Below are 56,004 nucleotides of genomic sequence, written 5' to 3' on the forward strand. Positions count from 1 at the left end.
CCGGGCGGGTGCCCGCGCCGCCGGGGAGCGACAGCGGCCGACCGCCGGGGACGCGCCGGGCGGGGCGGGGACGGCAACGACGAGGGGTGTACGGGCGGCCCCCGGGACGACCGGCGTGCGGGATGCGGCGGAGGTGACCGGAGCGGTCGGTGTCCGGGGTGCGCCGGGGGTTGCCGGTGCCCCGGGTGCGGGGGAGGCGCCGGGGACGGCCGGTGTCCGGGGCGAGGTGGAGGCGCCGGGGACCGCCGGTGTCCGGGGTGCGGCGGAGGTGACGCAGGCGGTCGGCGCCGCCGGCCGTACCGGTACCGTGCCGGGGACCGGGCGGGGCGGGGATCCCGGCCGGGCGGCGGCGCCCGGCGGCGGTGACGTCCGGCAGGACGGCCGGGGGCTGGCCCGGGCCGCCGTCCGGCTCGACGCGGCGGCCGTCGAGGAGCGGCTGGAGACCGCCGTCACCCGCTACGGCGTCGTGACCGCCTGGCAGGAGGTGATGGTGCCGACCCTGCACGCCGTGGGCCGCAGATGGGCCTCGACGGGGGACCGGTACGTCGTCGTCGAACACCTGCTGGCCTGGCACGTCTCGACCACCCTGCGCCGCCACACCCGGCGGCCCGCGACGACGCCCACGGCCGCCGGGGCGGGACCCGTGCTGCTCGCCTGCGTCCCCGGTGAGCAGCACACCCTCCCGCTGGAGGCGCTCAACGCCGCACTGAGCCACCTCGGCGTCCCGACCCGCATGTTCGGCGCCGCGGTGCCGGCGGACGCGCTCCTGACGGCGGTACGGCGGCTGGGCCCGGCCGCCGTGGTGCTGTGGGCGCAGGCCCGCTCCACCGCGAACCTGCCGCTGGCCGAGCACGTCGCCGCCTCCGAGTGGGGCGTCAAGGGCGCCCGTACCCAGCCGCTGACGATGCTCGGCGGCCCCGGCTGGGCCGGCCGGCCCAGCCGGGGCATGCTCCGCCCCACCACCCTGTCCGAGGCCCTCGGCACACTGGCCGCCGGCTATGGGGCCGTACCGCCCGCCGCCCCGCTCAGTCGCGGCCGCGGGCCCGCCTGAACCGGGCCAGCCCGTCGGCGAGGCCGACGACCGGGTCCGGGTACGCGCCGGTCCGCGCCCGGTCCGCCTCCGTGAGCTTCCACGGCTCGTGCACCGCCCCGCCCGGGACGTCCGCCAGCTCGGGCACCCAGCGCCGGACGTACACGCCGTCGGGATCGTGCCGCCTGGCCTGGGTGACCGGGTTCAGGACCCGGTTCGGCCGGGTGTCCGTGCCGGTGCCCGCGACCCACTGCCAGTTCAGCTGGTTGTTGGCCAGGTCCCCGTCGACCAGCAGCTCCAGGAAGTGCCGGGCCCCCACGCGCCAGTCGACGTACAGCGTCTTCGCCAGGAAGCTCGCGGTGAGCAGCCGGGCCCGGTTGTGCATCCACCCCTCGTGGCGCAGCTGGCGCATCCCCGCGTCGACCACCGGATAGCCGGTACGTCCCTCCCGCCACGCCTCGATGTCGTCCCGGGCCGTCCGCTCGGACCGCCAGCGGTCGTGCCGGGTGCGGTAGTCGGCACCGGCCGCGCCGGGCCGGGCCGCGAGCACCTGGCGGTGGAAGTCCCGCCAGGCGATCTGCCGTACGAACGCCTCCGCCCCCGGACCACCCGCCCGGCGCGCACGCCGGACCAGTTCGACGGGGGACAGCGTGCCGAAGTGCAGGTGCGGGGAGAGCCGGGAGGTCGCGTCCCCGGCCAGGTCGTCGTGCCGGTCCGCGTAGCCGGCCGCACCGGAGCGCAGCCAGGCGGCGAGCCGCTTCCGGCCGGCCGTCTCGCCGCCTTCGGCCAGCCCCGGCGAGACGCCCGCCGGCGCGGCCCGGGACGGCAGTTCCTCCGATCCGACGCCGGGCGGCACGCCGATCGCGCGCGGCGCGCGGAGCACGTCCCGCGGCGGCTGCCCCGACCACTGCCGGAAGTACGGCGTGAACACCGCGAAGTGGTCCGAGGAGGCGGGGGTCACCGTGCCGGGCGCCACCGCGGTGGTCACGTTCTCGTGGACGTGCAGCCGCCGCCCGCCGGCCTCCAGGGCGCGCCGCAGCCGCCGCTCCCGCAGCCGGGCGTAGCCGCTCGCGTCGGCCGCCATGTGCACCTCGTCGGCATCCGCCTCCGCGGCCACCGCGCACACCTCCTCGACGACGTCGCCGGAGCGCACCACCAGCCGCCCGCCCCGCGCGCGCAGCCCGGCGTCCAGGTCCCGCAGGCAGTCGGCGAGGAACGCCAGCCGGTTGGGCGCCGCGAAGCCGTCCGTCCCGCGGTCGCGCACGAAGAGCGGGACGACCTGGCGGCCGCCGTCCAGCGCCGCCCGCAGCGGCGGGTGGTCGTGCAGACGCAGATCGGCGGTGAACAGGACGACCGAGACGTACATGGCGCGGCTCCGGGACGAGGACGGGGACACCGGACAGTTCCGGTCCGGCGGGCCCGGCGGATGCGGGGTCAGCGGGCGGAGGCCGAGCCCCGCCGGGCCGCCGCCCTGGCGATGTTGCGGGCCATCCCGCCGAAGACCACGGCGTGGAAGGGGGAGACCCCCCACCAGTAGGCGTGGCCCAGCAGCCCGTGCGGGTGGAACAGGGCCCGCTGGCGGTACCGGCTGCGGCCGGGCCCGTCCGGTTCCGCGCACATCTCCAGCCAGGCCAGCCCGGGCAGCCGCATCTCCGCCCGCAGCCGCAGCAGGTGGCCGCGCTCGATCTCCTCCACCCGCCAGAAGTCCAGCGAGTCGCCCGCCCGCAGCCGCTCGGCGTCCCGCCGGCCCCGGCGCAGGCCGACCCCGCCGATGAGCCGGTCCAGCCAGCCGCGCAGGCTCCAGGCGAGCGGGAAGGAGTACCAGCCGTGCTCCCCGCCGACGCCCTCGATCACCCGCCACAGCTCGTGCGCCGGGGCGTCCACCGACGTCTCGCGGTGGTCGGTGTAGAGGCTGCCGCCGGCCCAGTCGGGGTCGGTGGGCAGCGGGTCGCTGGGCGCGCCGGGCACCGCGGCGGACGACCAGCGGGTGATCACCCGCGCCTCGCGCACCCGGCGCAGGGCCAGCCGTACCGCCTGGTCGAAGCCGAGCGGATGCCCCGGCGGATCGGGCACGTACCGGGTGATGTCGTGCTCGTGGCAGACCACCTCGTGGCGCAGCGACTCGGTCAGCGGCCGTGCGATGGAGGCCGGGACAGGCGTGACCAGCCCCACCCAGTGGCTGGACAGGCCGGGGGTGAGGACCGGCACGGGCAGGATGAGCCGGCGGGGGAGCCCCGCGATCCGCGCGTACCGGATCATCATGTCCCGGTACGTCAGGACGTCCGGGCCGCCGATGTCGAAGGTCCGGTTCACGTCGTCCGGCAGGCCCGCGGCACCGACCAGCAGCCGCAGCACGTCCCGTACGGCGATGGGCTGGATGCGGGTGTGCACCCAGCTGGGCGTGACCATCACCGGCAGGCGCTCGGTGAGGTAGCGCAGCATCTCGAAGGAGGCCGAACCCGAGCCGATGATCACGGCGGCGCGCAGCACGGCGGTCGGCACCCCCGAGGCCAGCAGGATGCGGCCGACCTCGGCCCGGGACCTCAGGTGCGGGGAGAGCCGCTCGTCGGGCACCCCGGCGGGGACCAGACCGCCGAGGTACACGATGCGCCGGACGCCCGCCGCCTTCGCCGCCTCCCCGAAGACGCGGGCGGCGCGGCGGTCGGTCTCCTCGAAGTCCTCGCCGCTGCCGAGCGCGTGCACCAGGTAGTACGCCACGTCGACGTCCCGCATCGCCTCCGCGACCGAGCCGGCGTCCGTGACGTCGCCCCGGACCACCTCCGCGTCCCGCGCCCAGGGGTGGTCACGCAGCTTGGCGGGGGTGCGGGCCAGGCAGCGCACCCGGTGCCCGGCGGCCAGCAGCTCGGGCACCAGCCGGCCGCCGATGTAGCCCGTGGCACCGGTCACCAGGCAGCGCAGCCCGTCCGTCGCGTCGTCGTTCATCGCCCGCAGGCCCTTCGTGTCGATGGCCCCCCAGACACGACTTCCCACCCGGAGGAGCCCGTGGATGCGTCCCTCACCGGAACGGCGGCACCCCGGGACTCGGTGACATGTCCTCGCCGATGCGGGGCAAGCGGATCAGTACATGACGTACATTCCGACCGGGTCGGTGTCGCAGGAGGTGGCCGCCGTCATGAGTGCGAAGGTGTTGGAGCGTTTTCCCGCAGGGTCCCCGCGTGGATCGTGGCCGGCGGAGGAGTACGCGGCGGCCCGGCGGGCCGAGGGGGAGCCGGCCACCGTGGTGATGGACCTGAAGTCGGACGCGTTCCTCGTGGTGGTCGAGGGGCCGGAGGACGCCCACCGCGCCTGAAACCGGCGGTCACGCCGGCTCCCGCGCCCGGCGCGCGAACACGGCGCGCAGGTCCCGCACCGCCCGCGGCGCCGGGTCCGCGCGCCGGCGCTGGAGCGTCGGCACCACCCGGGCGGTGTCGTCGGCGAGCGGCCGGATGGTGATCGCACCGGACCGCCCGGCGGGTCCCCGGACACGGAAGTCCGGCCGCCGGCGCGGTGGTTCGGTGCCCTCCATGTCCGCCGGCGTGTCGTCGCCCGCCAGGTGGGGGACGGGGCCGAGGTCGAAACCGCCCTCCGTCAGCCCGCGCCGGATGTCCGGCTGCCGCGCGCCCACCGCCTCCACCCGGATGACCGGACGCGTCGCCCGGGACTCCCGCACCACGGCGATCCGCGGCGGCACGATCGCCGCGTCCACCGTGCCGACCCGCGCCGTACGGCTGATGCGGTGCCGCTCGCCGGCCGCCGTCCGCGGTCGGCCCACCCCTCCAGGAGACCGGCGATGTCCGGCAGCGGCTCCCGCTCCGCGGCGCTCATCGACGCGCCCGAGCGCCTGCGCACCAGTAGGTCCACGCCCGGTTCCCGCTCCGGAGCGCGGACGGTCTCGCTCAACGCGGGCCGGGACGGCCGTACTTCGTGGGCCGCCCGGCGCGGCGAACCGAGCCGGGTCATGGCCGCTGTGCATTCCGGTTGTTCGGTCCGCACCGCCGCGGAATGCGCCGCAAACGCCGTGACGTTCAAGGGTTTTCCTGTCACGCCTCGGTGAATTCCAATGGTCCGGGATACGAGACCGGTCGGGTTTTCCTTGACGGCCGTCACCGGCTGCTGCCACGATCGACGGCATGACTATGCGACTGGACCTCACGCGGCGACGCCATGTCGACCTCGCGCGCGTCTCCAGCGCCTCCTGTTGCCCCGCGGCCTGAAACCGCCGCGTTGCGTCCCCTTTCCGGGCTTCCCCGGCGCGCCTGATTGCCCCTGTTTTCCCGTCCGGGATTCCGCGTGCCCGAAAGCCGTCGTGCATTTCGCGCAGCAGGAGTTCCGCATGCCCGCAGCACCCGTGAAATGCGCCTACCGGGTTCCCGGCGGCCCGGAACCCGGCGCCCGGCGGACGGCGGACGGCGGCCGGCCGACCGGGTCTTGGGCGGGGACTCGTCCCACGGCGAGTGCTTCACCTCGAGTGCTTCACCTACGGCGGGTACCTCTCCCACGGTGGGGACTTCGACGGGGCCGCCGATCCGATCGCGGGTGCCCGCGCCGTCACGGAGGCCGACGCCGAGGCGGTCGAGTGCTTCGGCCGGCACGTGCCGTCCCTCGTCCGTGAGCCGGAGGGCACCCGTCGGCCGGAGGGCACCCGTCAGCGAGAGGGCGCCCGTCGGCCGGAGGGCGTCCGCCCGGACCCCGCGCCGGAAGCCGTTCCCGCCCACGCCTGACCACCGGGCCGCCGCCCGCTCCCGACCGTCCTCCCCGGGCACCCGTCCCGCACGTGTGCCCGGCGCACCTCAGAAACGAGACATCCATGGCCACCGTCCTGTCCGTCTCCGGCAGCCCCTCCGCCTCCTCGCGCACCGGCCGTCTGCTGCGCCACCTGGACCAGCGGCTCACCGCCCAGGGCCACCAGGTGGTCCCGCTCGACGTCCGCACCATCCCGGCCGAGGCCCTGCTCGGCGCGGACTTCCGGCACCCCGCCATCGTCGAGGCCACCGAGCTGTTCGCCCGCGCGGACGGCGTCCTGATCGGCACTCCCATCTACAAGGCGTCGTACTCCGGTGTCCTCAAGGCGCTGCTGGACCTGCTGCCGCAGTACGCCCTCACCGGCAAGACCGTGCTGCCGCTCGCCACCGGCGGCTCCACCGCCCATGTCCTCGCCATCGACTACGCCCTGCGCCCGGTGCTGAACTCCATGGGCGCCGCGCACATAGTCCAGGGCTGGTTCACCCTCGACAAGGACATCACCGTGCGGGAGGACGGCTCCGTCACCGTCGCATCCGCCACCGCGGAGGCGCTGGGACACGTGGTGGACCAGTTCGCCGCCGCCCTGGACCGCACGCCGCTGCTGGCGGCGGCGAGCTGACGGTCCCGGCCTCCTGAACCCGCCCCGGCACGGCCTGCTCTAACGGACACACACGAATCGGAGACCCCCGTGTCCCTCACCTTCCACTGGTTCCTGCCCACCAATGGTGACAGCCGCCATGTCGTCGGCGGCGGTCATGGCAGCCCGGCTACCGCCTCCGGTCGCGACCGGCCTCCGACGGTCGCGTATCTGAGCCAGATCGCCCGGGCCGCCGAGGACCTGGGTTTCGTCGGCGCGCTCACCCCGACCGGTGCCTGGTGCGAGGACGCGTGGCTGACCACCGCCATGGTCAGCCAGCACACCGAACGGCTGAAGTTCCTGGTCGCGTTCCGGCCCGGCTTCGTCTCGCCCACGCTCGCCGCGCAGATGGCGTCCACCTTCCAGCGGCAGACCGGCGGCCGGCTGCTGCTGAACGTCGTCACCGGCGGCGAGAGCCACGAGCAGCGCGCCTACGGCGACTTCCTCGACAAGGACGCCCGGTACCGGCGCACCGGTGAGTTCCTGCACATCGTGCGGGAGTTGTGGGAGGGCAAGGGCGTCGACCTGCACGGGGAGCACCTGCGGGTCGAGGAGGCGAAGCTCGGCAGGGTGCCCGAGCCGGTGCCCGAGGTGTACTTCGGCGGCTCCTCGCCGGTCGCGGGCGGGGTCGCGGCCCGGTACGCCGATGTGTACCTCACCTGGGGCGAGCCGCCCGCCCAGGTCGCGGAGAAGATCGCCTGGGTCAGCGATCTGGCCGCCGGGCACGGCCGTATCCCCCGCTTCGGGATCCGGCTGCACGTCATCACCCGGGACACCGCGGCGCTGGCCTGGGCGGAGGCGGACCGGCTGCTCGACGGCTTCGACCCGGAGACCGTACGGGCCGTGCAGGAGGGCCTCGGCCGCAGCGAGTCGGAGGGCCAGCGGCGGATGCTCGCGCTGCACGGCGGCTCCCGGGACCGGCTGGAGATCCACCCCAATCTGTGGGCCGGCATCGGGCTGGTGCGCGGCGGCGCCGGGACGGCGCTGGTCGGCAGCCACGAGGAGGTCGCCGACCGGATCGCGGAGTACCACGCCCTCGGCATCGACGAGTTCGTGCTCTCCGGCTATCCACACCTGGAGGAGGCCTACTGGTTCGGTGAGAACGTCCTGCCCCGGCTCGCCGCGCGGGGACTGTGGACCCACCCGGGCGCGACGGCCGCTTCCGCGGCCCCGGTGCCGTTCGCGGGCTGAACGCACGCGCGGACCGGTCGCCGGGGGCGCGTGCCGGTGCGACGACCCGGGTGTCGGTCGTCCGTTCCGGGGCGGCCGTTCCAGGGCGGGACAACCGGGCGCGGGCCGGGGCCGGGCGCGGGCCCGTCCGCCGCTCAGCCGTGACGCCTCTCCGCGCCGGCCGGCCCGCAGCCCAGTGCCCGCAGCTGCGCGCCGCGCGACTCGGCCGTCTGGCCCTGTACCAGCAGGAACAGCCCCTCCCGGGCGAGGCGCTGCGCGCGGCTCGTCACGGCCATCGCACGCCCGCCCCCGGCCACGACCGCCGCCGTGGTGGCCGTACGCAGCAGCTCGTACGCCTCGGCGCGCACCGCCAGCCGCTCCGCCACCCACGCGCTCGGCAGTACCGGCCGTTCCCCGCTCCCGCCCCCGGTGTCCGGCGTCGGCCGGTCCGCCAGGTCGTAGGCCGTGCGGCGGACGTCCGCCAGGCGGGAGCGGAGCGGGGCGGCGGTGGTGTCGTCCAGCAACGAGAGGGCGGCCTCCGCCACGCCGAAGACCGCCGGACCGGTGTGCAGCGTCCTGACCCGGTCGCCGGCCGCCCACCGCTCGTACGGCGTGCGCAGCGCCACCGCCTCCGCCGGCAGCCACAGCCCGTCCAGCTCCAGCGACACCGTGCGCGCGGCGGTGAGGGCCGCCAGCCGCATCGGTGCCGAGGCCCGCAGCCCCGGCTGCTCGCGGGCCTCGGCGAAGGCGAACAGGGCCTCACCGGAGTCGGTGACCCCGGCCAGCAGCAGCACGTCGTTCAGACCCCAGCCGGTGTACCAGGGGACGGTCCCGTCGAACCGCCAGCCGTCACCCTCCGGGCGGACCCGCACCGGGCGGCGCGGATACGACCGCAGGTGCGCGTACGCCACCCCGGACAGCAGCTCACCACGGGACAGCGGGCCCAGCAGCCGTTCCCGCACCGGGCCGTCGGCGCGCGCCAGGGTCTGTACCGGCGTGTGGTGCTGGGTCTGCACGAACCAGGTCGCGCAGCACGCCCCGGCCAGGATCTCCGCGGTCTCCCGCAGCACGGCGGGCGGCGCCTGTGCCCCGCCGTGGTCCGCCGGCGCGGCCGCCCCGAGCAGTCCCGACCGCTTCACCGCCTCGATGTGGCTCGCGGGCACCCAGTCCTGGTCGACCCGTTCGGCCTCCGGGAGGAGCAGGTCGGTGGCGAGCCGGCGGGCGCGGACGACGAGCGGATGCGGATGCGGGGTGAGCGTCATGGGGGAGATTCTTCCGGAGACCTTCTCCGCGCTCGCGGCGCGCGGCGCCGGTCCGCGGCGGTCACCTTCGTGAGGAGGTGACGAGGTGACCAAGAGCCCGCCCCGGGTGCGACGCCTTGGAGGACGTCATGACGCACTACCTGCTGAGCGTGGTCCAGCCGGCCGGCGCGACGCCGCCCGCCGCGATCATGCGCGGTGTCGAGGCGTTCGACGGCGAGCTGCGCGCCGCGGGCGCCTTCGTCTTCGCGGGCGGTCTGCACGGCCCGGAGACCGCCACCGTGTTCCGCCCCCGAGGCGGTGACGTCCTCGTCAACGACGGCCCCTACGCGCAGGGCGAGGAGTACCTCGGCGGGCTGTGCCTCATCCGGGCCGCCGACCGGGACGAGGCCCTGGCGTGGGGACGCAAGGCGGCGCTGGCGACCACCCTGCCCATCGAGGTCCGGCCCTTCGTGGACCAGCACTGACACCGGCACGGCGGCGACGGCTGGGCCCGGCCCCGGTGACCGGGCGGTGCGGTATCTCCGGACGGCTGACGGCTGACGGCTGACGGCTGACGGCTGACGGCTGACGGCTGACGGCTGACGGCTGACGGCTGACGGCTGACGGCTGAGAGCGGACAGCGGACAGCGGTGAACGCGGTGAGTGGCGGCGGACGGGGGCGGCGGTGGCGGGTCGTCGTCGGCGGACGTGACGATCCTCACCCGGGGGCGGTGCCGGGATGAACTTCAGAACATGAAAGGTTGGCGTATGCATCCGTCCGTCCGAGTGCGGGCCGCTCCGGCCCGCGCACCCCAGCGAGGCACCGTGAACCACTCTCTGCCCGAGCGGCCCGCCGACGTCGTGGCCCGGCTGCGCGCCACCTTCCGCACCGGCCGTACGAAGTCCGTCGACTGGCGCACCGACCAGCTGCGCCGGCTGCGCGCCCTGCTCACGGAACGCGGCGCCGACCTCGCCGCCGCCCTCCACGCCGACCTGGGCAAGAGCGTGGCCGAGGCGCGACGCACCGAGATCGACTTCACCGTCCGCGAGATCGACCACACCCTGGAGCACCTGGCGGACTGGCTGCGCCCCGAGCCCGCGCCCGTCCCGGCGCACCTGGGTGCCGACGCCACCGCCTGGACGCAGTACGACCCGCTGGGCGTCGTCCTGGTGATCGCCCCCTGGAACTACCCGGCGCAGCTGCTGCTCGCCCCCGTGGTCGGCGCGCTGGCCTCCGGCAACGCGGTCGTCGCCAAGCCGAGCGAGCTGGCCCCGGCCACCTCGGCGGCGCTGGCCCGGCTCCTGCCGGCCTACCTGGACACCGACGCGGTCGCCGTCGTGGAGGGCGGCGTGCCGGAGACCACGGCCCTGCTGGCCGAGCGCTTCGACCACATCTTCTACACCGGCAACGGCACCGTCGGCCGCATCGTGATGCGGGCCGCCGCCGAGCACCTCACCCCGGTCACCCTCGAACTGGGCGGCAAGTCACCGGTGTTCGTGGACCGCGGCACCGATCTGGACGCGGTCGCGGACCGGCTCGCGCGCGGCAAGTTCCTCAACGCCGGCCAGACCTGCGTCGCCCCCGACTACGTCCTGACCGACCCGGAGACCGCACCGGCCCTGGAGGCCGCGCTGGTCCGGGCGGTCGAGAACCTGTTCGGCGCCGACCCGGCGCGCTCCCCGGAGTACGGCCGGATCGTCAACGAACGGCACTTCGACCGGCTCTCCGGCCTGCTCGGCTCCGGCCGGGTCGCCGTCGGCGGCGTCGGCGACCGCGCGACGAAGTACCTCGCGCCGACCGTCCTCGCGGACGTCGACCCCGCGTCGCCGGTCATGCGGGAGGAGATCTTCGGGCCGATCCTGCCCCTCGTCACCGTGTCCGGCCTGGACGAGGCGATCGGCTTCATCAACGACCGCGACAAGCCGCTCGCCCTGTACGTGTTCAGCGAATCGGACCGGACCCGTGAGCGCCTCGCCGCCGAGACCTCCTCGGGCGGCCTCGGCCACGGTCTGCCCCTCGCCCATCTCACCGTCTCCGACCTGCCGTTCGGCGGGGTGGGGGAGAGCGGAATGGGCAGTTACCACGGCCGCTACTCCCTCGAGACGTTCAGCCACCGCAAGGCCGTCCTGGTGAAGCCGCTCGGCTGAGTCCCGGGGGAGTCCCGCGGGCGGACCGGTCTCCGGAGCCGGCCTTCGGGCAGGCCCCGGGGTCCGGCCGTACCCGCGCGGCCGGGCCCGACTTCGGCGCGGCGCCCGGCTCCGGTGTGGTGCCCGACTGCCGTGCGGCGTCGGTGAGTTCGCCGCCGCGGCGGATGAGCGATTGACTGGTCTAAACCCTTGACTGGTACATACCAAAGCGATTGAGTGTGGCCAACCCCCCACCACGGCCGCCTCCGCCACCGGCGGACGCGGCCGTGCTCCGCAGAGGAGTTGATCGTGTTGAGGCACCGCATCGCCGCACGCTTCGCCGCATTCCTGGCCTCGCTCGCGATAGGTGGCTCCGCCCTGGTGCTCCAGACGGCACCCACGGCGTCCGCCGCCGGTTTCGTGGTGAGCGAGTCGCAGTTCAACCAGATGTTCCCGAGCCGGAATTCGTTCTACACCTACAGCGGTCTGACCGCCGCCCTCGGCGCCTACCCCGCCTTCGCGAACAGCGGCAGCGACACCGTGCGGAAGCAGGAGGCCGCCGCCTTCCTCGCCAACGTCAGCCACGAGACGGGCGGCCTGGTGTACGTCGTCGAGCAGAACACCGCCAACTACCCGCATTACTGCGACTGGAGCCAGTCGTACGGCTGTCCGGCGGGCCAGGCGGCGTACTACGGGCGCGGTCCCATCCAGCTGTCCTGGAACTTCAACTACAAGGCCGCCGGCGACGCGCTCGGCATCGACCTGCTGCACAACCCCAACCTGGTCCAGAACAACGCGTCCGTCGCCTGGAAGACGGGCCTGTGGTACTGGAACACCCAGTCCGGCCCCGGCACGATGACCCCGCACAACGCCATGGTGAACGGCGCCGGCTTCGGCCAGACCATCCGCAGCATCAACGGCTCCCTGGAGTGCGACGGCAAGAACCCCGCGCAGGTGCAGAGCCGGGTCTCCGCCTACCAGCGCTTCACCCAGATCCTCGGGGTCGCACCGGGGGCCAACCTGTACTGCTGACACCGCCGACGGCGGCCGGGTGCCGTGTGCGAGACTCCGCCGATGACCAAGGAAACGATCACCGCGGACGCCGCCGGCACCTGGGACCTCGGTGACCTGTCCGTCCGCCGCATCGGCCTCGGCGCGATGCGGCTGACGGGCAGCGCCGCCTTCCACCACGGCACCCCGAGCCCACGGGAGAGGTCGCTCACCGTGCTGCGCCGGGCCGTCGCACTCGGTGTCGACCACATCGACACGGCGGCCTTCTACTTCTCGTCGCTCCGTTCCGCCAACGAACTCATCAACACCGCGCTCGCTCCGTACCCCGAGGACCTGGTCATCGCCACCAAGGTCGGCCCCTACCGCGACCCCGACGGCGGGTGGGCCACCGCCGCCCGGCCCGACCAGCTGCGCGGGCACGTCGAGGAGAACCTGCGCCAGCTCGGGCGGGACCACCTCGACCTGGTCTACCTGCGCCGCATGCGCCAGGACTCCCTCGCCGAACACTTCGGCGCGCTCGCCGAGCTGCGCGAGGCGGGACTGGTCCGGCACCTCGGGATCTCCGCGGTCGAACCCCGGCACCTCGCCGAGGCGCTGGAGATCGCGCCGGTGGCCGCCGTCCAGAACCGGTACGCCGTGGACCGCCCCGACCCCGCCGGTGACGAGCTGCTGCGGCTGTGCGGCGCGCACGGCATCGCCTTCGTCCCCTTCTACGCCGTCGCCGGAGAGAGCGGCGAGTACGGCGCGACCGCCGCCCACGACGAGGCGGTGCTCTCCGTCGCCCGGGCCCACGGGGCGAGCCCCGCGCAGGTCCGCATCGCCTGGACGCTGCACCAGGGCCCGCACGTCCTCGCCATTCCCGGCACCGGCGACCCTGTCCACCTGGCCGAGAACGTCGCCGCCGGGGCGCTGCGGCTCACGGAGGAGGAACGGACGCTGCTCGACACGGCCCGCGGCCGGGCGGGCTGACCGCGGCACGGTCCACGCGCCGCGCCCCCCGGCCCCGGACGCGGGACAGTCACGTCGTACGGTGCGGGTACGCGGCCGGGCGCCGCACCGGCACGACTACGATGGTGTAGACGGCCGCCCGGGCCGCGGCGGACGAAGACGACCGAGACGACCAAGACGACGAAGACGGGGTGAGGAACGTCCCATGACCGACGAACGCCGCCCGGCCGGCGAACTCGAAGCCGGCGTCCTGGCCGCGCTCTGGGCCGCCGGCACACCACAGACCCCCGGCCAGGTCCAGCTGAGCCTCGGAACCGGCCTCGCGCGCACGACGGTGACGACGATCCTCACCCGCCTCCACGACAAGGGAGTGGTCGAACGGCAGCGCCAGGGCCGGGGCTACGCCTACGCCCCCGTGCGGGACGCGCAGGACGCCCACGGTCTCACCGCCCGCCGGATGCACAGCGAACTGGACCGGGACAGCGACCGCGAGACGGTCCTCGCCCGGTTCGTGGCCCAGCTCAGTCCGGACGACGAACGCGTCCTGCGGGACCTGCTCGCATCCGACGACCGATGACCGCGCTGCTCCTGCTCCCCCTGCTGCTGCCGTGCGTCCTGCCGCCCCTGGCCCGGCGTGCCCTGGACCGGCTGCCCCCCGTCGCCGCGCTGTGGTCGGTCACCGGCTGCGCGGTGCTCCTCGCCGGCTGCTCGACCGTGACGCTCGGCGTCTTCGCGCTGCTCGGGCTGCTGAAGCTGCCGCTCTTCGCCGCGCTCGGCGAACTCGTCCACCCGCTGCGCACCGCCTCCGACGCCGTCGTCGTCCCGGCCGCCCTCGCCTCCGCCGGAGCGCTCGCCCGGGGCGGCTGGACCCTCGTCCGCTCGGTCCTGGACCAGGCCCGCGCCTTCCGGGCGGCCCGCGCCGAGGCCGGTCGCGCTCCCGCCGCCGGTGACCTGCGGGTGGTGGACTCGCCCCGCCCCGACGCCTACGCCCTGCCCGGCCGCCCGCACCGGGTCGTCGTCACCACGGCGATGCTGCGCAGCCTGGACGGACCCGAGCGGGAGGCGCTGCTCGCCCATGAGCGGGCGCACAACGCGGGTGGCCACCACTACGCCCTCGCCGCCGCCGAACTCGCGGCGCACTGCCACCCCGCGCTGCGCCGGGTGCGCGCCACCATCCGGCTCGCGGCCGAGCGCGCCGCCGACGAGGCCGCCGCCGCCTCGGTCGGCGACCGGCGGCTGACCGCCCGGGCCATCGCCCGCGCGGCCCTGGCCGGGCAGGCCGCCCGGTCCGTGCGGCCGGGCTTCGCCCCCGGCGCGGCCACGGGCCCCGTCCCGCAGCGCGTCCAGGCCCTGCTGGCCGCCCCGCGGGCCGCCCGGGCCCATCGGGTGATCGCCCTGCTCCTCGCGGCCTGCGCGGCCCTCTCGTGCACGGCCTCGCTCACCGCGGCGGCCGACGTCCACCACCGCGTGGAGGTCGCGCAGGGCGACGAGACCCCCTGAGGGGTCGTCTCACGACGGCACCACGACACCGCCGACGGGGCCCGCCCCGGAGGCCCGCCCCGCCTCCCTCCCTTCGGGGCGGACCGGCGCCCGCCTCACAGCCCCGGGCCGGCACACCTCCCGCCGCGCCTCCCGCCATGCCCTCCCGGACACGAAGGCGGGCCCCGGGTGACGCGCGTAGAAGGGAGACTGGCGTCCCGTTAGTTTTACGTATAACCTCACCGGCTAACCACCCCCACCGGAAGGTCGCCATGCGCTACGTCGCCCTGGTCACCCTCGTCGTGCACGACTACGACGAGGCGATCCGCTTCTACACCGAGGCTCTCGGGTTCCGTCTCGTCGAGGACGCCCCGCGCCCCGACGGCTCGCGCTGGGTCGTCGTCGAGCCCGGTGGGGACGGCCACGGCACCGGCCTGCTCCTGGCCCGCGCCAAGGACGAGGAGCAGCGCGCCCGGGCCGGCGACCAGACCGGCGGGCGCGTCGGCTTCTTCCTGCACACCGACGACTTCGCCCGCGACCACGCCCGGATGACCGCCGCCGGCGTGACCTTCCTGGAGGAGCCGCGCCACGAGCCGTACGGCACCGTCGCCGTCTTCCAGGACCTCTACGGCAACCGCTGGGACCTGCTCCAGCCCGCCGGCCGCTGAAACCCACCGCACCATCCGCCGAGGAAACGACACGCCCATGACCGCGTCCAGCATCGACATCGACACCCTCCGCCGGCTCCCCAAGGCCGTCCTGCACGACCACCTCGACGGCGGCCTGCGCCCCGCCACCGTCGTGGAACTCGCCGCCGAGGTCGGCCACACCCTGCCGACCACCGACCCCGACGAGCTGGCCGCCTGGTACTACGAGGCCGCGAACTCCGGCGACCTGGTCCGCTACATCGCCACCTTCGAGCACACCCTCGCCGTGATGCAGACCCGTGCGGGCCTGCTGCGCGCCGCCGAGGAGTACGTCCTCGACCTGGCCGCCGACGGCGTCGTCTACGCCGAGGTCCGCTACGCCCCCGAGCTGAACACCAGCGGCGGCCTGGCGATGCGCGAGGTCGTGGAGACGGTCCAGGAAGGCCTCGCCGCCGGCATGGCCAAGGCGGCGGCGGCCGGCACCCCGGTCCGGGTCGGCACCCTGCTGTGCGGCATGCGCATGTTCGACCGGGTGCGCGAGGCCGCCGACCTGGCCGTCGCCTACCGCGACGCCGGTGTCGTCGGCTTCGACATCGCCGGCGCCGAGGACGGCTTCCCGCCCGCCGACCACCTCGCCGCCTTCGAGCACCTGCGCCGCGAGAGCGTGCCCTTCACCATCCACGCGGGCGAGGCGTACGGCCTGCCCAGCATCCACCAGGCGATCCAGGTCTGCGGCGCCCAGCGCATCGGCCACGGGGTGCGCATCACCGAGGACATCGTGGACGGCAAGCTCGGCCGCCTCGCCTCCTGGGTGCGCGACCGCCGCGTCGCCCTGGAGATGTGCCCGACCTCCAACCTCCAGACCGGAGCGGCCACCTCGATCGCCGAACACCCGATCACCGCGCTGAAGGACCTGGGCTTCCGGGTCACCCTCAACACGGACAACCGTCTGGTCTCCGGTACGACGATGACCCGGGAGATGTCCCTGCTGGTGGAGCAGGCGGGCTGGACGGTCGAGGACCTGCGCACGGTCACGGTGAACGCCCTCAAGAGCGCCTTCATCCCGTTCGACGAGCGCAACGCCCTCATCGAGGACGTCGTCCTGCCGGGCTACGCGGCCGCGCTCTGAACCAGCCCCCTGAGGTAGGCGGCCTGTCCGACGTGCTGGAGATCGTCGGACAGGACGCTCACCAGGCGCACCCCCAGCGTCACCGGGGGGTCCCAGCGCTCGTCCACGACGCGCTCCAGGTCCTTGGCGGCGAGGGTGCGCAGCGCGCCCAGGGTCCGCTCGTGGACGGCGTCGTAGTACCCGGTCAGCTGGTCGGCCGACTCGACGCGCACCTTGGCGACCTTGGCGGGGCTGTGCCCGTAGCCGGTGTCGTGCCGGGGCAGATCCAGGCCGAAGCGCTTCTGCCAGCCCTGGGCGAGCCACACCTGGTCGAGGCCGAAGGCGTCGGCGACGTGGTCGTCCTGCACCCGGGTGAGGTGCCAGACCAGCCAGGCGATGGAATTGGCGCCGGGGGACGGGCGGTGGTGCAGTTCGTCCGGGCCCAGACCGTCCAGGGCGGCGTGGACCTCTTCCCGGACGCGGCTGTGGCCGTCGATGAGGATGTCCTTCGCATGCATACCGTCCACCATCGCAAACCGCCGCCGCTCACGCGCCCGGAACCCGGCTCCCGGTCTCCAGGAGCGCGACGAGCGCCCGGGCGGCCGGGCTCGTGGCCCGCTCCGGCGGCAGCAGGGCCGCCGTCTCGTACGCCGCCTCGCCCGCGCCCTTCAGCGGCAGCGCCGTGAGCGAGGGCCGCTTGTGCCGGAAGTGCCGGGGCACGACCGCGATGCCCAGGTTCTCGTCGACCAGTTCCAGCAGACTGTGGACGTCGTTGACCTCCAGCGCGACCGTGCGCCGGACCCCGGCCGCGGTGAACGCGGCGTCGGTGGTGCGGCGCGGACCCCAGTCGGGGTGGAAGTCGACGAACACCTCACCGGCCAGGTCGGCCGGGCCGAGCACCGCCGGGGCCGAGGCGAGAGGGTGGCTGGGATGGCACAGCACGGTCATCGGCTCGCTGGTCAGCGCCACCGAGCGGAGCTGGTCGGTGTCGGCCTGGGTGCGGTAGGCGAACGCCAGGTCGAGCCGTCCGGCCGACACCTCCTCCGCCAGCGCGCCCGAGCCGGCCTGCCGCAGCCGGATCTCCACGTCCGGGTGCCGGCCCCGGAAGGCCGCCAGCAGCCGGGCCACGTGCACCCCGGCGATGCACTGCTCGGTACCGAGGGCGAGCGTGCCGCGCAGCACGCCCTGCACCGCCGCCACGGCCTCGTGCGCCGCCCGTACCTGCGCCAGGATCCGCTCGGCCTCCGCCAGCAGCGCCCGCCCCGCCTCCGTCAGGGTCACCCGCCGGGTGGTCCGCACGAACAGCGGCGCCCGCAACTCCCGCTCCAGTGCCCGGATCGACGCCGACAGCCCCGACTGGGACACCAGCAGGCGCTCGGCGGCCCGGGTGAAATGCTGGTCCTCGGCGACCGCGACGAAGTGCTGGAGATGGCGCAGTTCCATGATTGAGAAGCCTATCCGCTGAATTCCATCGGATTCTCCTGTTGGACCGCTGTCCGCCGCCCGGGGAAGAGTGGAACCGGAAGATCCCGTGTCCACCCCGGATGGAGTCGCGTTGTACACCGCACACCCCGACCGCTATGCCGACATGCCCTACCGGCGCACCGGACGCAGCGGCCTGAAGCTCCCTGCCCTGTCGCTCGGCCTGTGGCACAACTTCGGTCCGGACCGGCCCGTCGAGACGCAGCGGGCCATCCTCCGCCGCGCCTTCGACCTCGGTGTGACCCACTTCGACCTGGCCAACAACTACGGCCCGCCGCCCGGCGCCGCCGAGTCCGCGTTCGGCGAGGCACTGAAGGCGGACTTCGCCCGGTACCGCGACGAACTGGTCATCTCCACCAAGGCCGGGTACCTGATGTGGCCCGGCCCGTACGGCGAGTGGGGCTCGCGCAAGTACCTGCTGTCCTCCCTCGACCAGAGCCTGACGCGGATGGGCCTGGACCACGTCGACATCTTCTACTCGCACCGTTTCGACCCGGACACTCCGCTGGAGGAGACGATGGGCGCCCTGCACACGGCGGTGCAGCAGGGCAAGGCGCTCTACGTCGGCGTCTCCAACTACTCCGCCGAGCAGACCCGCGAGGCCGCCCGCATCCTCGCCGGCCTCGGCACGCCGCTCCTCATCCACCAGCCGCGCTACTCGATGCTCGACCGGCGCCCCGAGGACGAGGGCCTGCTCGACGCCCTGGACGAGCTCCAGACCGGTTCCATCGCCTACTCCCCGCTGGAGCAGGGACTGCTCACCGGCCGGTACCTCGACGGCATCCCCGAGGACTCGCGGGCCGCGAGCGACAGCCCGTTCCTGAACTCGGACGCGCTCACCGAGGACCTCGTCGCCCGGCTGCGCGCCCTGGACGAGATCGCCAAGTCCCGCGGGCAGACCCTGGCCCAGCTGGCGCTGGCCTGGGTGCTGCGCGGCGGCCGGGTGACGTCCGCGCTGGTCGGCGCGAGCAGCGCGCGCCAGATCGAGGACAGCGTGGCGGCCGTCCGTAACCTGGACTTCGACGCCGACGAACTGGCGCGGATCGACGCGATCGTCAAGGGCTGAGCCGGGCCCCCGCCCGCCGGGGGCAGACCGTCCTCCGACGGACGGACGTGACGGAGGGCCGGACCCGCCCGCCGCCCAGCCGGGCGGCGGGCGGTCCTCACGCCTGCGCGGGCACCCGGTCGAGGAACCCGAGCACGGAGCGGATGCGGCCGTCCGCGTCCAACGTGATCACGTCGGAGCCGGCGACCGGGGCGGATCCGTCGGCCTCGCTCACCAGTTCCCAGGAGAAGCGTGCCGTGTCGTGGTGGCCGTCCACCGAGCCGAGGGGCCGGAAGACGAAACCGGGGAACTGCTCGTGCGCGGCGGCGATCAGGGCCGCGATCCCCTCGTGCCCGCTGACGTCGGCGAGGGGGTCGGTGTAGCCGCCCTCCTCCGACCAGGCGGCGGCCACCGCCTGCGCCAGCCGCTCCGGTCCGGTCGCGTTCCAGGCGGCGAAGTAACGGGCGGCGGCGGTCTCGTAACGATCGGTGTGCGCGGTCATGGCGGTCGGCCTCCATCGGGGGTCGTCACTGGTCAGGGGCCGGATCCGTGCTGCGGTGATCCGGTACGGCCACCCTGCCCGTCGCGGAGCGGGCCGTCGATTACCCCCGGGGTCATGGCGACACCACCGGATTCCGGCCAGAACCTGCGCGGAACATGCCAAGAGACTGGCCGGAAAGTCATGGTGACAGTGGTTCAGCAGTGAACATACTCGACTGTGCGGACTTCACTTCCAGCGAGGTTCCGATCACGCCCCGCACATGAGCCGCACGGAAGGCGAGGCCGGCCGGCCGGCGAACGACGCGACGGGGGAGTGCGTCATGCACGACGAGTTCCTGTGCCATGTCACCGCGTACGGCACCTGCGGCGGACAGCGCATCGGAGTGCCTCTCGGCACCTACCGGGCGCCCACCCTGGCGCTGGCCCTGTGGTGGCTGCGCGACCGGGCGAGCTGGATCGCCGAGCGCCTCGACCCGCAGCCCGAGGCCGTCCACTTCCCGTCGAGCTCGCTCGTCCCGGTCGCGCCCACCGTGCCCGACGTGCCGGCCGTGCTGCGCGCCTGGTGCGGCGACCCGGACCGGCAGGAACTGGTCGCCGACGAGCTGGCCGCCGGCAGGCTGGTGCGGATCGCGACCGGTGACGACACCACCGAGTACGAACTGCTCGCGGAGTCCGTGGACGCCCTGCGCATGCAGCGGACCATACCGGCGCTCGTCATACCCGTCGCCTGACCGCCGAGGCCGGCCGCCCCCGGGACGGGACGGGGGCGCGGGCCCCGGACGGAGGCGTCCGTCGGACGGGAGCGCGGGACGGGAGCGCCGGACGGGGGCGACGCCCTCCCCGGCCGCCGCCCGCGACGGCGCACCGGCGCGGGCCGGGTACCGTGACCCTGGCCACTGTGCGCGGTCGGCGAACGGATCGGGGGACTGGCGGGCCGGGCCCGGGGTACGAGGACTGGTGCAAGAGCGACCGGCCGGACCGCGCTTTTCCGAGAGAGACAGCATGATCGAGCACCTGGGCGGGGCAGTGATACCGACTGGTTTCGACGTACCCGTGGAGCCGCTGCGACGCGCGGCGCATTACACCGGCGAACCCGGATGCATCGCCGAGGCGCGTGCCTTCGCGGCCCGGTTCCTCCAGCAGCTGCGGACCGAGTGGTGCGCCGCCGTCGACGGTCGCGCCGACGGCGAACTCCTGCTGATGGTGAGCGAACTCGTCACCAACGCCGACCGGCACAGCAGCGGCCCCTACATCCTGGAGCTGGAGGGCACCACCACCGCCGTCGCGGTGTCCGTGTACGACAGCAGCACGGCACTGCCCCGCCGTTTCCCGAAGGACCCGCAGCGCGTCGGACGCCACGGACTGGAGATCGTGCACGCGCTGGCCGCGGAGGTCACGGTCGAACGCGTCCCCGTGGGCAAACGGGTACGGGCCGTGTTCCGGCTGAACCGCTGATCCGCCGTCTAGTCGACTATCGAGCACCGGCTCCGCCATCGAGGGCCGCTGATGGCCGCCGGGGCTTTCTCCCGTCCAGGGCGCCTCGGCGGCGAGCCGGTGCGGTGTCCGCCGTCAGGCGCAGCCCAGTTCGCCGAGCATCCCCTGGCGCAACCGGGTGATGATCCGCTTGATCAGCCGGGAGACGTGCATCTGGGAGCACCCCAGCCGCTCCCCGATCTCCGCCTGGGTGGCCTCCTCCACGAAGCGCAGGTGGATGATCTGCCGGTCCCGGTCGCTCAGCTCGGCCATCAGCGGGGCGAGCGCGTGGAGGTCCTCGACGAGCCGCAGCCCCTCCTCCTCCACACCGAGGAAGTCGGCGAGCACCGACTCGCCGTCCTCCGGGCCGTCACCGGTCAGCGCGGCGTCCAGGGAGGCGGAGTTGTAGCCGTTGGAGGCGAGCTGCGCCTCGACCACCTCGCCCTCGGAGATGTTCATCAGTGTGGCCAGTTCGGCCACCGTCGGGTCCCGGTCCAGCCTGCTGGACAGTTCCTCGCGCGCCTTGGCCAGCTCGACCCGCAGTTCCTGGAGGCGGCGCGGCACGTGCACGGCCCAGGTGGTGTCCCGGAAGAACCGCTTGATCTCACCCACGATGTACGGCAGGGCGAACGACGTGAACTCCACCTCGCGGGAGAGCTCGAACCGGTCGATGGCCTTGATCAGTCCGATCATGCCGGTCTGGACGACGTCCTCCATGTCGTCGCCGCGGCCCCGGAACCGTCCGGCCGCGAACCGCACCAGCGACATGTTCATCTCGATGAGGGTGTTGCGCGCGTACTGGTACTCGTGCGTGCCCTCCTCCAGCTCGGCCAGCCGGCGGAAGAACTGACGCGACAGGGCCCGTGCGTCCCGCGGGGCCACGGACGCCGGGTCCGCGATACCCGGCAGAGACCCCGCGCCCGTCCTGCCCTGCTCGGTCTGCTCGACGACCTCTGCTTGCGACCGGATCCCGGCGGCGGTTCTCATTACCTCTCCCACGAAAGTCACGGTTCGACGTGTGCCCAGGCGGCGCCCGTGCAGGCGCCGTGCCCTGCGGGTACCCACCCGAGTCCGGGTCATGCCTCCCGCCGAGCCGTTCACCGCGCGAGTACCCCCGGTGACGCGGCGCATGCGTCCGGCGCGCCGCGCCCGGCCGGCCGCAGACGGCCCCCCGGGGCCGGATTACCCTCAGGGCGCAACGCCGTGCCCTTGCGTGTCCTTGCCTCACGGCGCCCCGCTCCTAGGCTGTGGGAAATGACCGACCCGGTGAGTGACCAAGCCCGAGTGATCCCCCTGCGCCCGGCGTCCGCCCGCCCGGACGCGCCCGCCCCGGGGCCCCGCGCCCGGGAGCCGCTGTGGCGGGACCTGATCGGCGAGGTGCTGCGCCGCGAGCGGCGGGCACAGGGGCGCACGCTCAAGGACGTGGCCGAGACCGCCAGGATCTCGTTGCCCTACCTCTCGGAGATCGAGCGCGGACGCAAGGAGGCGTCCTCCGAGGTGCTGGCCGCCGCGGCGCACGCGCTCGGCCTGGGCCTCGGGGACCTGCTCTCGCGGGCGCACGGCGAACTGGCCCGGCGCGCGGCCGAGCGGCGCCGGGCCACCGCCGTCCCGCACCGGTCGTACCGAGGGCTCAGTCTGGCCGCCGCCTGAACCGGTCGCCGTACCCCGCTCGTACCGCGGGCACCGCCCCCGCTGCCTCGGGCGCCCGGCCCCCTGCCCACCGTCCGGAAGAACCGGCGGCCGAAGCGATGAGTTTCGCGGCGGGGCACGGTCCACCCCCATGACCGTGCCCCACACCCCGCTCCACGCCCCGGGAGGCGCCCATGACCACCGACGGACTCATCACCTGCCTCTGGTTCGACGGCCGTGCGGAGGAGGCCGCGCACCACTATGTCTCCGTCTTCAAGGACGCGAGCATCGGGCGGACCGTCCGGTGGCCCGAGTCCGGGCCCGGCCCGGCGGGCTCGGTGCTCACCGTCGAGTTCACCGCCAACGGCCAGCGGTTCGTCGCGCTCAACGGCGGCCCCGAGTTCACCTTCAACGAGGCGGTCTCCTTCCAGATCCTCTGCGCCGACCAGCAGGAGATCGACCACTACTGGGCCGGGCTCACCGAGAACGGCGGCGAGGGCGGCCCGTGCGGCTGGCTCAAGGACCGGTTCGGCGTCTCCTGGCAGGTCGTCTACGCGCCGCTGCTCGACATGATCGCCGACCCCGACCCGGAGCGGGCCGCGCGCGCCACCCGGGCCATGATGGCCATGGGGAAGCTGGACGCCACGGCGCTGGAGAAGGCGTACGCGGGGGAGTAGCGGTGCGGCGGTTCCCGTGAGGTGTCCCGGACGGCGGCGGACGGCGGCGGGCGGCGGCGGGCGGCTACGGGGGGGGCAGACGGCGGGTGCCGGCCCACGAACGGATCCGCTGCCCGACCGCACCGCCGCCCGTCCGGACCGCGCGCCCGTCCGGATCGCCGTCCGGCCCGGCGCGCGGTCCGCAGGCCGGATGACTAGCGTGAAAAACGGGGCACACCACCTCAGGAGGGTCGCCAGCATGGCCGTGCAACCCGAAGGAACGCCCTGTTGGGCCGATGCGATGTTCAGCGACGTCGACGGAGCCAAGCGGTTCTACGGCGACGTCCTCGGCTGGACCTTCGGCGAGTCGTCGTCGGAGTACGGCAACTACACACAGGCCTACGCGGACGGCAAGGCGGTCGCGGCGGTCGTCCCGCCCATGCCCGGCCAGGAGGGCCAGTCGCAGTGGTGCCTCTACCTCGCCTCGCCGGACGCCGCGGCCACCGCGGAGAAGATCCGCGACAACGGCGGCGAGGTGCTGCTGGAGCCGATGCGGGTCGGCGACTTCGGCACGATGTGCCTGGCCCGGGAGCCCAGCGGCGCCGTCTTCGGCGTGTGGCAGGCGGGCACCCACGAGGGCTTCGAGGCGACGGCCACGCCCGGCGTCTACTGCTGGGCCGAGGTCTTCACCAGGGAGCCGGAACAGGCGGACCCCTTCTTCTGCGCCGTCTTCCCGTACCGGATGAAGGAGATCGCGGACGAGGCGGTGGACTTCCGTATGTTCGGCATCGGTGAGGACACCGTCCTCGGCCGGATGCGGATGACCGACGACTTCCCTCCCGAGGTGCCCTCGTACATCAACGTCTACTTCACCGTCGAGGACTGCGACGCGGCCGTGGACCGGGCCGTCAAGCTCGGCGGGATCCTCCGCTTCGGGCCGATGAGCAGCCCCTTCGGCCGGTTCGCGGCACTCGCCGACCCGCAGGGCGCGAATCTCTCGGTGATCGACATCACGACCACCGAGGGCGAGATGCCGCAGGTCACGGACGTCTGAGCGGTGCCGGAACGGCCCTCTCCACGACCATGGCATGATCGGGCGCATGGGTGAACGTGTGGTGGCCGCGTGCGACGGGGCTTCGAAGGGAAACCCCGGGCCGGCCGGATGGGCATGGGTGGTCTCGGACGACGACGAGCGGACCCCGGCCCGCTGGGAGGCGGGCCCGCTCGGCCGGGCCACCAACAACGTCGCCGAGCTGACGGCCCTGGAACGGCTGCTCACGGCCGTCGACCCGGAGGTGCCGCTGGAGATCCGGATGGACTCCCAGTACGCGATGAAGGCCGTCACCACCTGGCTGCCCGGCTGGAAGCGCAACGGCTGGAAGACCTCGGCCGGCAAGCCCGTCGCCAACCAGGACCTGGTGGTCCGCATCGACGAACTCCTCGGCGGCCGGTCCGTCGAGTTCCGCTACGTGCCCGCCCACCAGGTCGACGGCGACCCGCTGAACGACTTCGCCGACCGCGCGGCCAGCCAGGCGGCCTCCGTCCAGGAAGCGGCCGGCAGCCGACTCGGCTCACCGGAGCCCCCGCCGTCCCCCGACACCCCGGCGGCGGCCGGGGCGCCGCGCCGGAAGGCGCCCCGCCGCACCGGCGGCGGCGCTTCCTCCCGCACCATCAAGGCGAAGTTCCCCGGCCGCTGCCCGTGCGGCCGGTCCTACGCGGCCGGCGAGAAGATCGCCAAGAACGCGCAGGGCTGGGGCCACCCGGAGTGCCGTACCACCGACGCCTGAGTCAGGCGTCGCCTCGTCCCGTCCGGTCGCGGTCCGTCCGGGTGGCCCGGCTCACCGCGCCCGGCCGACGCGGTCTGACGGACCGCCACCCCTGCTACCCTCCGATGCCGATCGACCACGTCGGGTGACTGTCAGGGGTGTGCGGGTGAAGGTCGTCTGTGTCGGGGGCGGGCCCGCGGGCCTCTGCCTCGCCGTCCTGCTCAAGCGGCAGGACCCCGCCCACGACGTCACCGTCCACGAACGCGACCCGGAGGGCTCCACCTACGGCTGGGGCGTGACCTACTGGCGCGGCCTCCTCGACCGGCTCCGGGAGCACGACCCGGAGACGGCCCGGGAGGTCGAGGCCCACTCCGTGCGCTGGTACGAGGGCGTCGCGCATGTGGGCGGAGCGACCACCCGGCACCGCGGCGACGAGGGCTTCGGGATCGGCCGGCATCGGCTGCTCGCCCTGCTCGCCGGCCGGGCCCGCGCCCTCGGTGTCCGCCTGGAGTACGGGAGCACGCTGACGGAGCCGCCCGCCGGCGCGGACCTCGTCGTCGCGGCCGACGGCGCGCACAGCGCCCTGCGCGCCCGCCACGCCGACCACTTCGGCACCCTGACCACCCCGGGCCGCAACCACTACGTCTGGCTCGGCACCACCAAGGTCTTCGACGCCTTCACCTTCGCCTTCACCGAGACCGGCCATGGCTGGATCTGGGCCTACGGCTACGGGTACAGCGGCGAGCGCAGCACCGTCGTGGTCGAGTGTGCCCAGGAGACCTTCACCGGGCTCGGCCTGGACCGGACGGACGCGCACGACGCCCTCGCCCCCCTGGAGGAACTCTTCGCCGGCGTCCTCGACGGCCACCCCCTCATCGCCCGTCCCGGCGCCTCCTGGCAGCGCTTCCGCACCCTCACCAACCGCAGCTGGCACCACGGCAACCTGGTCCTGCTCGGCGACGCCGCCCACACCACCCACTACTCCATCGGCGCCGGCACCACGCTCGCCCTGGAGGACGCCATGTGCCTCGCCGACGCCCTGCGCGACCACCGCACCCTGCCCGGCGCCCTCGCCGCCTACGAGCACCGGCGCCGCGGCGAGCTGCTGTCCGCGCAGAGCGCCGCCCGCTACAGCGCCCGGTGGTACGAGGACCTGCCCCGCTACATCCACCTGCCCCCGCACCGGATGTTCGCCCTGCTCGGCCAGCGCCACTCACCGCTGCTGCCGTACGTACCGCCGCAGCTGTACTACGGCCTGGACAAGGCGGCCGGACAGCTGGAGCCGCTGCGCAGGCTCAAGCGCTGGCTCGGCCCGCGCGCCGCCCGCGCCCTGCACGCCCGCACCATGGGTGCCCCCGCCCTGCACGCCCGCACCATGGGTGCCCCCGCCATGGGTGCCCCCGCCATGGGTGCCGGCGCCATGGACGCCCACACCATGGGCGTCCGCGCCATGGACACCGACGCCACGGATGCCCGCGCCACCGACGGCCGGCGCTGACCCGGCCCGGCCGCACACCCCCCACCAGCTCCGCACCGAAGGAGTCCGCCATGGCCGTACCCGTCGAGTTCGACCACACCTCCACCGGCTACAGCCTCGAGCGCGCCTACTGGCTGGCCCGCGCGGCCGAACTGGCCTACAAGGACGAGGCCGCCATCGGCGAACAGGCCGCCCAGTGGGGCTTCGAGGAGGTCCGGCACCACCGGACCCGCTTCACCCCGCCCTTCCCGCTCCAGGACACCCAGGCCTACACCCTGGCGAGCGACCGCGTGATCGTCACCGCGTTCCGCGGCACCGAACCCGCCCAGATCAAGGACTGGCTGTCCGACGCCACCACCCCGCCCCGGCCCGGCCCCGGCGGCAACGGCTACGTCCACCGCGGCTTCGCCGAGGCACTGGAGTCCGTCTACCCGGCCGTCCAGGACACGCTCGCCGAACTGCGCACTGACGGCCAGGCCGTCTACCTCACGGGGCACAGCCTCGGCGGGGCGCTCGCCATGCTGGCCGGCGCCCGCCTCTATCTGGAGGAGCCGTACCTGGCCGCGGACGGCGTGTACACCTACGGCCAGCCCCGCACCTGCGACCGGCTGCTCGCGGAGGCGTTCCACAAGGGCTTCGGCGGCCGGATGTACCGCTTCGTCAACAACAACGACATCGTCCCGCAGCTCCCGCCGGAGCCCGCCTACACCCACGTCCGGGCACTGCGCTACTTCGACTCGAGGGGCAGGCTGCACGAGTCCATGCCGGTCCTGTCGGCACTGGGCGACCGGGCCAGGGGCCTGACCGCGGACCCCTTCGCGCCCGCCTCCGACGGCATCCGCGACCACTTCATGCACCACTACCTCGCCGCCCTGGAGCAGAACCTGGCCTGAACCGGCACCCGTACGGGTCACCGGCGTTGGTGAACAGCCATTCACCCGATAAGGTGAATTACTATTCACCTCGTACCCGAGCCGCCCGCAGGAGCGCCGATGGACCAGCCGGCCCCCATATCCCCGCCGGGACCGCGTGACCGGCTCACCATCCCGGTGCTGGCCTCGGGCGGCATCCTCATGGCGGTCATGCAGACCGTCGTCGTCCCCCTGCTGCCCGACCTGCCCCGGCTCACCGGCGCCTCGGCCGCCGCCGTCTCCTGGACCGTCACCGCCACCCTGCTCTCCGGCGCGGTCCTCACCCCCGTGCTCGGCCGGGCCGGCGACATGTACGGCAAGCGCCGGGTGCTCATCGCCGCGCTCGCCCTGATGACCGTCGGCTCGGTCATGTGCGCGCTCTCCTCGGACATCGGCGTGCTCATCACCGCCCGCGCGCTCCAGGGCGCCGCCGCCTCCGTCGTCCCGCTCTCCATCAGCATCCTGCGCGACGAACTCCCGCCCGAGCGCCGGGGCTCGGCGGTGGCGCTGATGAGTTCCACCGTCGGCATCGGTGCCGCACTCGGTCTGCCGCTCGCCGCGCTGGTCGTCCAGTACGCCGACTGGCACACCATGTTCTGGCTCACCAGCGCCCTCGGCGCCCTGGGCACCGCGGCGACCTGGTGGGCGGTGAAGGAGTCGCCGGTGCGCGAGTCCGGACGGTTCGACGTCCTCGGCGCGCTCGGCCTCGCCGCCGCACTGGTCTGCCTGCTCCTCGGCGTCTCCCAGGGCGGCGTCTGGGGCTGGGGCAGCGCACGGGTCCTCGGGCTGTTCGCCGCCGCCGGCACCGTCCTCGCCCTGTGGTGGTGGCAGCAACTGCGCACCCCGCGACCGCTGGTCGACCTCCGGCTGGTCACCCGGCCGCGGGTGGGCCTGTCCCATGTGGCGGCGCTGCTCACCGGCTTCGCCTTCTACGCCAACTCCCTGGTCACCGCCCAACTGGTACAGGCGCCGAAGGCCACCGGGTACGGCCTCGGCCTGTCCATCGTCGCCACCGGCCTCTGCCTGCTGCCCGGCGGCGTCACCATGCTGCTGTTCTCCCCGCTGTCGGCCCGCATCTCCGCCTCGCGCGGCCCGCGGATCACGCTCGCGCTGGGCGCCGCCGTCATCGCCTGCGGGTACGCGCTGCGCATCGCCGACAGCCGCGACCTGTGGATGATCATCCTGGGCGCCACCGTGGTCGCCACCGGCACCACCCTCGCCTACTCCGCGCTGCCGACCCTGGTCCTGCGCGCCGTACCGGCTGCCCAGACCGCGTCCGCCAACGGCGTCAACGTCCTCATGCGCACCATCGGCCAGGCCGTCTCCAGCGCGGCCGTCGCCGCCGTCCTCGTCCACCACAGCAGCCCCCTCGGCGGTGTCCCCGTGCCCACCCTGCACGGCTACCAGCTGGCCTTCGCCATGGCGGGCGTCATCGCCCTCGCCGCCTGCGCGGCGGCCCTGACCATCCCCGGCGACGACTCCTCCCGCCCCACCCGGCGCGCCCGGGGCGCCACCCGCGGCGCCCGCGACGAGGCGCTGGAGGGAGCATGAGGACCATGACCACGCCACCCGGTCAGGCGCCCGCCCCCGCACGCCGGGACGCCGAAGCCACCAAGACCGCCATCCTGAAGGCCGCCCGCTTCCTGCTGGCCCGGCACGCGCACGCCGACATCACCCTGAAGGCCGTCGCCGAGCGCGCCGGTGTCAGCCCGCCGCTGATCCTGAAGTACTTCGGGAACAAGGAGGCCCTGTTCGCCCGGGTGATGTCCTTCGACACCGACGCCGACGACCTGCTGGACGCTCCGCTGGACGGCCTCGGCCGGCACATGGTCCGGCACGTCCTGGCCAGCCAGCGCGAGCGGGGCGCCGATCCGCTGCTGCGCATCGCCTTTGCCCCGCTGCACGGCGACCACGGCGACGTGCTGCGCGCCAACTTCCGCGCCCAGGTCACCGAACGCCTCGCCGCCCGGCTCACCGGTCCGGACGCGGGCCTGCGCGCCGAACTCGCCGTCGCCGCCGTCGTCGGTCTCGGCGTGATGTACGGCATCGCCCGCGGCCCGCACGTGCGCGAAGCCGACGCCGACGCCGTCGCCGACCGCTACGGTCCCGCCGTCCAGGCGCAGCTGACCCCCCGCGGCCCCGGCACGTCCTGAGACGCCCCCGCCGGCCGTCGCCGCCGCCCCGCGGACCGCGAGACCAGCACATCAGCCGGGCCGCGGCGGAACTCCGGGTCGCCCAGCCGTCGGTGAGCCGCACCGTCATCCGGCCGGAGGCCGGACTCGGCACGCCGCTCGAGCGCCGGGGCCGCCGGATACGGCTCGACGCGCACGGCACCGCCTTCCCGGCGGAAACCGGAGGAACTGCTGCCGGGCCACCCCGCCGTCGCCCAGTGCGCGGTCTTCGGCAGCCGGGACGGCGAGTCCGTGGAACACACGCACGCCGCCGTGGTGCCGGCCGCCGGGCAGCGGCCCACGCTCGACGGGATCCGGGACTCCGTCACCACCCGCGAGGGACGCCCCTACGCGCCGGACGCGCTGCGCCCGGTGCCGGCCATCCCGCTGACGGCGGCGGGCAGACCGGACAAGCGGCTGCCGCGGTCCCGGCTGTCCGACTGAGCCGCGCCCCCGGACCGCAACGGCCCGGGGCGGCGCGGCGGGGTCCGGCGCCGGATGACAGACTGGCGCCATGGACGAACGCGTATTCGGCAGGTCGGGTCAGTGGGCATCGGTCGTCGGGCTCGGCACGTGGCAGCTCGGTGCCGACTGGGGCGAGGTGGACGCCAAGGAGGCGCTGGCCGTGCTGGAGACGGCGGCCGAGGCCGGGGTCACCTTCTTCGACACGGCCGACGTGTACGGCGACGGGCGCAGCGAGGACACCATCGCCTCCTTCCTGCGCGGCCGTCCCGACCTGCACGTCCTGGTGGCCACCAAGATGGGCCGCCGGGTCGAACAGATCCCGGAGAACTACGTACTGGACAACTTTCGCGAGTGGAACGACCGCTCGCGCCGCAACCTCGGCGTCGACCGCGTCGACCTGGTGCAGCTGCACTGCCCGCCCAGCGCGGTCTACTCCTCGGACGAGGTCTTCGACGCCCTGGACACCCTGGTCGAGGAGGAGCGCGTCGCCGCGTACGGCGTGAGCGTGGAGACCTGCGCACAGGCGCTCGCCGCGATCGCCCGGCCCAACGTGGCGAGCGTGCAGATCATCCTCAACCCGTTCCGCATGAAGCCCCTGCACGAGGTGCTGCCCGCCGCCCGGGAGGCCGGCGTCGGCATCATCGCGCGCGTGCCGCTCGCCTCCGGGCTGCTCTCCGGCAAGTACACGAAGGACACCGTGTTCGCGGCCGACGACCACCGCACCTTCAACCGGCACGGCGAGGCCTTCGACCAGGGCGAGACCTTCTCCGGCGTCGACTACGCCACCGGCATCGAGGCCGCCGCCGAGTTCGCCGCGCTCGCCCCCGAGGGGTACACCCCGGCCCAGCTCGCGCTGCGCTGGATCGTCGAGCAGGACGGCGTGACCACCGTCATCCCCGGTGCGCGCAACCCCGGGCAGGCCCGGGCCAACGCCACCGCCGTCAAGCTGCCGCCGCTGCCCGAGGAGACCTTCACCGCGATCCGCGAGCTGTACGACCGTCGGATCAAGGATCAGGTCGAGCACCGCTGGTAGGCGCGCCGGACGGCGCGGAACGCTCGACCGTTTGAACGAACGGCCGGGCGGTTACACGCACCGCATGACGGAGGCAGGGCGGCGCACAGGACGTGACGAGACCGAGGAGGAGCGGGCCGACCGGATGTGGGTCGAGCTCATCCAGGAGGTCCGGGTGGCCCAGACAGGGGTACAGATCCTGTTCGGCTTCCTGCTGACCGTCGTCTTCCAGCCGAAGTACGGCCGGCTGCCCACCGCCGACCAGGTGATCTACATCGTGACCGTCGTCATGGGCGCCTGCGCCACGGGCGCCCTGATCGGCCCGGTCTCCCTGCACCGCCTGGTCTCCGGCCGCCGGGTCAAGCCGCAGGCGGTCCGGCTGGCCGCCCGGATGACGCTGGTCGGCCTGGCCCTGCTGCTGGCCACGATGGCCTCGTCCCTGCTGCTGATCCTCCGCGTCGCCACGCACGACAGCTATGTGCCCTACCTGGTGGCGGCGGTCGTCACCTGGTACGTCGTGGGCTGGTACGTCCTGCCGCTGTGGGCCCGCCACAGGTACACGTCCGGGCCGAAGGACTGATCCCTACCGGAGGCCGCGGGACGGGGCCGCATCGTCCGCCAGGGCGCGGAGCTGACGGTCGTGCACCCGGCTGAGCAGCAGCAGGGAGAGCACGGCGCCGATCAGCGCGCAGAACATGTCCCACTGGGTGTCCCACACGTCGCCCTGGGCGGCGAGGAACGCGTCGGCGCCGTGTCCGCCGATCTCGGCCGCCAGCCACTCCAGCAGCTCGAAGCAGGCGCTGAAGGCCAGGCAGGCGCAGACGGTGAGCGGCGCCAGCCAGCGGCTGCCGCGCAACGGCGAGGTGCGGCTGAGCAGTTCACGGACCAGCACGGCCGGGACGAAGCCCTGCATCAGATGCCCGAAACGGTCGTACGGATTGCGCTCCAGGCCGAGGCCGTCGCGCACCCAGTCGCCCACCGGGACCTGCGCGTACGTGTAGTGCCCGCCGACCGCGAGGACCAGCGCGTGCGCGGCCAGCAGCCCGCACAGCAGCCCCGTCAGCGGGAAGCGCCGCCACGCCAGCACCGCCAGGGGCAGGCCGGCCAGCGCCCACACGGTCTCCAGGAACCAGGTGGTGCGGTCCCGGGCCCCGACCGCCGACACGGCCAGCCCCACGGCGACCACGCCGGCGAAGAGGGCGGGCGGCACACGGCGCGGCGCCGGGAGCGGGGCGGGGTGTGCTGCGGTCACGGCGGGGCTCCTTGCCTCGGGGCGTCGTAGGGCCCCATCGTGGCGCCGGCCCCCGGGCACCGGCATGAGTACGGCTACTCAGCCCGCCGAGAGGATCTCCGCCAGCAACTCGTCCACCGCGACGTGCTCCTGACCCTGTGGCACCACCTGGTAGGTCTCCCGCAGGAACGCCGTCACCGCGGGCGCCCAGGCGAACACCACCGCCCGGTGCCGGGTGCCGTCCGGCCGGGTGTCGCCGAGGAACTCCATGCGCAGCTCGTGCCACGGACCGGTGGCCTCCGGCCGCATCCGTACGTCACCGATGCCGACCGGCCCGGCCAGGGCGGCGGAGAGCATCTCGCGGTCCAGCCGCCAGCTGGCCAGCACATGACCGTCGTGGGCGAAGACGGCGGTCACGGCGAACGGGTCGTCGGCGTCGTAACCCAGGTGGGCCAGGACCGGACAGCGTCCGGTGCCGGGCGCGAGGAGCTGCACCACCAGGGTCTTGTGCAGATGCGAGTTCACGCGGGGGCCTCCGGCAACAATCGGCGTAGGGACCTCTAGTACCCCCACAGCGCCGGGGATGCTCACCCGTGGGGCTGATTCGCGCGGGCCGCCGCGGCCGGGCTCAGCCGAACGCCTCCCTCAGCGCCGGCAGCAGGGTCTTCTCCGACCAGCTCAGGAACTCCCGCTGCGCGTCCCCGCCGATCTGCACCAGGGCCACCTCCCCGAACCCGGCCTCGGCGTAGGGCCGTACGGCCTCCACGAAGGCGTCGGGGTCGTCCCCGCACGGGATGGAGGCGGCGACGTCGTCCTCCGTCACGAACTGGGTCGCGGCCTCGAAGGAGTCGGGGTGCGGCAGTTCGGCGTTCACCTTCCAGCCCAGGCCGAACCAGCGGAACTGGGAGTGGGCGCGCTTGACGGCCGTGGCCCGGTCGGGGTCGTAGCAGACCGGCAGCTGTCCCACCCGGGGCTTGCCGCTGCCGCCGTGCCGGTCGAAGGACTCCAGCAGGCCCGCTTTCGGCTCGGTCGCGATCACCAGGTCGGCGAGGTGTCCGGCGAGCTTGCACGACTGCTCGCCGGAGACGGCGATGCCGATCGGCGGTGCCTGCTCCGGCAGGTCCCACAGCCGGGCCGACTCCACGTCGTAGTGCTGCCCGTGGTGGGTGACATGGCCGCCCTCGAACAGCGCCCGGATGATCTCCACGGCCTCTTCCAGCATCTCGTGACGGACGTCGACCGGGGGCCAGCCGCCGCCCACGACGTGCTCGTTCAGGTTCTCGCCGGCGCCGAGCCCGAGCCGGAACCTGCCCTCCGACAGCAGCTGCACGGTGGCCGCCTTCTGCGCCACGATCGCCGGGTGGTAGCGCAGGATGGGGCAGGTGACGTAGGTCATCAGCGGGATCCGCGAGGTGGCCTGGGCGGCGGCGCCCAGCACACTCCACGCGTACGAGGCGTGCCCCTGCGCGCGCAGCCACGGGAAGTAGTGGTCGGAGATCACCGAGAAGTCGAAACCCGCCTCCTCGGCTCCCACCGCGTGGTTCACCAGGTCCCGGGGGCCGGCCTGCTCCGTCATCATCGTGTATCCGATTTGCACCATAAGGAGGGAGTCCCCGGCTCGCCGGGAGGGAAACGGCCGACGGAGGTCGGTCTTCCGGTGCCCGAAGGGTGCGCGGTTACGCCCGCGGTGCCGCCCGGCGCCGGTGGGCGGTGGCCCGGCGGCCTCGCCGGACCCGGCTCGGCGTGGTCCGGCCGGAGGACCACCGGACCGGGGACGCCGCGCCCGCCGTGGGGCACGAGGGAGCACGCCGGGGAGTACGGCGAGCCCGGGTACGGTGCCGCAGCGGCCTGAGGCGGCCCGGTGGGCGCCGGTGCCCCGCGCGGGGGCGGGCAGCCGGGCAGCGCCTCCGGTGCGCCGCCCGGCGAGGACGGCCGGGACGGTGACCGGGGTGGGGGAGTCCTTGCCGGACAGCGCGCCGACCGCCTCAGCCGCCCTCCCCGCCGCGCCGGCCGCCAACGCGGGCACCGCGGCGGCCGGGTCCGGGTCGGGGTCGGGGTGCGGGTTCGGGTTCGGGTTCGGGTCGGGTTCCGGGTCCAGATTCGGGCCGGGGTCCGGCTCCGGGTCGGGGTTCGGGTTCGGGGTTCGGCTGCCAGTGGCCGGTTCGCATCGGTGTCCCCGCTCGGTGGCCGGGTCGGCACCCGTCCGGCGCCTCGCGGACGGATGCTTCGGTCCGGTCGCCGGCCTGTGGACGGCGGCCGGACTCGGATGGTCCGGAGACGCGGCAAGGTGCCGTCCCGGGAGCCGGTAGCCCCGGCGACCGGGCCGGGTGCGCGGACGTGTGCCTCGGCCGTGGTCGCCTCGCGCCGGACCCCTGCCCGGACTGCCCCGAGTACGGCCGCCGCACCCTGGTGCAGTGTCCGGCGAACCGTCGCGTTCAGGGCCCTTCCCGCCCGGTGTCCGCACGCGTCCGTGCGCACCCGGTGCCGGTCCGCCCGCCCCGGCTCACCCCAGCCCGAACCGGTCGGCCCAGCCGATGAGTTCCCGGGGTGTGGTGTTGCCGCCGCACACCACGAGCCCGATCCGGGCGCCGTCCCCGACCCGCGCGGCCACCTGCCGGGCCGCCGGCAGCAGACAGCCCGCGGCCGGCTCGGCCCACACCTTGGCGTGCTCGGCGAGGTCCAGACAGCCCTGCACCGCCTCCCGGTCCGGCACCACCAGGACGTCCTCGACCAGCGCGGACACCAGGTCGTACGTCAGCTGTGACACCGACGGCGGGCTCAACGTGGTGACCAGCGAGGACAAGGGCACCGGGACCGGACCGCCCGCCTTGAGCGCCTCGGACATCGTCTCCGCGCCCTCGGTCTCCACGCCCCACACGCGCACCCCCGGACGCCGGGCGCGCAGGGCCGCCGCGACGCCGGCGATCAGACCGCCGCCGCCCACGCTGACGACGACGTCCGTCAACGCGCCCGCGTCCTCGGCGAGTTCCAGCCCGACGGTGCCCTGTCCGGCGACCACCAACGGATCGTCGAACGGGTGGACCAGGGTCAGGCCCTCGTCCCGCAGCCGCGTCACCAGCTCGAAGCGCTGTCCATGCCGTCGGTCAGCCGCACCGACGCCCCGGCGTCCCCGGCGAGCGCGATGGAGCGGGCGGGCGCCGTGCGCGGCATGACCACGGTGGCCTTCACGTCGAGGGCCCCCGCCATCACCGCCACCGCGATCCCGTGGTTGCCGCCGCTGACCGCGACCACGCCCGCCGCCCGCTCCGCCTCGCTCAGCGACAGCAGCTTCGCCGTCGCCCCGCGTGCCTTGAACGAACCGGTGCGCTGGAGCAGTTCGAGCTTGGTGGTGACCGGGACGCCGAGCAGCGCGCCGAGGCCGGGGCTCGGCACCGTCGGCGTCCGTACGACGTGCGGGGCGATCCGCCCGGCGGCGGCTTCGATGTCCGAGATGTCGATCACGGTGCCTCATCCTTCCGGCACGGATCGGGAACCGTGCCGGAACGCACCTTGACCCGCCGGGCGGGCGGCGGTCAACGCCGTTCTGGATCTCGGAGCGGGGCTACAGCGAGCGGCCCACCAGGAACTCCAGCAGCAGATCCAGCTCGCCGGCGGCCCCCGGGGCCAGGGACGCGGCGCCGAACAGGTCCCGCGCGGCGGCCGTCCGGGCCCGGGCCTCGGCCAGCGCCGCCGTCCGGCCGCCCGCCGCCTCGACCAGCGCGGCGGCCTCCCGCGCGTGCTCGGCGCTCCCGAGCAGCGCCGGCAGCCGGCGGGCCGCCGGGGAGGCCAGCGCGGCCAGCACCGGGAAGGTCTTCTTCCCCTCCCGCAGGTCACCGCCCACCGGTTTGCCGGTGACGGCCGGATCGCCCCAGATGCCGAGCACATCGTCGACCAGCTGGAAGGCGACCCCGAGGTGCCGCCCGGCCCGGTCCAGCGCCGCCACCGTGTCCCGGGGCGCGCCGCCGAGGGCCGCGCCCAGCGCCAGGGCGCAGCCCAGCAGCGCGCCGGTCTTGCCCTCCGCCATCGCCCGGTACTCCCGCGCCGTCACCCGCTGCGGACCGGTCCAGGGCCGGGCGGCGAACAGCAGGTCGTCGGCCTGCCCGCGCACCAGGTCGGCGAGGGCCGCGGAGAGCTGCCGGACCGCGCCGGGACCCTCGGGCGCGGCGGCCACGGCGTCCACGGCCAGCGCGAACAGGGCGTCCCCGGCGAGGACGGCCGGGCCGGTGCCGTACGCCTGCCACACGGCGGGGCGGCGGCGCCGGGTCGCGTCGCCGTCCATGATGTCGTCGTGCAACAGCGAGAAGGCGTGCACCAGCTCCACCGCGACCGCGGCCGGGACACCCCGCCGCCCGTCGGCGCCCGCCGCCTCGGCGCCGAGGACGGCCAGCGCCTGCCGCACGCCCTTGCCGCCCGGCGCGGTGGCGGGTGCCCCGCCGACCTCGCACCAGCCGAAGGAGTACGCGGCCATCTCGGCCACCCAGGGGTGCAGCCGCTCCACCGCCTCGCGCAGCCGGGGCCGTACCAGCTCCCGGCAGCGGGCGAGGACGGGCGGCGCGGACCCGCGCACCGGCGAGGTGAGCGCCGTCACCGTACGGCCTCCGCTTCCGGGCAGAACTCCCGCTGGGCCCGGGCGACCATCTCCCGGGCGTGCCGCAGTCCGCCGCGCTCCAGCGTCCGGGCCAGATCGGCGAGTTCGGCGGCGGTCTCGGCGCGGTCGCGGCCGAGGCGGGCGAGACACTTGGCGAGGCCCAGCCGGGACAGCGCCTCGCCGCGCGGCTCGCTCATCGTGCGGAACTCGGACAGCGCCAGCTCGTACCGGTCGCGGGCCTCGGCGTACCGGCCCGCGCGGTACAGGACGTTGCCCTGCATCTTGTGGTTGTAGGCGAGCGCGCTGGAGAGGTTCATCTCCCGGCAGGTCGCCTCCGCCTCGGCGAGCAGTTCCAGGGCCCGCTCGGTGGCGCCGTCGCGCACCGAGAGGACGTCCGCGAGGCCGCGCAGCGCCCAGGCGTGGCCGCGCCGGTCGTCGGCCCGGCCGGCTATCTCCGCCGCCTCTTCGAACAGGGCGTACGCCCGGTCGTACGCGCCGGTGTTGCGGTGCATCTGGGCGATGCCCTCCAGGGCCCACACGGTGTGCCGGGCCTCGCCCCGCTCGCGGGCCTCGGCCAGCAGGCGTTCGTGCAGCCGTCCGACGGCCGCGTAGTCGCCCTGGATCCGCCCGGTCTCCGCGAGGCCGGCCAGCGAGTAGCCGCGCACGACGACGTCCCCGCCGCGCTCGCCGAGTTCGGCCGCGAGTCCGAGCAGCCGCCAGGCCAGCGGGAACGCCCCGCGCTGCCGGGCCAGCGTGCCTCCGCTCCACAGCGCCCACGCCATCGCGGCGGTGTCGCCGGCCTCCCGGGCGGCGCGGTAACTCGCCTTCCAGGCCCGGTCGGCCTCCTGGACATGGCCGAGCCGCCGGTGTGCCTCGGCGACGGCGAGCCCGCAGCGCGCCGCCTCGTCGGGGCGTCCCGCCCGCTCGGCCTCGCGCAGCCGCTCGGTGCCCTCGGCCAGCACGTCCACCAGCGAGGAGTTCACGGAGAGGGTGGTCAGGGTGCCCTGGTACTCCGGGGCGAAAGCCTTGCCGTACATGCGTACCCTTCTATACACGGAGTGTATACATGTCGTGTATAGCGTCTCGAGAAGATGCCCCGGCCGAAGCGGCCGGGGCCCGGTCTGTCGTCGATCAAGACGTCGGTACGGCGCCGGGGGTTGCCCGCGGGTACGGATCAGATGTGAGGCTTCAGTGCTGCTGGGCCTTCTGGGGCGTCAGCTCGCTCGGCCGCACCACGACGAACCCCTCGCCCTGGAGCATCAGTTGCACCGCCTCGCCGGAACCGCCGCGCAGCATCGAGCCGATGGACTGCGACCGGTGCAGCGAGGTCTGGAGGTGTGCGGTCCAGCCCACCACCGCGTCCGTGTCGACGTACACCGGCGCCTGCGCGGACACCGGGATGACCAGCGGGTTGCCCTCGCAGACCAGACCGAGCCGGCCCTGCCCGCTGAACACGCTGTTGAACAGGCCGCCGCCGGCGATGCCCGACCCCTTCACGGTCTTGATCTCGTACGACAGCGAGGCGTCGAAACACAGGACGTTGCGGCCGTTGACCGTGAACTGGTCGCCGTGCTCGACCTCGACGATGAAGCAGTTCTGCGCCTCGTGCGCGAACCATGCCTCGCCCTGCCCGCGCACCGCCATCAGGGGCAGCCCCTCGCCGGTGACCGCGCGCTTGAGCATGCCGCCGACGCCCTGGCCCTTGCGCTCGAACCGCAGGTCGCCGCGGTAGGCGACCATCGCGCCCTGCCGGGCGTACATCTCGCCGTTCACCGCGTACTTGACGCACTTGGCGTTCTCGACGGACATTCCCGGCTCGACGGCCGGCCGCACCACGTGCTGACTGGAAAAGAGATCACCCTTCATACGGGGCATGGTGTCCCGGACGACGGCATTCCGCCAAGATCACGGAAGGTACCGGTTCGGCCACCGGGCGACCGCGCCCCGGGGACGTCGGGCGCCCCCTGCTCCCCGTCCGCCCCCGTCCCCTTTCGCGTCTCCGCTCACGCCCCCTTCCCGCCTACGCTCCCGTCGCCTCTCGCGTCCTTGCCCCCGTCGCCTTCCCCGCGCGCGCCCCCGACTTCGCCCCCGACTTCGCTGCGGTCTTCGGCTTCCCGCAGAACGCCGACTCCAGGGCGCCCGCCAGGGTGTTCAGCACCTTCGCGTTGTTCGAGGTGTTCACCATGGCGGTGAGGCTCCGCCCGCCGTCCTTCGTCGCGAACGCGTACGTGTAGTAGCCCTGCACCGCCCCCGTGTGCCCGTACACCGACGTCCCGCACGACAGGACGCGCCGCCGCAGCCCGAGCCCGTACGCCGTCGTGCCGGTCACCTTGGTGAACCGCTCCATCTCCGCGAGCCGCGCGGCGGACATCAGCTTCCCCTTGAGCAGCGCGCCGTAGAAGACGTCGAGGTCGCGCGCGCTGGAGATGACCGCCCCCGCGCTCTGGGCCCACGAGACCGTCTGCGCGGTCGCGTCGACCAGGGGCGCGCCCGCCCTGTCGGGGGTCAGGTAGCCGCGGGCGTGCCGGCCCGGGATCGCGGTGTCCGGGTGCACGTAGAACGTGTCGCGCAGCTTCAGCGGCTCGATGACGCGCCGCTGGTACGCGGTCCGCACCGGCTTCCCGGTGAGCTTCTCGATGAGCAGCCCGGCGACGACGAAGTTGGTGTTGGAGTACGCGTAGGCGGCGCCGGGCGCGTTGGTGCGGGGCTTCCTCAGCGAGAGGGCGACCAACTGCCGGTAGGTGAAGACCTTCTTCCGGACCGCCTCGAAGCCGGCGACACTGTCGGCGAACAGGTCGTCGGTGTAGTCGTACAGGCCGCTGCGGTGACTCAGCACATGACGGACCGTGATCCGGTCGTCCGGCAGCAGGCCCGGCAGGTAGCGGTTGACCGGCGCGTCGAGCGCGAGCCGGTGCTCGTCGACGAGCTGGAGCAGCACGACGGCCGAGAAGGTCTTGGTGACGCTGCCGATCCGGAACCGGTCGTCCGCGGAGACGGCCCGCCCGGTGCCGCGGTCGGCCACACCGCGGGTGACCCGGTAGGTCCGGCCGTGGTCGTCGATCCGGGCCAGGGCACCGGGCGCGCCCTGCCTCACCGCCGACCGCAGCACCGCGGCGAGGCCCGCCGTGTCGGGTGCCGGGAGCGCCGCCGCCGGTGCGTGCGGCTCGCCGGCCACCGCCCGCGCCGGGACCGCGAGGAGTGACAGCGCCACCGCTCCGAGTACCGCTGTCCGCCCCACCGTTGCTGAGACCATCCCGTATCCACTCCCGTCGCCCGGACTTCTGATGCGATATCGGTCACATTCCGCCCTGGGAACCTAGGGGATGCAGGCGGCGTCTCCCCAGCCGACACACAGTCGGTCATCCCGTGATCACCCTGTGGCTTTCGTACGTAAAGGATTGCCATAGAAGTTCGCGAAATGGATCATTCCGGCTTTACGTGTCCATGACTGATCCGTAAAGGTTACCCCTCGGGGCGAGAACAGCCCCCATGGCGCCCAAGGGCGACATGTCTCAAGGCGGTTCGCACTCCTGCCGCCTTCGAACGAAGGAATCCTGATCAGATTGCGTAGACCGCACATACGTACCGTGGCGGTTGCCGTCGCGGTGGCGACGGCTGCCACGGGCCTGGCCGGTACGGCTCTCGCGGCTCCCTCCCAGGGGACGGGGCGGTCCGCCGCGACCGCCGCCCCGGACTCCTCGGTGGTGGTGGGGGCGGCGCGCGCCGCGGCCTTCGCCCACGCCTCGGCGACCGGCGTCTCCCAGGGCGACGAACTGCACGCCCGGGACGTCATGATCGACCCCGAGGGCGCCCGGCACGTCCGCTTCGTCCGCACCCACGACGGCCTCCCGGTGCTCGGTGGCGACCTCGTCGTCCACCTCGGCCGCACACTCGGCTACACGGGCGTGACCCGCGCGGCCGACCACACGGTCAAGCCCGCCGCCAAGGCCAGGCTGACCGCCGGCCAGGCCGCCGCCAAGGCCGCCAAGGCCGCCAAGGGCGAGGCGGCCGGCGCCCGGCTCGTGGTGGACGCCCGGGGCGGCGCCTCGGCCCTCGCCTACCAGGTCACCGTCACCGACAAGGACACCTCCCGCACGGTCGTCGTCGACGCGGTCACCGGCAAGGTGCGCAGCAACACGCCGAACCGTGACGAGTTCCTGTCCCCGAAGCTGATCGAGGCCCTGCGCGAGCGCGGCGAGACCATCGACCCGGCCACCGGCTCCGCCTCCGCCGCGTCCGGTCTGGTCGGCTCGGCCGCCTCCGGCGCCACGACCTACCCGTCGGCCGCCAAGGGCACCGGCAAGACCCTCTTCGTGGGCACCGTCGGTCTGACCACCACGCAGACCTCGAGCGGCCACTACCAGCTCAAGGACCCGAACCGGTACGGCACCGAGACGCGGGACGCCAAGGGCTCGTACACGGAGAAGTTCAGCGCCGGCACGAAGTTCACCAACACGACCAACGTGTGGGGCAACGGCGCGACCAGCAGCCGGGTCAGCGCCGCCGCCGACGCCCAGTACGGCATCACGAAGACGCTCGACTTCTACAAGAGCACCTTCCAGCGCAAGGGCATCGCGAACAACAGCAAGCCCGCGCAGGCGATGGTGCACTGGGGCAAGAAGGTCGCCAACGCCTTCTGGGACCCCACCTGCAACTGCATGCTGTACGGCGACGGCGACGGCCAGATGTTCAAGAAGCCGCTCGTGGTCCTCGACGTCACCGGTCACGAGCTGACCCACGGCGTGGTGGAGGCGACCGCCGACCTCCAGCCGACCATCGTCGACTCCGACGGCAACCAGTACGGCGAGCCGGGCTCGCTGAACGAGTCCCTCGCGGACATCTTCGGCTCGAACGTCGAGTTCTACGCCAAGAACGCGAAGGACACCCCGGACTACCTCGTCGGGGAGAAGCTGGGCCTCGCGCAGAAGTTCCTGCGCCGCCTGGACCACCCCTCGCTGGACAAGCTCGAGGGCACCATCGACTACTGGTCCGCGGACACCTACTACACCGAGGTGCACGCAGGCTCCGGAGTCTCCTCGCACGCCTACTACCTCCTCGCCGAGGGCAGCGGCAAGAAGACGATCGGCACCGTCACCTACAACTCGCCGACCTACCACAACGTCACGGTCAAGGGCATCGGCCGCACCAAGGCCACCGCCATCTACTACCGTGCGCTCACCCGCTACATGGTCTCCAGCACCGACTTCCACCAGGCGCGCACCGCGACGCTGAAGGCGGCCAAGGACCTGTACGGCGCGACCAGCACCGAGTACAAGACGGTCGACGCGTCGTGGGCCGCGGTCAACGTGACCGCCGCCAACACGCCGCGCGCCCGCCACTGACGAAACGCCGGCACACGGCGGTACCACCGGATGCCCCGCCCCGTGCGGGGCATCCGCGTGTCCGGGACCGCGCGCGGACGTGGGGCCGGCCGCCTCCGTAACAGCCGCCGCTTTTTTTATTGACAGCGGAAAATAAGACCCCTAGGTTCCCGGCCATGCGTCCGACCCCGCACGCCGAGACGTTCCCGGCGCACACGCCGGCCGCCGCCCAGGTGTTCACGGCGGTGCTCTCCCACGGCCCGCTGACCCGTCTGGAGGCGGGCCGCCGGGCGGGGCTGTCCCCGGCCGCCGTGACCAAGGCCGTACGCCCCCTGCTGGCCGCCGGCTACCTGGCGGAGGACGCCGGATCGGGGCAGGGCGGCGGTGAGGACGCCCGCCCCGCCCTCGGCCGGCCCGCCGGGCTGATCCGGGTCAACGGCGAACGCGCCCTGTTCGCCGGGGTGAAGGTGACCGGCGACGAGGTGATCGCCGTGCTGACCGACCTGTGCTGCCGGGTCCGGCTGGCCCGCCGCGCCCCCCTGCCGGACCGGGCCGCCGGGCCCGCACTGGCCGCCATCGCCGCCCTGGTCCGCCAACTCCTGGCCCACGCCGCCGAGTCGGACGCCCCGGTGGCCGGCCTCGGCATCGCCGTCTCGGGGGACGTCGACCGCGCCGAGGGGGTGGTGCGCTACTCGCCCTTCCTCGACTGGCGGGACGTGCCGCTGGCCCGGCTCGCCGCGGCCGCCTGCGGGCTGCCGGTCACCGTCGACAACGACGTACGCGCGCTCACCGTGGCCGAGCAGTGGTTCGGTGCGGGCGCCGGGCTGCGCGACTTCGCCGTGGTGACCGTCGGCGCCGGCATCGGGTGCGGACTGGTGGTGCACGGCCGGGTGGTCGCCGGAGCCCACGGCGTGGCGGGGGAGATCGGGCACCTCGTCGCCGACCCCGCCGGACCCCGGTGCCACTGCGGCAACCGCGGCTGTCTGGAGGCCGTCGCCGGGGAGGCCGCGATCGTCGCCCGCGTCCGCGCGGTCACCGGACGCCCGGTCGCCGACGGCCCGGAGGCGGCGGCCCTGGCCCACCAGGGGGTGCCGGGCGTCCGCGAGGTCTACGCCCGGGCGGGGGCCGCCATCGGCCGGGGCATCGCCGCAGTCGCCAATCTGTTCGGCCCCGAACGCGTGATCATCTCCGGCGAGGGACTGGACGCCCACGACCTCTTCGCGGCGCACATCCGGGAGGCGTTCGGCACGGCCGCCTTCGGCTCCGCCGCCCGGTGCGACGTGCGGACCCGCCCGCTGCCCTTCGAGGAATGGGCGCGCGGCGCAGCCGCCGTCGCCATCCAGACCTTCATCACCCCCGACCCCAGCAGCGGAAAGGGCTGATCCGGCCCGACCCGAACCCACCCAGGAGGTACGGCCCATGAGGTCACCCTCGTACCCCGTCCTGCCCGCGCGCGGACTCGCGGCCGCCGTCGCGCTGACCCTCACCGCCGGGCTCGGCACCGGCATCGCCACGGCCGCCCCGGCCACCGCGCGCACCGGCTCCGCGCACACGGCCACCGCGGGCACCGGCACCGCGCCGGATCTCGCCGCCAAGCCCTTCATGGGCTGGTCCAGTTGGAGCATGCAGTCGTCCAAGTACCCCGGCCTCAACCCGGACGGCGACTACAGCTACCTGACCGAGGCGAACGTCCTCAAGCAGGCCGACGCCCTGGCGAAGAAGCTGAAGCCGTACGGCTACACGTACGTCAACATCGACTCCGGCTGGTGGCGGGACCAGGACTGGAAGCCCGCCTTCGACGCCCACGCACGCCAGCGGGCCGACCCGGACCGCTTCCCGCACGGCATGAAGGCGGTCGCCGACCACATCCACGGCCTCGGCCTGAAAGCCGGCATCTACCTGCCCGTCGGCCTGGAGAAGGAGGCGTACGGCGACGGCAAGGTACCGGTCGACGACGCCGACGGCTGCACCACCGCCGACATCGTCCACGGCGACCTGCGCACCACCAACGGCTGGGACAGCGCCTACAAACTCGACTTCGGCAAACCCTGCGCGCAGAAGTACATAGACTCCCAGGCCCGGTTGCTCGCCTCCTGGGGGTACGACTTCCTCAAACTCGACGGCGTGGGCCCCGGCTCGTTCAAGAGCGGCGACAACTACGACAACGTCGCCGACGTGGCCGCCTGGCAGCGGGCGATCGCCGCCACCGGCCGCCCCATGCACCTGGAGCTGTCCTGGTCCCTCGACATCGGCCACGCCGCCGACTGGAAGAAGCACTCCCAGGGCTGGCGCGTCGACACCGACGTCGAGTGCTACTGCAACACCCTCGTCAGCTGGGAGAACTCCGTCGACGACCGTTTCACCGACACCCCCGGCTGGACCCGGCACGCCGGTCCCGGCGGCTGGAACGACCTGGACTCCCTCGACGTCGGCAACGGCGCCATGGACGGCCTGACCAAGGCCGAACGGCAGACCTACGCCACCCTGTGGGCCATCGCCAAGTCCCCGCTCTACACCGGCGACGACCTCACCCGGCTGGACGACTACGGCGTGAAGCTCCTCACCAACCGCGAGGTCATCGCCGTCGACCAGGGCGACGGCCCGCCCGCCCGGCCGGTCACCCCCTCCGACCCCCAGCAGGTGTGGGCCGCGAAGAACCCCGACGGCACCACCACGGTCGCCCTGTTCAACCTCGCCGACTCGCCGTCCGCCGTCACCGCCGACTTCTCCGCCCTCGGCTTCACCGGCCGAGCCTCCGTACGCGACCTGTGGAACCACGAGAACCTCGGCACCTACCGGAACGGCATCACCGAGGCGCTGCCCGCCCACGGCTCCCGGCTGTTCACCGTCACCCCGCACGGCGGCGCCGTCGCCACCACCGGATACGAGGCCGAGGCCGCCGCCAACACGCTGGGCGGCCGGGCCTCCGTGGCCGACTGCGCCGCCTGCTCCGGCGGCAAGAAGGTCGGCGACCTCTACACCGGCGGCACGCTCCGCTTCAACGACATCGTCGTGGACCGGCCCGGCACCTACCTGGTCAAGGTGGCCTACATCAGCGGTGACGCCCGCCCGGTGAACGTCTCCGCCGGCTCCGGCGCCGCCACCCGCCACACCTTCCCCTCCACCGGTGACTGGGGAACCGTCGAGACGGTCAGCGTCCCCGTCACCCTCAAGGCCGGCCGCAACACCCTCACCTTCGACAGCGGTCCGGACTACGCCCCGGACATCGACCGCGTCGACGTGCCCTCGTCCCCCCGCCAGTGATCGGAACCGCCATGCAGCGCCCGCCCAGCAGACGCGGCTTCCTCGCCCTCGCCGCCGCCACCGGAGCCCTCGCCGCGACTCCCGCCTTCACCGCCACCGCCGCCCCCCGGCGGCCCGCCGAGGCACCCGCCGCCGACGCCCGCCACCAGCTGTGGTGGCGGGCCCCCGCCGACGAGCACTCGCTCATCCGGCAGGGCCTGCCGGTCGGCAACGGACGCCTCGGCGCCCTCGCCGGCAACGACCCCGGCCGCGAACTCCTCCTCGTCACCGACGCCACGCTGTGGACCGGCGGCCGCAACGACACCCTGGACGCCGACGGCCAGTTCCCCTACGGCCGAGACGACTTCGGCTCCCTCACCCTGCTCGCCCGGCTCACCGTCGACCTGCCCGACCACGACCTGTCCGCCGTCACCGGCTACCGCCGCACCCTCGACCTCGCCCAGGGCGTGGTCACCACCTCCTACGTCCGCTCCGGCGTCACCTACCGGCGGCAGCTCTTCGCCAGCCGGCCCGACGACGTCATCGTGCTGCACTTCAGCCAGAGCGGCGGCGGCCGTTACACCGGCACCGTCACCCTCGCCGGCACCCACGGCGAGCACGGGACGGCCGACTCCTTCGCCGGGTCCTTCGCGGGCGGCCTGCGCTACGGCGCCGCGATCGCCGCGCACGGCAGCGGCGGCACCGTCCGGACGGCCGGCGCGGGCCTTGAGTTCACCGGCTGCCGGGAACTGACCGTGGTGCTCAGCGGCGGCACCGACTACGCCCCGAACCCCGCCACCCACTACCGCGACCCCGCCCTCGACCCCCGGGAGCTGGCCCGCACCAAGGTCCGCGCCGCCGCCCGCACCTCCGCCGGCGCCCTGCTGCGCACCCACATCGCCGACCACCGCGCCCTGTTCGACCGGTTCGGCCTCTCCCTCGGCACCTCCTCCGCCGAGCAGCGTGCCCTGGACACCTGGGAGCGCATCCAGGCCCGCGCCCGCGACAACGAGCCCGACCCCGAACTGGAGGCCGCCTACGTCCAGTTCGGCCGGTACCTGATGATCGCCGGTTCCCGGGGCAGCCTGCCGCTCGGCCTCCAGGGGCCCTGGCTGGACGGCAACGACCCGGACTGGATGGCCGACTACCACACCGACATCAACCTCCAGATGAACTACTGGATGGCCGACCGGACCGGCCTGTCACCCTGCTTCGACGCGCTCACCGACTACTGCGTCGCCCAGCTCCCCTCCTGGACCGACCTCACCGCACGGCTCTTCGACGACCCCCGCAACCGCTACCGCAACTCCAGCGGCGAGAACGCCGGCTGGACCGTCGCCATCTCCACCAACCCGTACGGCGGAGGCGGCTGGTGGTGGCACCCGGCGGGCAACGCCTGGCTGTGCAACTCCCTGTTCGAGCACTACGAGTACACCCGCTCCCGCGCCCACCTGGAGCGGATCTACCCCCTGCTCAAGGGCGCCTGCGAGTTCTGGGAGGCCCGGCTGCTCACCCACACCCTGCCCGACAGCGGCCGCGAGGTGCTCATCGCCGACAGCGACTGGTCACCGGAGCACGGCCCGCTCGACGCCAAGGGCATCACCTACGCGCAGGAACTCGTCCACGCCCTCTTCGGCAACTACCGCACCGCCGCCGCCGAACTGGGCCGGGACACCGCCTACGCGCGCACCGTCGGCGCCCTGCGCGACCGCCTCCACCTCCCGGCCGTCAGCCCCACGACGGGCTGGCTGGAGGAGTGGATGTCCCCCGACAACCTCGGCGAGACCACCCACCGGCACCTCTCCCCGCTCGTCGGCCTGTTCCCCGGCGACCGCATACGGCCGGACGGCACCACCCCCGCCGAGATCGTCGCCGGAGCCACCGCCCTGCTCACCGCGCGCGGCATGAACAGCTTCGGCTGGGCCAACGCCTGGCGCGCCCTGTGCTGGGCGCGTCTGAAGAACCCCGAGAAGGCGTACCGGCTCATCGTGAACAACCTGCGCCCGTCGACCGGCGGCGGCAACGGCACCGCCCCCAACCTCTTCGACATCTACGAGGTGGAACCCGGCCGGGGCATCTTCCAGATCGACGCCAACTTCGGCACCCCCACCGCCGTCACCGAGATGCTGCTCTACTCCCGCCCCGGACACCTGGAACTGCTGCCCGCCCTCCCCGCCGCCTGGTCCGCCGCCGGTTCGCTGACCGGGGCCGGGGCCCGCGGCGGCTTCCTCGTCGACCTGCACTGGCGGGACGGCACACCCACCGAGGTGCGCATCCGCAGCACCGGCGGGACCATGGCCTCCGTGGGACACGCAGGCAGGTTCCGAACGGTCCGGGTGCGACCCGGCGAGGCCGTCACGCTCCGGGACTTCGGCCGGTGACCGGCCGGTCCCGGCGCCGGTGCCGCCTCGCCGCCGCCCTGCTCACGGCCCTCGCCTGCCTGCCCGTGTCCGCCGCCCGGGCCGCCACCCCGCCCGCGCCGGCCCCCCGGGCCTCCGGCGTCGTCACCTGGGCGGCCAGTGCCGACCGCATGGGGGAGGGCACCGCCGGCCAGGGCTACCGGCTCGTCGTCCGCACCAGCGTCGGCGGCGACGACCTGCGCGTCCGCTTCAGCAACGCCTTCGGCGACCGCCCCCTGACCCTCGACGGCGTCCACGCCGGCCTGCGCGCCCAGGGCGCCGCCCTGCGGCCGGGCAGCAACCGGCCGCTCACCTTCGGCGGCTCCCGCGCGGTCACCGTCCCGGCCGGGGCCGCCGTCTGGAGCGATCCGCTGCCCGGCCGCGTCCCGGCCGGCGCCGACCTGGTCGTCAGCCTGCGCACCCCCGACGCGGCCGGCCCCGCCACCGGTCACTGGATGGCGATGCAGACCTCGTACACCGGGCCGGGGGACCACACCGCCGAGGAGAGCGGCGCCGGCTGGACGGGGACGACCGGCTCCTGGTGGTACCTCGACTCCGTCTCCGTACGGCCCTCCCGCGCGGCCGACGGCGCCGTGGCCGCGCTCGGCGACTCCCTCACCGACGGCTGGCAGTCCACCACCGACCTGAACCGCCGCTGGCCCGACTACCTCGCCCGGCGCCTGCGCACGGTCGGCGCGGCCGTCCAGGGCGTGGCCAACGAGGGCATCTCCGGCAACATGGTGCTCGCGGACGGCCCCGGACAGGCCGCGCTGCACCGGCTCGACCGGGACGTCCTCAGCCAGCCCGGGGTGCGCACCGTCTTCCTCTTCGAAGGCGTCAACGACCTCAAGGCGCACACCGGGGTCACCGCGGCCGATCTCGTCGCCGGCTACCGGGAGATCGCCCGGCGGGCGCACGCGGCGGGCAAGTGCGTGGTCGCCGCCACCGTCGGCCCGTTCAAGGGCTGGCCGGAGTGGGACCCGCCCGCCGAGGCCGTACGCCAGGAGGTGAACGCCTACCTGCGCGGCAGCGGGGAGTTCGACGCCGTCACCGACTTCGACCGCGTCCTGCGCAGCCCCTACGACCCCGAGCGCATGCTGCCCTTCTTCGACGGCGGGGACCATGTGCACCCCAACGACAAGGGCATGCAGGCGCTGGCCGACGCCGTCGACCTGAACCGGCTCGACTGCGCCCGGTGAAACGGAACCGGCCGGGCCCGGGGGCGCGGAGCCACCCGGGCCCGGCCGGCGCCCGGCTTGACGGGGATGCGGGACACGTCGTCCTGGCGCGCGGCACCGACGACACCGCCGGGGCGGCCTGCCCGCGTCAGCCCAGCAGCCGCGGCCAGTCCTTCGGCACCCGGCCGGCCGGGCCCGGGACCGGCTGGTCGGCGGGGTGGTAGGTCGGCGGGGCCAGTTCGGGACCGGATTCGTACAACTCCTCCGTGGTGTAGTCCCAGAACCAGTCCTCGCCCGGCTCGAAGCTGCGGATCAGCGGGTGCCCGGTCGCCCGGTAGTGGGCGGTGGCGTGCTTCGAGAGGGAGTCGTCGCAGCAGCCGATGTGCCCGCAACTCGCGCAGCGGCGCAGATGGAACCACCAGCCGCCCGTCTGTTCGCACTCCAGGCAGCCCGTGCCGCTGGGCGGGACGGTGGGGTCGATTCCGTGGGCCTCGGTCATACCGGCTCCTCGTCGGGGGTTTGGGCGGTCAGGGGGAGCAGCACCTGGAAGCGCGTGTCGCCGGGGACGGACTCGACGCGCAGGGTGCCGTGGTGCTTGTTGACGACGATCCGCCAGGAGATGTCCAGGCCGAGCCCGGTGCCCTCGCCGACCGGCTTGGTGGTGAAGAACGGATCGAAGATCCGGTCCTTGATCTCCGGCGGGACGCCGGGCCCGGTGTCCCGGAACTCCACCAGCAGCCGCTCGTGGTCGAGTCCCGTCCGCACGGTCAGCGTGCCCTGCCCGCCCGCGCCGTTCATGGCGGAGACGGCGTTGTCGATCAGATTGGTCCACACCTGGTTCAGCTCCGCCGGGTAGGCGGGGACCGGCGGGAGCGTGCGGTCGTACTCCTTGACGATCCCGATGCCCGGCCCGATCTTCCCCGACAGCATCACCAGCGTGCTGTCGAGGAGTTCGTGCACGTCCACCACCCGGTACGGCGCCCGGTCCAGCTGCGAGTACTGCTTGGCCGCGTCGACCAGGTGCGAGATGCGGGTGGCGGAGTCCTCGACCTCGTTCATCAGCAGCTCGGTCTCGACGGTGTAGCTGAGCCAGCCCACCGCGTTCGGCAGGATCTCCTCGTCCACCGCCGCCGCGACCTGCTCCAGCCAGTCCACGTCCAGCCCGGCCTGCACGAAGACGGGCGCCGCCTGCCAGCCCTGCTCGATGCCGTGGTCCTCCAGCCAGTCGGCGAGCGTGTCCTCCCGGTCGGACGCCTCCAGCGGGCTGAGCGCCGGGGCCTTGCCCACCCGCTCCGCGGTGCGCTCCTGGATCTCGACCAGGCTCGCCAGGCACTCGCGGGAGAACGGCCCCTCGGCGATCAGGCCGAGCTTGCGCCGCATCTTCGCCACGCGCTCCCGCAGGGACGCGGTGGCCCGCACCGCGGCCGCCGCGGGGTTGTTCAGCTCGTGCGTGAGCCCCGCCGACAACGAGCCCAGCGCCAGCAGCCGTTCCCGCTGCCCGACCATCGCCTGGGTGTTCTTCGTGCCGAAGAACAGGCCCTCCAGCAGGTGCACGGCCATCGGGAACCAGTCGCGCACGACCTCCGCGAAGACGTCCGCGGGCAGCACGAAGAACCGCGTCGGCTCCGTGACCCGCATGGAGTTGTTGTAGACCTGCCGCACCCGGTCGCCGAGGTAGGCCTGCATCGCGCCCCCGTACACCCCGCGTTGCGCGGTCCGGGTGACCTCCACGTCGTCGCCGCCGACCCGGCGGGACAGCACCACCGCGCCCTCGATCATCACGAAGAGGCAGGTGGCGGCGTCGCCCTCGGTGTACACCGGGCCGGGCTGGAACAGCTCCACCCGGCCCGCCGCGCACAGCCGGCCCAGCTGCTCGGGGCTCAGCTTCTCGAAGAGGAACAGCGAGCCGACCTCCCGCGGGCTGCACGGCATCAGCTGCCCGCTCACGACTGCTCCAGGTAGCGGTGGACGAGCATCACGGCCATGGCTCCCTCTCCGACGGCGGACGCGACCCGCTTGGCGGACTCGGCGCGCGCGTCGCCCGCGACGAACACACCGGGAATGCTGGTCTCCAGGTGGTACGGCGGCCGGTCCAGCTCCCAGCCGGCGGGCGGCCGTCCGTCGGCGGTCAGGTCGGGTCCGGCCAGGATGAAGCCGCGCCGGTCGCGCAGCACCGTATCGCCCAGCCAGTCGGTCAGCGGGGCGGCGCCGATGAACACGAACATCCACTCGGCGTCGACCCGTTCGCGCTCACCGGTCTCCACCTGACGCAGGGTCAGCTGCTCCAGGCGCTCGGTGCCGTGCGCCTCGTCGACCACCGTGTGGCAGCGCACCGAGATGTTCGGGGCGTCGTTGATCTGCTGGATCAGGTAGTACGACATGGACGCCGTCAGGTCCGGGCCGCGCACCAGCAGCGTCACCGACTTGGCGAACCGGGACAGGTACATCGCCGCCTGGCCCGCCGAGTTGGCGCCGCCGACGATGTACACGTCGTGCCCCTGGCAGGACGCGGCCTCGGTCAGCGCCGAGCCGTAGAACACCCCGCAGCCGGTCAGGTCGGTGCAGCCCGCCGCGTCCAGCTGCCGGTACTGCACGCCGGTCGCCAGGATCACGCTGTGCGCGGCGATCGCCGAGCCGTCCGCGAACCGCACCACCCGCGCGGCGCCGTTCACCTCCAGCCCCGTCACCTCACGGGTGGTGAGGATCTCGGCGCCGAACTTGGCCGCCTGCCGCCGCGCCCGGCCGGTGAGCTGGGCGCCGGAGACGCCGTCCGGGAAGCCCAGGTAGTTCTCGATGCGGGAGCTCTGCCCGGCCTGCCCGCCGGTCGCCTCCCGCTCCACCAGCACCGTCCGCAGCCCCTCGGAGGCGCCGTACACGGCCGAGCCCAGGCCGGCCGGGCCGCCGCCGATCACGACGAGGTCGTAGAAGTCGGCCGCCGGCGTCGTCGCGAGCCCGACCCGCGCAGCCAGCTCGGACGCCTCGGGCTCGACCAGGGCCGTGCCGTCTGGGGTGATCACCAGCGGCAGCCGCTGCCCGTCCTGCCCGGCGGCGGCCAGCAGCCGCTGCCCCTCCGGCTCCTCCACCGAGTACCAGCGGTACGGCACCTGGTTGCGGGCGAGGAACTCCCGCACCTCCGAGGACCGCGCCGACCAGCGGTGCCCGACGACCTTGGTGCTGGGCACCGGCTTGTAGGCGCTGTGCCGCCAGGCGTCCAGCAGGTCGTCGAGGACCGGGTAGAGCTTCTCCTCCGGCGGGTCCCAGGGCTTGAGCAGGTAGTGGTCGAGGTCGACCACGTTGATCGCGTCGATCGCCGCGTTGGTGTCCGCGTACGCGGTCAGCAGCACCCGCCGCGCGCCCGGGTACACGTCCAGGGCCTGTTCCAGGAACTCGATGCCGTTCATCTGCGGCATGCGGTAGTCGGCCAGGATCACCGCCACCAGGTCGCCGCGCAGCTTCAGCTCGCGCAGCGCCTCGAGCGCCGACTCGCCGGACTCCGCGCGCACGATCCGGTACGACTCGCCGTAGCGCCGCCTGAGGTCGCGGGCGACGGCACGGGAGACCCCCGGATCGTCGTCCACGGTCAGGATGACGGTCCGCGCTGCGTCGGCGGCCTGTGCCATACGACTCCCCACCCGATTGCCTGATCCCCGGCCCGGTGCCCTGGCGGGACGCCGTGCCGGTTTCCGGCCATCCTATGGTCGGTACCTCGGGTCCCGCTTGCCCGACGGGGACCGCCGCTTGCCTCACAGCGCCCATCGCGCGCCGCCCGCGGGGCCGGCTGGTGCGCCGGGGCGCGGCCCGGAGATCATCGTGTGCGCCGGTGCCCGACGGCGGACACCGGCGGCACGCGACCGCGAACGACGAGGAGGCCCACGGATGACACGCCCGATCACGGCAGGGGTGGACGGTACGGAGGAGAGCCTGGCCGCGCTGGACTGGGCGGCCCGGGAGGCCGTGCGGCGGGAGCTGCCGCTGCGGGTGGTGCACGCCTGGCGGTACGCCGAGGCGCTCGCCGCCGCCGACCGGGACACCCAGCGGGGGTGGGTGTCGGAGGGCGTGGCGGAGGCGGTGCGCACGGTCACCGAGCGGCACCCCGGGCTGGCGGTGACCACCGACGTGGTGGAGGCCGGCGCCGGGCACGCGCTGGCGGAGGCGGCGGCCGGGGCGGAGATGCTGGTCCTCGGCTCGCGCGGGCACGGGCCCGTGGTCGGGTTCCTGCTGGGCTCGGTCGGCCAGCAGGTGATCGCGGAGGCGACCCGGCCCGTCGTCCTGGTCCGGGCCGGCGCCGAGCCCACGGCGGAGGTGGCAGGCCGGGACGTCGTCGTCGGCCAGCAGGGCGGCCCCGAGGACAGCGCGGCGGCGCTGCGGTTCGCGTTCGAGACGGCCGCCGCGCGCGGCGCGGCCGTCCGGGCGGTGCGGGCGTGGACCCTGCCGCCGGTCTTCGCCTACAGCCCCGGTTCGCTCAGGCTGCTCGACGAGGCGGGCGGTCTGGAGCCGTACGAGAAGCAGGCGCTGGCCGAGGCGCTCCAGCCGTGGCGCGAGCGGTTCCCGGAGGTGCCCGTGGCCGAGCACGTGGAGATGGGCAGCGCGGGCCAGGTGCTGCTGTCGCTGTCCGGCCGGGCCCAGCTGATGGTCGTCGGGCGCCGGGCGCGCCGCACCGCCGTGGGCGCCCGGATCGGTTCGGTCGCGCACGGGGTGCTGCACCACGCCGACTGCCCGGTGGCCGTGGTCCCGCACGAGTGAGCTACTCCGGTTCGGCCGGCTCCAGGCTGGCCCGCGCCCGGGGCAGGACGTTCTCGGTGTAGTCCTTGACGGCGGTGTCCAGACCTATGTCGTGCTGCGCGTGCTCGGACAGGTACCAGCGGTGTTCGAGCAGCTGGTGGTAGATCTCGGCCGGGTCCATCGAGCCGCGCAGCTCCGGCGGCACCGCCCGCACGGTCGGCCGGAACACGTCCCGCACCCAGCGGTGCGCCAGCACCTCGGGGCGGGCGGCCAGGGGATCGCCGGGCGCGTAGTCGTCCTGGGTGGCCATCCAGCTCTCCAGGTCGTTCAGCAGCCGCCGCGCCTGGTTCTCCTCGGTGTCCAGACCGGTCAGCCGGAGCAGCTGCCGCTGGTGGTGGCCGGCGTCCACGACCTTCGGCACGAAGGTGACCGTGTCGCCGTTGGAGGAGTGCTCGATCTGCATCTCGGCGACGTCGAAACCGAGGTCGTTCAGGCGCCTGATGCGGCGCTCGATGTAGTGGTACTTGCCCGCCGGGTACACCGAGGTGCGGGTCAGCTCCTGCCACAGCCCCTGGTAGCGGGTGCAGATCTCATGGCCGAACTCCACCGGGTCGACGGCCGGGTGCAGCGCGCCGGACGCCTCCAGGTCCAGCAGCTCGCCGCTGATGTTGACGCGGGCCAGGTCCAGGTCGTACTCCCGCTGCCCGGGGCTGAGCCGCGGGTGCAGGTCGCCCGTCTCGGCGTCGACCAGATAGGCCGCGTAGGCGCCCGCGTCCCGCCGGAAGAGGGTGTTGGACAGCGAGCAGTCGCCCCAGGCGAACCCCGCCAGATGGAGCCGGACCAGCAGCACGGCCAGGGCGTCCATCAGCCGGTGCATGGTCGCCGGGCGCATGGTGGTCTCGAACATCGACCGGTACGGCAGCGAGCCGCGCAGGTGCCGGGTGATCAGCACCGGCTCCAGCGGGGCGCCCGCGTGGTCGACGCGGCCGGTGACCACGGCGAGCGGGTCGACGGCGGGGATGCCGAGCCGGTCCAGGTCGCGCAGCAGCTCGTACTCGCGCAGCGCGGGTCGTTCGGCCAGCTCCTTGACGGCGATCACCTCGTCGCCGGCGTGGGCGTAGCGCACCACGTGCCGGGAGATGCCGCGGGGGAGCGGCACGAGGTACTCCTCGGGCCACTCCTCCAGCGGGGTGTCCCACGGCAGGGCGAGCAGGAGCGCGGGGTGCTCCGGATTCGTGGCACTGATCTGCAAGGCCATGGGACGCACCCTAAGGCCCCGGACGCCGCTCCCGGCAGCCCGGTCACGGATTCCGGGGCCCGGCCCGCGTTCCCGGGGCCCCGCCGAGCGCGCACCGGCCCGGCCCGGGTTCCGGGAGCCCGGCCGGTGACGGTGGACGGCGCCCGCACCCGTGCTACGAAACGCGTTCCCGGGCCAGCTCGGCCGCCGCGCGCACCGGACCGCGGTGCACCGGCCCATGGCCGGGGAGCAGTGTGTCGCCCTCCAGCGCCCCGATCAGCTCCAGCGAGGCCAGGGTCCGCGCGCGCTCGTGGTGGAAGAAGTCCGGCAGCAGCTGGGGGCCCTTGACCCGGGACGTGGCGTGCCCGCTGACCAGGGCGTCCCCGGAGATGACGATCCCGGCGGCGGGCAGGTGGAAGACCGCGTGCCCGTCGGTGTGGCCGGGGGTGTGCACCGGCACGGGACGGCCGGGCAGGTCGAGCGGACCGTCGGCGACCGGGAACGGCTCGGGTTCCGTGACCGGGTTGTGGTCGGTGCCGCCGGCCTTGATCACGTGCACCGCCCAGGGCAGGACACCCGGCCGCCAGGCGTTGCGCACGACGTCCTTGATGGTGGCCTGCTGGAGGAAGTCCCGCCGGGCGTGCGGTACTTCGGCGGGGTGCAGGTAGACCGGCGTGCCGTAGGCGGCGCGCAGGAACTCGGCCGAGCCGAGGTGGTCGTTGTGCGCGTGGGTGATCAGCACGGCGGCGACCGCCTCCGGTGAACCGCCCACCCGGGCCAGTGAGTCCAGCACTCCCTGGCGGTCCCCCGGGTAGCCGGTGTCCACCAGGGTGACGGCGTCCCCCTCCTTGAGGATGACCCAGTTGACGTTGTTGCCGTGCACCAGGTAGGCGCCGTCGGCGACTTGGTGTACCTCTGCTCGCATGATCTCTCCGAGCCCTGCGCGACCGTTCGTGGGAGGACAGCCAATCAGACGCGCCGCCGCTTCCCGCAACGGGTGCGGCCGGCCGGTCAGCGCACGCCGTGCGGCCGGAACTGGACGCTGATGCGCGGGCCCGCGGCCCGGGTGCTCTTGGGGACGCAGTGCTCCCAGGTGCGCTGGCAGGAGCCGCCCATCACGATGAGGTCGCCGTGGCCGAGCGGCCGCCGCACCGTCGTGCCGCCCCGGCCGGCCGGGCGCAGCAGCAGGTCGCGCGGCTCGCCGACGGAGAGGATCGCGACCATCGTGTCCTCCCGGGAGCCCCGGCCGGTGCGGTCCCCGTGCCAGGCCACGCTGTCCCGGCCGTCGCGGTAGAAGCAGAGCCCGGCGGTGGTGAACGGCTCGCCCAGCTCTCCGGCGTAGTGCCGGGACAGGGC

General features: G+C 74.1%; 54 protein-coding genes and 3 pseudogenes (1 of these 57 only partly in view). 35 read left to right on the forward strand and 22 right to left on the reverse strand.

The genetic code is table 11. The annotated features are described in order from the left end of the window. Positions 1–307 precede the first annotated feature (307 nt). Positions 308–1,051, forward strand: coding sequence for a B12-binding domain-containing protein (locus tag IF37_RS39335; protein ID WP_253915751.1), 744 nt, complete (start codon positions 308–310; stop codon positions 1,049–1,051). On the opposite strand, the gene IF37_RS0113505 is transcribed toward IF37_RS39335, so the two are convergent. Both IF37_RS0113505 and IF37_RS0113510 read right to left on the reverse strand, forming a co-directional pair. Next, positions 1,026–2,396 (reverse strand): deoxyribodipyrimidine photo-lyase, encoded by a 1,371-nt coding sequence (locus IF37_RS0113505; protein ID WP_030741280.1) that lies wholly within the window; start codon positions 2,394–2,396, stop codon positions 1,026–1,028. The genes IF37_RS39335 and IF37_RS0113505 overlap by 26 nt on opposite strands. 68 nt (positions 2,397–2,464) lie before the next feature. Next, positions 2,465–3,973 carry an SDR family oxidoreductase gene (locus tag IF37_RS0113510; protein WP_030741284.1) on the reverse strand — a complete coding sequence of 503 codons (1,509 nt, stop codon included), beginning with the start codon at positions 3,971–3,973 and terminating at the stop codon, positions 2,465–2,467. A 142-nt stretch (positions 3,974–4,115) separates the two neighbouring features. On the opposite strand from IF37_RS0113510, the gene IF37_RS39340 reads away from it, so the two are divergent. Then, positions 4,116–4,340, forward strand: coding sequence for a hypothetical protein (locus IF37_RS39340; RefSeq protein WP_037856458.1), 225 nt, complete (start codon positions 4,116–4,118; stop codon positions 4,338–4,340). A 9-nt stretch (positions 4,341–4,349) separates the two neighbouring features. On the opposite strand, the pseudogene IF37_RS39345 reads toward IF37_RS39340, so the two are convergent. Next, a pseudogene (locus IF37_RS39345) lies at positions 4,350–5,023 on the reverse strand (hypothetical protein). Between the two features lie 143 nt (positions 5,024–5,166). Here IF37_RS39345 and IF37_RS46605 point away from each other — a divergent pair. From IF37_RS46605 to IF37_RS0113535, 4 genes are all read left to right on the forward strand, one after another. Further along, positions 5,167–5,244 (forward strand): putative leader peptide, encoded by a 78-nt coding sequence (locus IF37_RS46605; protein ID WP_353962852.1) that lies wholly within the window; start codon positions 5,167–5,169, stop codon positions 5,242–5,244. Positions 5,245–5,484: 240 nt separating this feature from the next. Next, positions 5,485–5,751, forward strand: a complete 267-nt coding sequence (locus IF37_RS0113525; protein WP_030741287.1) for a hypothetical protein — start codon at positions 5,485–5,487, stop codon at positions 5,749–5,751. A gap of 86 nt (positions 5,752–5,837) precedes the next feature. Then, positions 5,838–6,392 carry an NADPH-dependent FMN reductase gene (gene ssuE, locus IF37_RS0113530; RefSeq protein ID WP_030741290.1) on the forward strand — a complete coding sequence of 185 codons (555 nt, stop codon included), beginning with the start codon at positions 5,838–5,840 and terminating at the stop codon, positions 6,390–6,392. A 69-nt stretch (positions 6,393–6,461) separates the two neighbouring features. Further along, positions 6,462–7,601, forward strand: a complete 1,140-nt coding sequence (locus IF37_RS0113535) for an LLM class flavin-dependent oxidoreductase (protein WP_030741293.1) — start codon at positions 6,462–6,464, stop codon at positions 7,599–7,601. A gap of 134 nt (positions 7,602–7,735) precedes the next feature. Here IF37_RS0113535 and IF37_RS0113540 read toward each other — a convergent pair whose 3' ends face one another. Further along, entirely contained in the window at positions 7,736–8,842 is a 1,107-nt protein-coding gene (locus IF37_RS0113540) for an acyl-CoA dehydrogenase family protein (RefSeq protein WP_030741296.1), read from the reverse strand. Between the two features lie 128 nt (positions 8,843–8,970). Here IF37_RS0113540 and IF37_RS0113545 point away from each other — a divergent pair, with 128 nt between their 5' ends. The 8 genes from IF37_RS0113545 (at position 8,971) to IF37_RS0113580 (ending at position 16,162) form a co-directional block, all read left to right on the forward strand. Beyond that, on the forward strand, positions 8,971–9,306 hold the full coding sequence (locus IF37_RS0113545) for a YciI family protein (protein ID WP_030741299.1): 336 nt from the start codon (positions 8,971–8,973) through the stop codon (positions 9,304–9,306). Between the two features lie 283 nt (positions 9,307–9,589). Continuing rightward, a complete protein-coding gene (locus IF37_RS0113550; protein WP_079165719.1) occupies positions 9,590–10,969 on the forward strand; it encodes an aldehyde dehydrogenase family protein in 1,380 nt (459 codons plus the stop codon). Between the two features lie 342 nt (positions 10,970–11,311). Then, on the forward strand, positions 11,312–11,980 hold the full coding sequence (locus IF37_RS0113555) for a chitinase (protein ID WP_253915752.1): 669 nt from the start codon (positions 11,312–11,314) through the stop codon (positions 11,978–11,980). 42 nt (positions 11,981–12,022) lie between these two features. Next, the gene (locus tag IF37_RS0113560; RefSeq protein ID WP_030741308.1) at positions 12,023–12,928 is read left to right on the forward strand and encodes an aldo/keto reductase; all 906 of its coding nucleotides are present in this window, start codon (positions 12,023–12,025) and stop codon (positions 12,926–12,928) included. 184 nt (positions 12,929–13,112) lie between these two features. Further along, complete coding sequence (locus IF37_RS0113565) at positions 13,113–13,484, forward strand: BlaI/MecI/CopY family transcriptional regulator (protein ID WP_030741310.1); 372 nt, start codon at positions 13,113–13,115, stop codon at positions 13,482–13,484. Next, positions 13,481–14,407: a M48 family metalloprotease gene (locus IF37_RS0113570; RefSeq protein ID WP_030741312.1), complete on the forward strand. Its 927-nt coding sequence runs from the start codon at positions 13,481–13,483 to the stop codon at positions 14,405–14,407. The genes IF37_RS0113565 and IF37_RS0113570 overlap by 4 nt, the downstream gene beginning before the upstream one ends. A 251-nt stretch (positions 14,408–14,658) precedes the next feature. Continuing rightward, positions 14,659–15,054 carry a VOC family protein gene (locus IF37_RS0113575; protein WP_030741314.1) on the forward strand — a complete coding sequence of 132 codons (396 nt, stop codon included), beginning with the start codon at positions 14,659–14,661 and terminating at the stop codon, positions 15,052–15,054. A gap of 37 nt (positions 15,055–15,091) precedes the next feature. Next, positions 15,092–16,162: an adenosine deaminase gene (locus IF37_RS0113580; protein WP_030741317.1), complete on the forward strand. Its 1,071-nt coding sequence runs from the start codon at positions 15,092–15,094 to the stop codon at positions 16,160–16,162. On the opposite strand, the gene IF37_RS0113585 is transcribed toward IF37_RS0113580, so the two are convergent. Further along, the gene (locus IF37_RS0113585; RefSeq protein WP_030741319.1) at positions 16,144–16,659 is read right to left on the reverse strand and encodes a DUF664 domain-containing protein; all 516 of its coding nucleotides are present in this window, start codon (positions 16,657–16,659) and stop codon (positions 16,144–16,146) included. The genes IF37_RS0113580 and IF37_RS0113585 overlap by 19 nt on opposite strands. 28 nt (positions 16,660–16,687) lie before the next feature. Continuing rightward, entirely contained in the window at positions 16,688–17,584 is an 897-nt protein-coding gene (locus IF37_RS0113590) for a LysR family transcriptional regulator (protein ID WP_030741322.1), read from the reverse strand. A gap of 112 nt (positions 17,585–17,696) precedes the next feature. Here IF37_RS0113590 and mgrA point away from each other — a divergent pair, with 112 nt between their 5' ends. Continuing rightward, positions 17,697–18,689, forward strand: coding sequence for an L-glyceraldehyde 3-phosphate reductase (gene mgrA / locus IF37_RS0113595; RefSeq protein ID WP_030741324.1), 993 nt, complete (start codon positions 17,697–17,699; stop codon positions 18,687–18,689). A 97-nt stretch (positions 18,690–18,786) separates the two neighbouring features. On the opposite strand, the gene IF37_RS0113600 is transcribed toward mgrA, so the two are convergent. Next, on the reverse strand, positions 18,787–19,170 hold the full coding sequence (locus IF37_RS0113600) for a nuclear transport factor 2 family protein (RefSeq protein WP_030741326.1): 384 nt from the start codon (positions 19,168–19,170) through the stop codon (positions 18,787–18,789). Positions 19,171–19,489: 319 nt separating this feature from the next. Here IF37_RS0113600 and IF37_RS0113605 point away from each other — a divergent pair, with 319 nt between their 5' ends. Then, positions 19,490–19,900 carry a hypothetical protein gene (locus tag IF37_RS0113605; RefSeq protein WP_030741329.1) on the forward strand — a complete coding sequence of 137 codons (411 nt, stop codon included), beginning with the start codon at positions 19,490–19,492 and terminating at the stop codon, positions 19,898–19,900. Positions 19,901–20,171: 271 nt separating this feature from the next. Then, positions 20,172–20,624, forward strand: a complete 453-nt coding sequence (locus IF37_RS0113610) for an ATP-binding protein (protein WP_030741332.1) — start codon at positions 20,172–20,174, stop codon at positions 20,622–20,624. 114 nt (positions 20,625–20,738) lie between these two features. Here the strand turns inward: IF37_RS0113610 and IF37_RS0113615 are convergent, their stop codons facing one another. Further along, positions 20,739–21,629: an RNA polymerase sigma factor SigF gene (locus tag IF37_RS0113615; RefSeq protein ID WP_030741335.1), complete on the reverse strand. Its 891-nt coding sequence runs from the start codon at positions 21,627–21,629 to the stop codon at positions 20,739–20,741. A 267-nt stretch (positions 21,630–21,896) separates the two neighbouring features. Between IF37_RS0113615 and IF37_RS0113620 the strand changes: the two genes are divergently transcribed. The 12 genes and pseudogenes from IF37_RS0113620 to IF37_RS0113670 all read left to right on the forward strand — a co-directional run bounded on the left by IF37_RS0113620 (position 21,897) and on the right by IF37_RS0113670 (position 31,309). Beyond that, the gene (locus IF37_RS0113620) at positions 21,897–22,292 is read left to right on the forward strand and encodes a helix-turn-helix domain-containing protein (protein ID WP_030741337.1); all 396 of its coding nucleotides are present in this window, start codon (positions 21,897–21,899) and stop codon (positions 22,290–22,292) included. 173 nt (positions 22,293–22,465) lie between these two features. Next, entirely contained in the window at positions 22,466–22,948 is a 483-nt protein-coding gene (locus IF37_RS0113625; RefSeq protein ID WP_030741339.1) for a VOC family protein, read from the forward strand. Positions 22,949–23,186: 238 nt separating this feature from the next. Beyond that, entirely contained in the window at positions 23,187–23,981 is a 795-nt protein-coding gene (locus IF37_RS0113630) for a VOC family protein (RefSeq protein WP_037856466.1), read from the forward strand. A 34-nt stretch (positions 23,982–24,015) separates the two neighbouring features. Then, positions 24,016–24,714, forward strand: coding sequence for a ribonuclease H (locus tag IF37_RS0113635; RefSeq protein WP_030741344.1), 699 nt, complete (start codon positions 24,016–24,018; stop codon positions 24,712–24,714). A gap of 139 nt (positions 24,715–24,853) precedes the next feature. Then, entirely contained in the window at positions 24,854–26,191 is a 1,338-nt protein-coding gene (locus IF37_RS0113640) for an FAD-dependent monooxygenase (RefSeq protein WP_106981774.1), read from the forward strand. A gap of 50 nt (positions 26,192–26,241) precedes the next feature. Next, positions 26,242–27,063 (forward strand): lipase family protein, encoded by an 822-nt coding sequence (locus IF37_RS0113645; RefSeq protein WP_030741350.1) that lies wholly within the window; start codon positions 26,242–26,244, stop codon positions 27,061–27,063. 99 nt (positions 27,064–27,162) lie between these two features. Then, complete coding sequence (locus tag IF37_RS0113650; protein WP_030741353.1) at positions 27,163–28,632, forward strand: MFS transporter; 1,470 nt, start codon at positions 27,163–27,165, stop codon at positions 28,630–28,632. Then, a complete protein-coding gene (locus IF37_RS0113655) occupies positions 28,629–29,234 on the forward strand; it encodes a TetR family transcriptional regulator (protein WP_030741356.1) in 606 nt (201 codons plus the stop codon). Before IF37_RS0113650 ends, IF37_RS0113655 begins: the two co-directional genes overlap by 4 nt. A gap of 50 nt (positions 29,235–29,284) precedes the next feature. Continuing rightward, a pseudogene (locus IF37_RS46360) lies at positions 29,285–29,401 on the forward strand (LysR family transcriptional regulator); the annotation flags it as partial. Positions 29,402–29,444: 43 nt separating this feature from the next. Then, positions 29,445–29,696, forward strand: a complete 252-nt coding sequence (locus IF37_RS0113660; RefSeq protein ID WP_253915753.1) for a hypothetical protein — start codon at positions 29,445–29,447, stop codon at positions 29,694–29,696. Positions 29,697–29,766: 70 nt separating this feature from the next. Then, complete coding sequence (locus tag IF37_RS0113665; protein WP_030741362.1) at positions 29,767–30,750, forward strand: aldo/keto reductase; 984 nt, start codon at positions 29,767–29,769, stop codon at positions 30,748–30,750. A gap of 64 nt (positions 30,751–30,814) precedes the next feature. Beyond that, complete coding sequence (locus IF37_RS0113670; RefSeq protein WP_030741365.1) at positions 30,815–31,309, forward strand: DUF6328 family protein; 495 nt, start codon at positions 30,815–30,817, stop codon at positions 31,307–31,309. A gap of 3 nt (positions 31,310–31,312) precedes the next feature. On the opposite strand, the gene IF37_RS0113675 is transcribed toward IF37_RS0113670, so the two are convergent. The 8 genes and pseudogenes from IF37_RS0113675 to IF37_RS0113710 form a co-directional block, all read right to left on the reverse strand. Continuing rightward, positions 31,313–31,939: a DUF2238 domain-containing protein gene (locus IF37_RS0113675; RefSeq protein ID WP_030741367.1), complete on the reverse strand. Its 627-nt coding sequence runs from the start codon at positions 31,937–31,939 to the stop codon at positions 31,313–31,315. A 120-nt stretch (positions 31,940–32,059) separates the two neighbouring features. Continuing rightward, on the reverse strand, positions 32,060–32,485 hold the full coding sequence (locus IF37_RS0113680) for an SsgA family sporulation/cell division regulator (RefSeq protein ID WP_030741370.1): 426 nt from the start codon (positions 32,483–32,485) through the stop codon (positions 32,060–32,062). A gap of 103 nt (positions 32,486–32,588) precedes the next feature. Continuing rightward, entirely contained in the window at positions 32,589–33,560 is a 972-nt protein-coding gene (locus IF37_RS0113685) for an LLM class F420-dependent oxidoreductase (RefSeq protein WP_030741372.1), read from the reverse strand. A 903-nt stretch (positions 33,561–34,463) separates the two neighbouring features. Further along, positions 34,464–35,422 (reverse strand): annotated as a pseudogene (locus IF37_RS39350) (threonine/serine dehydratase). 100 nt (positions 35,423–35,522) lie between these two features. After that, on the reverse strand, positions 35,523–36,548 hold the full coding sequence (locus IF37_RS0113695; protein ID WP_030741375.1) for a polyprenyl synthetase family protein: 1,026 nt from the start codon (positions 36,546–36,548) through the stop codon (positions 35,523–35,525). Beyond that, complete coding sequence (locus tag IF37_RS0113700) at positions 36,545–37,585, reverse strand: tetratricopeptide repeat protein (protein WP_030741376.1); 1,041 nt, start codon at positions 37,583–37,585, stop codon at positions 36,545–36,547. The genes IF37_RS0113695 and IF37_RS0113700 overlap by 4 nt, the downstream gene beginning before the upstream one ends. Positions 37,586–37,736: 151 nt before the next feature. Continuing rightward, complete coding sequence (locus IF37_RS0113705) at positions 37,737–38,414, reverse strand: AIM24 family protein (protein ID WP_030741380.1); 678 nt, start codon at positions 38,412–38,414, stop codon at positions 37,737–37,739. A 154-nt stretch (positions 38,415–38,568) separates the two neighbouring features. Next, positions 38,569–39,801 (reverse strand): serine hydrolase, encoded by a 1,233-nt coding sequence (locus IF37_RS0113710; protein ID WP_030741383.1) that lies wholly within the window; start codon positions 39,799–39,801, stop codon positions 38,569–38,571. Positions 39,802–40,135: 334 nt separating this feature from the next. Between IF37_RS0113710 and IF37_RS0113715 the strand changes: the two genes are divergently transcribed. The 5 genes from IF37_RS0113715 (at position 40,136) to IF37_RS0113735 (ending at position 48,710) form a co-directional block, all read left to right on the forward strand. Next, positions 40,136–41,890, forward strand: coding sequence for a M4 family metallopeptidase (locus tag IF37_RS0113715; protein WP_079165722.1), 1,755 nt, complete (start codon positions 40,136–40,138; stop codon positions 41,888–41,890). Between the two features lie 155 nt (positions 41,891–42,045). After that, complete coding sequence (locus tag IF37_RS0113720; RefSeq protein ID WP_030741388.1) at positions 42,046–43,251, forward strand: ROK family transcriptional regulator; 1,206 nt, start codon at positions 42,046–42,048, stop codon at positions 43,249–43,251. 37 nt (positions 43,252–43,288) lie between these two features. Further along, positions 43,289–45,133, forward strand: a complete 1,845-nt coding sequence (locus tag IF37_RS0113725; RefSeq protein ID WP_030741392.1) for a carbohydrate-binding protein — start codon at positions 43,289–43,291, stop codon at positions 45,131–45,133. An 11-nt stretch (positions 45,134–45,144) separates the two neighbouring features. Beyond that, positions 45,145–47,493 (forward strand): glycoside hydrolase N-terminal domain-containing protein, encoded by a 2,349-nt coding sequence (locus IF37_RS0113730; RefSeq protein WP_030741395.1) that lies wholly within the window; start codon positions 45,145–45,147, stop codon positions 47,491–47,493. A 59-nt stretch (positions 47,494–47,552) separates the two neighbouring features. After that, the gene (locus IF37_RS0113735) at positions 47,553–48,710 is read left to right on the forward strand and encodes an SGNH/GDSL hydrolase family protein (RefSeq protein WP_253915754.1); all 1,158 of its coding nucleotides are present in this window, start codon (positions 47,553–47,555) and stop codon (positions 48,708–48,710) included. A 127-nt stretch (positions 48,711–48,837) separates the two neighbouring features. Here the strand turns inward: IF37_RS0113735 and IF37_RS0113740 are convergent, their stop codons facing one another. The 3 genes from IF37_RS0113740 to IF37_RS0113750 are packed head-to-tail and all read right to left on the reverse strand — an operon-like array spanning position 48,838 to position 52,309. Next, positions 48,838–49,188, reverse strand: coding sequence for a UBP-type zinc finger domain-containing protein (locus IF37_RS0113740; RefSeq protein ID WP_030741401.1), 351 nt, complete (start codon positions 49,186–49,188; stop codon positions 48,838–48,840). Continuing rightward, complete coding sequence (locus IF37_RS0113745) at positions 49,185–50,636, reverse strand: ATP-binding protein (protein WP_030741404.1); 1,452 nt, start codon at positions 50,634–50,636, stop codon at positions 49,185–49,187. Before IF37_RS0113745 ends, IF37_RS0113740 begins: the two co-directional genes overlap by 4 nt. Then, positions 50,633–52,309 (reverse strand): FAD-dependent oxidoreductase, encoded by a 1,677-nt coding sequence (locus IF37_RS0113750; RefSeq protein WP_030741407.1) that lies wholly within the window; start codon positions 52,307–52,309, stop codon positions 50,633–50,635. Before IF37_RS0113750 ends, IF37_RS0113745 begins: the two co-directional genes overlap by 4 nt. 256 nt (positions 52,310–52,565) lie before the next feature. On the opposite strand from IF37_RS0113750, the gene IF37_RS0113755 reads away from it, so the two are divergent. Next, positions 52,566–53,432, forward strand: coding sequence for a universal stress protein (locus IF37_RS0113755; protein ID WP_030741410.1), 867 nt, complete (start codon positions 52,566–52,568; stop codon positions 53,430–53,432). A 1-nt stretch (position 53,433) separates the two neighbouring features. On the opposite strand, the gene IF37_RS0113760 is transcribed toward IF37_RS0113755, so the two are convergent. From IF37_RS0113760 to IF37_RS0113770, 3 genes are all read right to left on the reverse strand, one after another. Beyond that, positions 53,434–54,669 carry a DUF4032 domain-containing protein gene (locus tag IF37_RS0113760; protein WP_030741412.1) on the reverse strand — a complete coding sequence of 412 codons (1,236 nt, stop codon included), beginning with the start codon at positions 54,667–54,669 and terminating at the stop codon, positions 53,434–53,436. A gap of 154 nt (positions 54,670–54,823) precedes the next feature. Further along, on the reverse strand, positions 54,824–55,573 hold the full coding sequence (locus IF37_RS0113765; protein ID WP_030741414.1) for an MBL fold metallo-hydrolase: 750 nt from the start codon (positions 55,571–55,573) through the stop codon (positions 54,824–54,826). A gap of 86 nt (positions 55,574–55,659) precedes the next feature. Continuing rightward, positions 55,660–56,004, reverse strand: partial view of an alpha-ketoglutarate-dependent dioxygenase AlkB gene (locus IF37_RS0113770; RefSeq protein WP_030741417.1) — the 3' portion only. The gene runs 285 nt beyond the window's last position; the window shows 345 of its 630 coding nt (coding positions 286–630); the start codon falls outside the window, past its right edge; the stop codon is at positions 55,660–55,662.

The organism is Streptomyces sp. NRRL S-31 (assembly GCF_000718775.1).
In the GTDB taxonomy this organism is placed as follows: Bacteria; Actinomycetota; Actinomycetes; order Streptomycetales; family Streptomycetaceae; genus Streptomyces.

Coding starts and splice junctions, on each gene's coding strand:
- IF37_RS0113505 (WP_030741280.1), bottom strand. CDS start 2,396: ATGTACGTCTCGGTCGTCCTGTTCACCGCCGATCTGCGTCTGCACGAC.
- IF37_RS0113510 (WP_030741284.1), bottom strand. CDS start 3,973: ATGAACGACGACGCGACGGACGGGCTGCGCTGCCTGGTGACCGGTGCC.
- IF37_RS39340 (WP_037856458.1), top strand. CDS start 4,116: ATGACGTACATTCCGACCGGGTCGGTGTCGCAGGAGGTGGCCGCCGTC.
- IF37_RS46605 (WP_353962852.1), top strand. CDS start 5,167: ATGCGACTGGACCTCACGCGGCGACGCCATGTCGACCTCGCGCGCGTC.
- ssuE (WP_030741290.1), top strand. CDS start 5,838: ATGGCCACCGTCCTGTCCGTCTCCGGCAGCCCCTCCGCCTCCTCGCGC.
- IF37_RS0113540 (WP_030741296.1), bottom strand. CDS start 8,842: ATGACGCTCACCCCGCATCCGCATCCGCTCGTCGTCCGCGCCCGCCGG.
- IF37_RS0113545 (WP_030741299.1), top strand. CDS start 8,971: ATGACGCACTACCTGCTGAGCGTGGTCCAGCCGGCCGGCGCGACGCCG.
- IF37_RS0113550 (WP_079165719.1), top strand. CDS start 9,590: ATGCATCCGTCCGTCCGAGTGCGGGCCGCTCCGGCCCGCGCACCCCAG.
- IF37_RS0113560 (WP_030741308.1), top strand. CDS start 12,023: ATGACCAAGGAAACGATCACCGCGGACGCCGCCGGCACCTGGGACCTC.
- IF37_RS0113565 (WP_030741310.1), top strand. CDS start 13,113: ATGACCGACGAACGCCGCCCGGCCGGCGAACTCGAAGCCGGCGTCCTG.
- IF37_RS0113570 (WP_030741312.1), top strand. CDS start 13,481: ATGACCGCGCTGCTCCTGCTCCCCCTGCTGCTGCCGTGCGTCCTGCCG.
- IF37_RS0113575 (WP_030741314.1), top strand. CDS start 14,659: ATGCGCTACGTCGCCCTGGTCACCCTCGTCGTGCACGACTACGACGAG.
- IF37_RS0113580 (WP_030741317.1), top strand. CDS start 15,092: ATGACCGCGTCCAGCATCGACATCGACACCCTCCGCCGGCTCCCCAAG.
- IF37_RS0113585 (WP_030741319.1), bottom strand. CDS start 16,659: ATGCATGCGAAGGACATCCTCATCGACGGCCACAGCCGCGTCCGGGAA.
- IF37_RS0113590 (WP_030741322.1), bottom strand. CDS start 17,584: ATGGAACTGCGCCATCTCCAGCACTTCGTCGCGGTCGCCGAGGACCAG.
- IF37_RS0113600 (WP_030741326.1), bottom strand. CDS start 19,170: ATGACCGCGCACACCGATCGTTACGAGACCGCCGCCGCCCGTTACTTC.
- IF37_RS0113605 (WP_030741329.1), top strand. CDS start 19,490: ATGCACGACGAGTTCCTGTGCCATGTCACCGCGTACGGCACCTGCGGC.
- IF37_RS0113610 (WP_030741332.1), top strand. CDS start 20,172: ATGATCGAGCACCTGGGCGGGGCAGTGATACCGACTGGTTTCGACGTA.
- IF37_RS0113615 (WP_030741335.1), bottom strand. CDS start 21,629: ATGAGAACCGCCGCCGGGATCCGGTCGCAAGCAGAGGTCGTCGAGCAG.
- IF37_RS0113620 (WP_030741337.1), top strand. CDS start 21,897: ATGACCGACCCGGTGAGTGACCAAGCCCGAGTGATCCCCCTGCGCCCG.
- IF37_RS0113625 (WP_030741339.1), top strand. CDS start 22,466: ATGACCACCGACGGACTCATCACCTGCCTCTGGTTCGACGGCCGTGCG.
- IF37_RS0113630 (WP_037856466.1), top strand. CDS start 23,187: ATGGCCGTGCAACCCGAAGGAACGCCCTGTTGGGCCGATGCGATGTTC.
- IF37_RS0113635 (WP_030741344.1), top strand. CDS start 24,016: ATGATCGGGCGCATGGGTGAACGTGTGGTGGCCGCGTGCGACGGGGCT.
- IF37_RS0113645 (WP_030741350.1), top strand. CDS start 26,242: ATGGCCGTACCCGTCGAGTTCGACCACACCTCCACCGGCTACAGCCTC.
- IF37_RS0113650 (WP_030741353.1), top strand. CDS start 27,163: ATGGACCAGCCGGCCCCCATATCCCCGCCGGGACCGCGTGACCGGCTC.
- IF37_RS0113655 (WP_030741356.1), top strand. CDS start 28,629: ATGAGGACCATGACCACGCCACCCGGTCAGGCGCCCGCCCCCGCACGC.
- IF37_RS0113665 (WP_030741362.1), top strand. CDS start 29,767: ATGGACGAACGCGTATTCGGCAGGTCGGGTCAGTGGGCATCGGTCGTC.
- IF37_RS0113670 (WP_030741365.1), top strand. CDS start 30,815: ATGACGGAGGCAGGGCGGCGCACAGGACGTGACGAGACCGAGGAGGAG.
- IF37_RS0113685 (WP_030741372.1), bottom strand. CDS start 33,560: ATGGTGCAAATCGGATACACGATGATGACGGAGCAGGCCGGCCCCCGG.
- IF37_RS0113700 (WP_030741376.1), bottom strand. CDS start 37,585: ATGTACGGCAAGGCTTTCGCCCCGGAGTACCAGGGCACCCTGACCACC.
- IF37_RS0113705 (WP_030741380.1), bottom strand. CDS start 38,414: ATGAAGGGTGATCTCTTTTCCAGTCAGCACGTGGTGCGGCCGGCCGTC.
- IF37_RS0113710 (WP_030741383.1), bottom strand. CDS start 39,801: ATGGTCTCAGCAACGGTGGGGCGGACAGCGGTACTCGGAGCGGTGGCG.
- IF37_RS0113720 (WP_030741388.1), top strand. CDS start 42,046: ATGCGTCCGACCCCGCACGCCGAGACGTTCCCGGCGCACACGCCGGCC.
- IF37_RS0113725 (WP_030741392.1), top strand. CDS start 43,289: ATGAGGTCACCCTCGTACCCCGTCCTGCCCGCGCGCGGACTCGCGGCC.
- IF37_RS0113730 (WP_030741395.1), top strand. CDS start 45,145: ATGCAGCGCCCGCCCAGCAGACGCGGCTTCCTCGCCCTCGCCGCCGCC.
- IF37_RS0113740 (WP_030741401.1), bottom strand. CDS start 49,188: ATGACCGAGGCCCACGGAATCGACCCCACCGTCCCGCCCAGCGGCACG.
- IF37_RS0113750 (WP_030741407.1), bottom strand. CDS start 52,309: ATGGCACAGGCCGCCGACGCAGCGCGGACCGTCATCCTGACCGTGGAC.
- IF37_RS0113755 (WP_030741410.1), top strand. CDS start 52,566: ATGACACGCCCGATCACGGCAGGGGTGGACGGTACGGAGGAGAGCCTG.
- IF37_RS0113760 (WP_030741412.1), bottom strand. CDS start 54,669: ATGGCCTTGCAGATCAGTGCCACGAATCCGGAGCACCCCGCGCTCCTG.
- IF37_RS0113765 (WP_030741414.1), bottom strand. CDS start 55,573: ATGCGAGCAGAGGTACACCAAGTCGCCGACGGCGCCTACCTGGTGCAC.